General features: G+C 64.5%; 50 protein-coding genes (2 of these 50 running past the window's edge). 15 read left to right on the forward strand and 35 right to left on the reverse strand.

Annotated elements, in window-relative coordinates; all coding sequences use genetic code 11:
- The 5 genes from LQ788_RS14685 to LQ788_RS14705 form a co-directional block, all read right to left on the reverse strand.
- On the reverse strand, positions 1-840 hold the 5' portion of the coding sequence (locus LQ788_RS14685) for a glycoside hydrolase family 3 N-terminal domain-containing protein (protein WP_231442188.1). 768 nt of this gene lie to the left of the window's left edge; the window shows 840 of its 1,608 coding nt (coding positions 1-840); its start codon is at positions 838-840; its stop codon lies beyond the left edge, outside the window.
- 112 nt (positions 841-952) lie between these two features.
- Positions 953-2,470 (reverse strand): mannitol dehydrogenase family protein, encoded by a 1,518-nt coding sequence (locus LQ788_RS14690; protein ID WP_231447444.1) that lies wholly within the window; start codon positions 2,468-2,470, stop codon positions 953-955.
- Positions 2,471-2,552: 82 nt separating this feature from the next.
- Positions 2,553-3,509 carry a carbohydrate ABC transporter permease gene (locus tag LQ788_RS14695; RefSeq protein WP_231442190.1) on the reverse strand — a complete coding sequence of 319 codons (957 nt, stop codon included), beginning with the start codon at positions 3,507-3,509 and terminating at the stop codon, positions 2,553-2,555.
- Positions 3,506-4,456, reverse strand: coding sequence for a carbohydrate ABC transporter permease (locus LQ788_RS14700; protein WP_029417279.1), 951 nt, complete (start codon positions 4,454-4,456; stop codon positions 3,506-3,508). Before LQ788_RS14700 ends, LQ788_RS14695 begins: the two co-directional genes overlap by 4 nt.
- Before the next feature lie 110 nt (positions 4,457-4,566).
- Complete coding sequence (locus LQ788_RS14705; RefSeq protein WP_231442192.1) at positions 4,567-5,925, reverse strand: ABC transporter substrate-binding protein; 1,359 nt, start codon at positions 5,923-5,925, stop codon at positions 4,567-4,569.
- Between the two features lie 174 nt (positions 5,926-6,099).
- On the opposite strand from LQ788_RS14705, the gene LQ788_RS14710 reads away from it, so the two are divergent.
- The 4 genes from LQ788_RS14710 (at position 6,100) to LQ788_RS14725 (ending at position 10,917) form a co-directional block, all read left to right on the forward strand.
- Positions 6,100-7,077, forward strand: coding sequence for a sugar-binding transcriptional regulator (locus LQ788_RS14710; RefSeq protein WP_231442194.1), 978 nt, complete (start codon positions 6,100-6,102; stop codon positions 7,075-7,077).
- On the forward strand, positions 7,074-8,621 hold the full coding sequence (gene xylB, locus LQ788_RS14715) for a xylulokinase (protein WP_231442197.1): 1,548 nt from the start codon (positions 7,074-7,076) through the stop codon (positions 8,619-8,621). The genes LQ788_RS14710 and xylB overlap by 4 nt, the downstream gene beginning before the upstream one ends.
- Before the next feature lie 8 nt (positions 8,622-8,629).
- Complete coding sequence (locus LQ788_RS14720; protein ID WP_231442199.1) at positions 8,630-9,727, forward strand: ABC transporter ATP-binding protein; 1,098 nt, start codon at positions 8,630-8,632, stop codon at positions 9,725-9,727.
- Between the two features lie 62 nt (positions 9,728-9,789).
- Positions 9,790-10,917: a glutamate--cysteine ligase gene (locus LQ788_RS14725; RefSeq protein WP_231442201.1), complete on the forward strand. Its 1,128-nt coding sequence runs from the start codon at positions 9,790-9,792 to the stop codon at positions 10,915-10,917.
- A gap of 91 nt (positions 10,918-11,008) precedes the next feature.
- Here the strand turns inward: LQ788_RS14725 and LQ788_RS14730 are convergent, their stop codons facing one another.
- From LQ788_RS14730 to LQ788_RS14745, 4 genes are read right to left on the reverse strand one after another with little or no spacing between them, the layout of a single operon-like run.
- Positions 11,009-11,605 (reverse strand): NUDIX domain-containing protein, encoded by a 597-nt coding sequence (locus LQ788_RS14730; protein WP_231442202.1) that lies wholly within the window; start codon positions 11,603-11,605, stop codon positions 11,009-11,011.
- Positions 11,583-12,662 (reverse strand): tRNA (adenosine(37)-N6)-threonylcarbamoyltransferase complex transferase subunit TsaD, encoded by a 1,080-nt coding sequence (tsaD, locus tag LQ788_RS14735; protein WP_231442204.1) that lies wholly within the window; start codon positions 12,660-12,662, stop codon positions 11,583-11,585. Before tsaD ends, LQ788_RS14730 begins: the two co-directional genes overlap by 23 nt.
- Complete coding sequence (locus LQ788_RS14740) at positions 12,659-13,339, reverse strand: SRPBCC family protein (RefSeq protein WP_231442206.1); 681 nt, start codon at positions 13,337-13,339, stop codon at positions 12,659-12,661. The genes tsaD and LQ788_RS14740 overlap by 4 nt, the downstream gene beginning before the upstream one ends.
- Entirely contained in the window at positions 13,336-14,283 is a 948-nt protein-coding gene (locus LQ788_RS14745; protein WP_231442209.1) for an aldo/keto reductase, read from the reverse strand. The genes LQ788_RS14740 and LQ788_RS14745 overlap by 4 nt, the downstream gene beginning before the upstream one ends.
- Before the next feature lie 142 nt (positions 14,284-14,425).
- On the opposite strand from LQ788_RS14745, the gene LQ788_RS14750 reads away from it, so the two are divergent.
- The 3 genes from LQ788_RS14750 to LQ788_RS14760 all read left to right on the forward strand — a co-directional run bounded on the left by LQ788_RS14750 (position 14,426) and on the right by LQ788_RS14760 (position 16,597).
- Positions 14,426-15,133: a biliverdin-producing heme oxygenase gene (locus LQ788_RS14750; RefSeq protein ID WP_231442211.1), complete on the forward strand. Its 708-nt coding sequence runs from the start codon at positions 14,426-14,428 to the stop codon at positions 15,131-15,133.
- A 75-nt stretch (positions 15,134-15,208) separates the two neighbouring features.
- A complete protein-coding gene (locus LQ788_RS14755; RefSeq protein WP_231442213.1) occupies positions 15,209-15,844 on the forward strand; it encodes a LysE family translocator in 636 nt (211 codons plus the stop codon).
- A 135-nt stretch (positions 15,845-15,979) separates the two neighbouring features.
- A complete protein-coding gene (locus LQ788_RS14760) occupies positions 15,980-16,597 on the forward strand; it encodes a maleylpyruvate isomerase N-terminal domain-containing protein (RefSeq protein ID WP_231442215.1) in 618 nt (205 codons plus the stop codon).
- Between the two features lie 92 nt (positions 16,598-16,689).
- On the opposite strand, the gene LQ788_RS14765 is transcribed toward LQ788_RS14760, so the two are convergent.
- The 8 genes from LQ788_RS14765 to glmS form a co-directional block, all read right to left on the reverse strand.
- A complete protein-coding gene (locus LQ788_RS14765) occupies positions 16,690-17,157 on the reverse strand; it encodes a GNAT family N-acetyltransferase (protein WP_231442217.1) in 468 nt (155 codons plus the stop codon).
- 24 nt (positions 17,158-17,181) lie between these two features.
- Positions 17,182-17,865 (reverse strand): tRNA (adenosine(37)-N6)-threonylcarbamoyltransferase complex dimerization subunit type 1 TsaB, encoded by a 684-nt coding sequence (tsaB, locus tag LQ788_RS14770; RefSeq protein ID WP_231442218.1) that lies wholly within the window; start codon positions 17,863-17,865, stop codon positions 17,182-17,184.
- On the reverse strand, positions 17,862-18,464 hold the full coding sequence (tsaE, locus tag LQ788_RS14775; protein ID WP_394801311.1) for a tRNA (adenosine(37)-N6)-threonylcarbamoyltransferase complex ATPase subunit type 1 TsaE: 603 nt from the start codon (positions 18,462-18,464) through the stop codon (positions 17,862-17,864). The genes tsaB and tsaE overlap by 4 nt, the downstream gene beginning before the upstream one ends.
- Positions 18,465-18,475: 11 nt before the next feature.
- On the reverse strand, positions 18,476-19,699 hold the full coding sequence (gene alr / locus LQ788_RS14780) for an alanine racemase (protein ID WP_231442220.1): 1,224 nt from the start codon (positions 19,697-19,699) through the stop codon (positions 18,476-18,478).
- 69 nt (positions 19,700-19,768) lie between these two features.
- Positions 19,769-21,427, reverse strand: coding sequence for an NAD(P)H-hydrate dehydratase (locus LQ788_RS14785; RefSeq protein WP_231442222.1), 1,659 nt, complete (start codon positions 21,425-21,427; stop codon positions 19,769-19,771).
- Between the two features lie 10 nt (positions 21,428-21,437).
- Positions 21,438-22,730 (reverse strand): M20 metallopeptidase family protein, encoded by a 1,293-nt coding sequence (locus LQ788_RS14790; protein WP_231442224.1) that lies wholly within the window; start codon positions 22,728-22,730, stop codon positions 21,438-21,440.
- Between the two features lie 57 nt (positions 22,731-22,787).
- Positions 22,788-23,210 (reverse strand): holo-ACP synthase, encoded by a 423-nt coding sequence (locus LQ788_RS14795; RefSeq protein WP_231442226.1) that lies wholly within the window; start codon positions 23,208-23,210, stop codon positions 22,788-22,790.
- Between the two features lie 74 nt (positions 23,211-23,284).
- The gene (gene glmS / locus LQ788_RS14800; protein ID WP_231442228.1) at positions 23,285-25,159 is read right to left on the reverse strand and encodes a glutamine--fructose-6-phosphate transaminase (isomerizing); all 1,875 of its coding nucleotides are present in this window, start codon (positions 25,157-25,159) and stop codon (positions 23,285-23,287) included.
- Here glmS and coaA point away from each other — a divergent pair.
- Both coaA and LQ788_RS14810 read left to right on the forward strand, forming a co-directional pair.
- Entirely contained in the window at positions 25,158-26,318 is a 1,161-nt protein-coding gene (coaA, locus tag LQ788_RS14805) for a type I pantothenate kinase (protein WP_394801312.1), read from the forward strand. The two genes, glmS and coaA, sit on opposite strands and share 2 nt — an antisense overlap.
- Positions 26,319-26,571: 253 nt before the next feature.
- Positions 26,572-28,434 (forward strand): ABC transporter ATP-binding protein, encoded by a 1,863-nt coding sequence (locus LQ788_RS14810; protein WP_231442231.1) that lies wholly within the window; start codon positions 26,572-26,574, stop codon positions 28,432-28,434.
- 163 nt (positions 28,435-28,597) lie between these two features.
- Here LQ788_RS14810 and glmM read toward each other — a convergent pair whose 3' ends face one another.
- The 3 genes from glmM to rplM form a co-directional block, all read right to left on the reverse strand.
- Positions 28,598-29,950, reverse strand: coding sequence for a phosphoglucosamine mutase (gene glmM / locus LQ788_RS14815; protein ID WP_231442233.1), 1,353 nt, complete (start codon positions 29,948-29,950; stop codon positions 28,598-28,600).
- A 253-nt stretch (positions 29,951-30,203) separates the two neighbouring features.
- Positions 30,204-30,716 carry a 30S ribosomal protein S9 gene (gene rpsI / locus LQ788_RS14820; protein WP_231442235.1) on the reverse strand — a complete coding sequence of 171 codons (513 nt, stop codon included), beginning with the start codon at positions 30,714-30,716 and terminating at the stop codon, positions 30,204-30,206.
- Between the two features lie 34 nt (positions 30,717-30,750).
- Entirely contained in the window at positions 30,751-31,194 is a 444-nt protein-coding gene (gene rplM, locus LQ788_RS14825) for a 50S ribosomal protein L13 (RefSeq protein ID WP_231442236.1), read from the reverse strand.
- A gap of 265 nt (positions 31,195-31,459) precedes the next feature.
- Between rplM and LQ788_RS14830 the strand changes: the two genes are divergently transcribed.
- Together LQ788_RS14830 and LQ788_RS14835 are read left to right on the forward strand one after the other, a co-directional pair.
- Entirely contained in the window at positions 31,460-34,093 is a 2,634-nt protein-coding gene (locus tag LQ788_RS14830) for a hypothetical protein (protein WP_231442238.1), read from the forward strand.
- Positions 34,090-36,231: a hypothetical protein gene (locus LQ788_RS14835; RefSeq protein WP_231442240.1), complete on the forward strand. Its 2,142-nt coding sequence runs from the start codon at positions 34,090-34,092 to the stop codon at positions 36,229-36,231. The genes LQ788_RS14830 and LQ788_RS14835 overlap by 4 nt, the downstream gene beginning before the upstream one ends.
- A gap of 53 nt (positions 36,232-36,284) precedes the next feature.
- Here LQ788_RS14835 and LQ788_RS14840 read toward each other — a convergent pair whose 3' ends face one another.
- The 3 genes from LQ788_RS14840 to LQ788_RS14850 all read right to left on the reverse strand — a co-directional run bounded on the left by LQ788_RS14840 (position 36,285) and on the right by LQ788_RS14850 (position 40,717).
- Positions 36,285-38,873, reverse strand: coding sequence for a bifunctional metallophosphatase/5'-nucleotidase (locus tag LQ788_RS14840; RefSeq protein WP_231447450.1), 2,589 nt, complete (start codon positions 38,871-38,873; stop codon positions 36,285-36,287).
- A 354-nt stretch (positions 38,874-39,227) separates the two neighbouring features.
- The gene (truA, locus tag LQ788_RS14845; RefSeq protein ID WP_231442241.1) at positions 39,228-40,082 is read right to left on the reverse strand and encodes a tRNA pseudouridine(38-40) synthase TruA; all 855 of its coding nucleotides are present in this window, start codon (positions 40,080-40,082) and stop codon (positions 39,228-39,230) included.
- Entirely contained in the window at positions 40,079-40,717 is a 639-nt protein-coding gene (locus LQ788_RS14850) for a LemA family protein (RefSeq protein WP_231442242.1), read from the reverse strand. The genes truA and LQ788_RS14850 overlap by 4 nt, the downstream gene beginning before the upstream one ends.
- Before the next feature lie 280 nt (positions 40,718-40,997).
- Here LQ788_RS14850 and LQ788_RS14855 point away from each other — a divergent pair, with 280 nt between their 5' ends.
- Positions 40,998-42,179 (forward strand): glycosyltransferase family 4 protein, encoded by a 1,182-nt coding sequence (locus LQ788_RS14855; protein WP_231442243.1) that lies wholly within the window; start codon positions 40,998-41,000, stop codon positions 42,177-42,179.
- Between the two features lie 45 nt (positions 42,180-42,224).
- On the opposite strand, the gene LQ788_RS14860 is transcribed toward LQ788_RS14855, so the two are convergent.
- The 9 genes from LQ788_RS14860 to LQ788_RS14900 form a co-directional block, all read right to left on the reverse strand.
- Complete coding sequence (locus tag LQ788_RS14860) at positions 42,225-42,788, reverse strand: cysteine hydrolase family protein (RefSeq protein WP_231442244.1); 564 nt, start codon at positions 42,786-42,788, stop codon at positions 42,225-42,227.
- A gap of 137 nt (positions 42,789-42,925) precedes the next feature.
- The gene (locus LQ788_RS14865; RefSeq protein WP_231442245.1) at positions 42,926-43,564 is read right to left on the reverse strand and encodes an energy-coupling factor transporter transmembrane component T family protein; all 639 of its coding nucleotides are present in this window, start codon (positions 43,562-43,564) and stop codon (positions 42,926-42,928) included.
- The gene (locus LQ788_RS14870; protein WP_231442246.1) at positions 43,561-44,331 is read right to left on the reverse strand and encodes an energy-coupling factor ABC transporter ATP-binding protein; all 771 of its coding nucleotides are present in this window, start codon (positions 44,329-44,331) and stop codon (positions 43,561-43,563) included. Before LQ788_RS14870 ends, LQ788_RS14865 begins: the two co-directional genes overlap by 4 nt.
- Complete coding sequence (locus LQ788_RS14875) at positions 44,328-45,059, reverse strand: biotin transporter BioY (protein WP_231442247.1); 732 nt, start codon at positions 45,057-45,059, stop codon at positions 44,328-44,330. The genes LQ788_RS14870 and LQ788_RS14875 overlap by 4 nt, the downstream gene beginning before the upstream one ends.
- Before the next feature lie 93 nt (positions 45,060-45,152).
- Complete coding sequence (gene guaA, locus LQ788_RS14880; RefSeq protein ID WP_231442249.1) at positions 45,153-46,733, reverse strand: glutamine-hydrolyzing GMP synthase; 1,581 nt, start codon at positions 46,731-46,733, stop codon at positions 45,153-45,155.
- 90 nt (positions 46,734-46,823) lie between these two features.
- Positions 46,824-47,261, reverse strand: a complete 438-nt coding sequence (locus LQ788_RS14885) for a DUF3817 domain-containing protein (protein ID WP_231442251.1) — start codon at positions 47,259-47,261, stop codon at positions 46,824-46,826.
- Between the two features lie 2 nt (positions 47,262-47,263).
- Entirely contained in the window at positions 47,264-48,235 is a 972-nt protein-coding gene (locus tag LQ788_RS14890) for an SURF1 family protein (protein WP_231442253.1), read from the reverse strand.
- 31 nt (positions 48,236-48,266) lie between these two features.
- On the reverse strand, positions 48,267-49,400 hold the full coding sequence (locus LQ788_RS14895; RefSeq protein WP_231442255.1) for a GuaB3 family IMP dehydrogenase-related protein: 1,134 nt from the start codon (positions 49,398-49,400) through the stop codon (positions 48,267-48,269).
- 160 nt (positions 49,401-49,560) lie between these two features.
- Positions 49,561-50,463 carry a LysR family transcriptional regulator gene (locus LQ788_RS14900; RefSeq protein WP_231442257.1) on the reverse strand — a complete coding sequence of 301 codons (903 nt, stop codon included), beginning with the start codon at positions 50,461-50,463 and terminating at the stop codon, positions 49,561-49,563.
- Positions 50,464-50,689: 226 nt separating this feature from the next.
- Between LQ788_RS14900 and LQ788_RS14905 the strand changes: the two genes are divergently transcribed.
- Positions 50,690-51,508, forward strand: a complete 819-nt coding sequence (locus LQ788_RS14905) for a LysE family translocator (protein WP_231442259.1) — start codon at positions 50,690-50,692, stop codon at positions 51,506-51,508.
- A gap of 145 nt (positions 51,509-51,653) precedes the next feature.
- On the opposite strand, the gene LQ788_RS14910 is transcribed toward LQ788_RS14905, so the two are convergent.
- The 3 genes from LQ788_RS14910 to panB form a co-directional block, all read right to left on the reverse strand.
- The gene (locus tag LQ788_RS14910; protein ID WP_231442261.1) at positions 51,654-53,192 is read right to left on the reverse strand and encodes a mechanosensitive ion channel; all 1,539 of its coding nucleotides are present in this window, start codon (positions 53,190-53,192) and stop codon (positions 51,654-51,656) included.
- A 306-nt stretch (positions 53,193-53,498) separates the two neighbouring features.
- Positions 53,499-54,350: a pantoate--beta-alanine ligase gene (panC, locus tag LQ788_RS14915; protein WP_231447452.1), complete on the reverse strand. Its 852-nt coding sequence runs from the start codon at positions 54,348-54,350 to the stop codon at positions 53,499-53,501.
- Positions 54,350-55,294: a 3-methyl-2-oxobutanoate hydroxymethyltransferase gene (gene panB / locus LQ788_RS14920; RefSeq protein ID WP_231442264.1), complete on the reverse strand. Its 945-nt coding sequence runs from the start codon at positions 55,292-55,294 to the stop codon at positions 54,350-54,352. The genes panC and panB overlap by 1 nt, the downstream gene beginning before the upstream one ends.
- Positions 55,295-55,595: 301 nt before the next feature.
- Between panB and nadA the strand changes: the two genes are divergently transcribed.
- Positions 55,596-56,879: a quinolinate synthase NadA gene (gene nadA, locus LQ788_RS14925; protein ID WP_231447454.1), complete on the forward strand. Its 1,284-nt coding sequence runs from the start codon at positions 55,596-55,598 to the stop codon at positions 56,877-56,879.
- 7 nt (positions 56,880-56,886) lie between these two features.
- Positions 56,887-57,671 carry the 5' end (the start) of an L-aspartate oxidase gene (nadB, locus tag LQ788_RS14930; RefSeq protein ID WP_231442266.1) on the forward strand. It continues 889 nt past the right edge of the window, so 785 of the gene's 1,674 nt are visible here — the first part of the coding sequence; the start codon lies at positions 56,887-56,889; its stop codon lies beyond the right edge, outside the window.

Raw genomic sequence — 57,671 nt, forward strand, 5'->3', positions numbered from 1 at the left:
GTCGACGGCTGATTTGAACGGCAGCAGATCCGTGTCCTCGAGTTCCTTGATGCTCTTCTTCGACACCGGCAGGCTCTCGTGGGAATCGACGTGCAGACGACCGTGTCCGGGGAAGTGCTTCGCTGAACTGGCAACACCGCCGAGGTGGTACCCGGTCGCGGCCTCGGCGACGACCTCGGCGACCTCCTTGTGATCATCACCGGCCGAGCGCACGTTGATGGCCACGTCCTTCTCTCCTGTGGTGACATCGGCATCGGGAGCGAAATCGATCGTGAAGCCCAGGTCGGTGAGATTCTGGCCCTGCACCTTCGTCGCGGTCTGCGTCAGCTCCGAATCCCCGGTGGCCGAGAGCGCCATGAGCGGAGGGAACGGCAGTGCCCCGGTGCTCAGCCGCGAGACCGGGCCACCCTCCTGATCCACGCCGATCGACACGGGCTGCCCCTTCGACCGGGCCCCGCTGACCGCCTTGGTGACGCCCTTGACCTGGTCAGGCGTCGGATTCTCGGGCAGATTGTCGGCCATGACGATGACCCCGCCGAGGTTGTTGTTCTCAAGCAGATCGACCCCGGTCTGCGTGTCGGTGCCCGACCAGGTGCCGATGATGAGGGACCCAGCGAGTTCATCGTCGGAGAAGGAATCAACGATCTTCTTGGCCTCGTCTGCGAAATCCTCTGGGCTGATATCGGCTGGATCGGTGGCCTGGGCAGATTCAGCCTTCTGCGCCGATTGCGGCGCACCTGCTCCTCCGGTCTTCTCCGGTTGCGGGTCTGACGTTCCGCCGGAGCAGCCGGTCAGAACGAGCACAGCGGTGGCAGCGATGATGGAAAGTCTGGGTCGCATACGCCCCATGCTAATCGCCGAAGCTGAACCAGCGGACGAGAAAGGGGCATCTCAGCCGCCGGTGCAGCTTCGAATCAGAGTACAGTCGTCGGTTCCCAGCGCACTCCGCGGTTCACAGTGCCTCGTGGGCGGCGAGGCGTCGCACGGTCTCCTTTGCGCCGTGTTCGTGCAGGGAGTTCAGAGCTGCGAGGTAGGGCCTGGTGAAGCGGGAGTCCGTGGCCACAGTTCCGAAGAACTGCTCCTGCCTCACGAAGGCCAAGGGATCGGTCGCTTGTGAGCTTGCGACCTGCTGCAGATCTGTGGCGAAACGGTCGACGATGGTGAATGGGTCACCGTGCTCATCATTGCCTTCGGCGTATCTGGCCCAGGATGCGCAGATCGCGGCAGAGACCTCCACCGGTGCACCGGAGACGAGGTTGTCACTGATGACGGGAACAAGCCATTTGGGGATCCGGTCAGAGGATTCGGCGCCGAGGCGGGCCAGGGTGTCGCGAATCTCGGGATTGCTGAAGCGCTCGATGAGTGAGTCCTTGTACCCGTCGAGATCGATTCCCGGCAACGGCTCCAGGCTGGGGGTGCCCTCCTCATCCATGTACCTGCGCAGGTAGACGGCGATATCGGGATTCTCCATCGCCTCGTGGGCGTAGGTGCAGCCGGCCAGGAGACCGAAGTAGGCCAGCCCCTGATGCCCGGAGTTGAGCAGGCGCAGCTTCATATGTTCGTAGGGTCGGACATCGTCGACGACCTGGACGCCTGCCAGTTCGTACGAGGGTCTGCCCGAGGTGAACCTGTCCTCGAGCACCCACTGGAAGAAGGGTTCGGCGACAACGGGCCAGGCGTCGAGCAGCCCGAGAGCCTCTCGCAGCTCGGCCCGATCCTCATCGGTCGTGGCCGGGGTGATGCGGTCGACCATCGCATTCGGAAACGCCACGTGGGCATCGATCCAGTCAGCGAGCTCGGGGTCGACGAGGCGGGCGAAGGCACCGAACATCTTCTTCGCCACGTGCCCGTTCTCCGAGATGTTGTCACACGACTGCACGGTGAAAGGGTCCACTCCGTCGTCTCGGCGGCGGCGCAGGGCCTCGATCACGTATCCGAAGACCGTGCTCGGCAGTCTGCCTGCCTTCAGTGCGGCCACATCTGCGACGATCATCGCATCCTCGGAGACGAACTCCCCGGTCACCGGGTTGACGTTGTACCCGCCCTCAGTGACCGTGAGGGAGACGATGCGGATCGTCTCCTCGCCGAGGAGGTCGATGAGTCCCTGCGGGTCATCGGGTCCGTAGCGGTAGTCGAGGATGGACCCGATGACACGTCGTTCGCGCGTTCCGTCGGGATGTTTCAACGTCAGCGAGTAGAGGTGGTCCTGTTCGGCCAGCGCATCGCGCATGTGCACATCGTGGGGCAGGACGCCGGCGCCGACGATTCCCCAGTCTCTGGCGTTGCCCGCGTTCATGAGGTCATCGACGACCATGGCCATGTGTGCCCGGTGGAAGCCGCCGACGCCGAAGTGCACGATGCCGGGAGTAAGTGCTCCCCGGTCGTAGCCCGGGATGGTGACTCCGCGTGCCGCAATCCGGTCAAGGTTCGATTCGAGCAGAGGCAGAGTCTGCGCGTCCGTGGAATTCATCATCGTCTTTCCCCTGCTGGTCGGTGAGGTCGGGTGAGCCGGCCCAGAGCTCGGTCGATCTGATCGGGCATTCGGTTGAGCCTCATTTCACTGCACCCATCGACAGGCCTTGGACGAGTTTGTCCTGAGCTGCAATGCCGGCGACAAGCACCGGCACTGAGATGATCAGCGAGGCTGCGCACACCTGGGACAGGAACAGACCCTGGGAGGTGACGAAGCTGGTGAGGAACACGGGTGCCGTCGAGGCCGCGGTCGAGGTCAGGACGTTGGCGAAAAGCAGCTCGTTCCACGAGAAGATGAAGCAGATCAGGGCTGTGGCTGCCAGGCCGGGTGCAGTCAGGGGCAGCAGAATCTGCATGAAGACACGGGGAAGTCGGGCACCGTCGAGCTCAGCTGCCTCGAGCACCTCAACGGGCACCTCGGCGAGGAATGATCGCATCATCCACACGGCGATGGGCATGTTCATCGCCGAGTAGATGATGATGAGCAGCAGCCAGCTGTCGAGTATGCCGAACGCCTGGGCGACCAGATAGATGGGCAGCAGCCCCGCGACCATCGGCAGCATCTTGGTCGAGAGCAGGAAGAACAGCACGTCTGACCAGCGTTGGATCCGACGGATGGCCAGGGAGTAGGCGGCCATAGTCGACAGAACCAGGACGATGAGGGTCGAGACGATTGCGGCGACCGCCGAGTTGATGAGGGCGGGCCAAGGACTGACACCGCTGTCTCCGCCGAAGAAGTTGGAATAGGACTCCAGGGTCAGCGGGGCGAAGAAGCTGGGCGGGTTCGTCGAGGCATCGGTTTCGGCGTGCAGACTCGTCAGCAGCATCCACAGCAGCGGGGACACGAAGAGGAGTCCGACGAGCCAGGCCAGGAGACCCAGGAGGATCTTCCCGGTCCTGCGCTGCCCCGGACGGCGCGGTGCGCTCGCCTTCTGCCGGGACGGCTCGGCCCCTGTCTGTTCTGTGGTGCCTAACTGGTCGGCGGCCCCTAGCTGACCGGCAGCTCCTGCCGGGCCCGTGATATCTGGGGTGCTCATGAGTTCTCCTCCTTGAGCAGGGTGGATGCGGTTCGCAGTGCGAAGGTCGCGATGACAAGCGAGGCGATGACGACGATGACTCCGACTGCGGAGGCGACTCCGTAGTCCTGGGCCACGAAGAACTCCTGGTAGATGACATACGGCAGGTTCGCGGTTCCGAGTCCGCCGGAGGTCATCGTGAAGACGGTGTCGAAGTTCTGGACGATGTAGATCGTGCCGAGCAGGGCTGCGAGTTCGATGTAGCGGCGCAGGTGCGGCAGTGTGATGAACCGGAACGTCTGCCCGGGCCCTGCACCGTCGACCAGCGCCGCCTCGTAGACGTCCATGGGTCGCGACTGCAGGCCCGCCAGCATGATGAGCATCATGAACGGGGTCCACTGCCAGACGAGGACGATACCGATGCCCAGCAGCGGTGAGGTGCTCATCAGGTCCGGTTGGGGCGCGTTCTCACCGAAGACGGTGGTCAGCAGTCCATTGACCAGTCCGTAGGAAGGGTTGAAGATCGCATGCTTGAACAGCAGCGCCGCGGCCACGGGCACGATCAGGAACGGAGTGATCATCAGGGTGCGCACGAATCCGCGTCCAATGAATTTGCGATCGAGGAGGAGTGCGATGGCCAGACCCAGCACGGCCGAGACCAGCACCACCGAGACGGTGAGCCCGACAGTGACGAACACTGCACGCAGCAGGTCCGCATTCGTGAAGACCGTGATGTAGTTGCGCAGGGTCCCGAAGCTGATGTCATCGGGATAGGCCGCGTTCCACTTCATGAACGAGATGACGATGGTGATCGCGAACGGAATCTGCGTGACGAGGATGACGAAGATCAGCGCCGGCAGCATCGGAGCTCGCCGCGACCACCGCTCGCGAGCGCTCGAGGATGCGGGTCTGGGCGATGTGGGCGCGGGTGCCGCCTGAGTTCGGCGATCTTGCGCAGGAGCTGACATGGACAACCTCCGGTGATGGACGCAGCGGGTGGCAGTGGTTAACAGTGGACTGCGGTGGGAGCGCGGGTGCTGGGGCGCAGACGCGAAAGCCTGCGCCCCAGCCGCCAGAATCACTTCTTGTACTTGTCTCCGACCTTCTCTGCTTCCTTCTGACCCTTCTGCAGAGCCTTGTCGACAGTGGTGCGTCCGGCGATCGCGGAGCTGATGTCCTCAGAGATGCCCGTCGCCAGGTCGGCGAATTCGGGAATCGTCACGAACTGCACTCCAAGAGTCGGGCGCGGCTGCACACCGGGATTCTTCGGATCGGCGGAGTTGATGGCGTCCTCGGTCTGCTTGTAGAACGGTGCAGCGGCCTTCTGGTAGTCCGCGTTCTCGTAGGTCGAGGTGCGCTTGCCGGCCGGCACGTGCTGCCAGCCCAGTTCCTCGGCAACGGTCTCTTCGTAGTCCTGTGAAGAGGCCCAGGCGACGAACTGCTTGGCCGCATCCTGGTTCTTGCCTGCCTTCTGGATGCCCCATGCCCAGGTGTAGAGCCAGGAGCTCGACTCGGTCTCCTTGACCGGGGCTGCGACATAGCCGATCTTGTCCTTGACCGGTGAGTCATCGGCTTCAAGAGTGCCCGTCGCCGCCGTCGAGTCGTACCACATCGCCACATTGCCCTGCTGCAGGTTGGTCAGGCATTCGGTGTATCCGGCCTGCGGTGCTCCCGACTCGCCGTGGTCCTTGATGAGGTCGACGTAGAAGTTCGCTGCTTCCTTGAACTCCTTGGAATCGACCTGAGCCTCCCAGTTCTCATCGAACCAGGTTCCGCCGAAGGTGTTGACCACGGTCGTCAGCGGAGCGAACATCTCACCCCAGCCGGGCAGGCCGCGCAGGCAGATGCCCTTGGTTCCCTTTTCGGCGCCGTCGACCTTCTTCGCCAGATCGGCCACTTCATCCCAGGTGGGATTGTCCGGCATCGTCGCATCGGCCTTTTCGAAGATGTCCTTCCGGTACATCAGGAAGGAGCCCTCGCCGTAGAACGGCTCTCCGTAGATCTGGTCCTCATAGGTCATCGATTCGGCCATCGGGGCGAGGATGTCGTCCTGATTGAATCCTTCGGCATCGACGACGCCCTCATCCATCGAGGTCAGCCACCCGTTCTTGGCGTAGGTCGGCACTTCGTAGTTCGACATCGAGGCCACGTCATAGTTGCCCGCCTGTGCGGAGAACTCCTGACCGATCTTCGCGCGCACCTCGTTCTCCGGCAGCACCGTGTAGTTGACCTTGATGCCGGTGTCCTTGGTGAAATGCTCCGCGGTGAGTTTCTGCAGGTCCTGCATCTGCGGATTGTTGACCATGAGGACGTTGACTTCTTCATTGCCTCCGCCGCTCGAACTGCCCCCGGCGCCACCACACCCTGCAAGTGTGAGTGCTCCGACCACTCCGATGGCCGCCGCTGTGACAGCCCGGCTCGTGATCTTCTGCTTCATCGTAATTGCCTTCCCTCGTCATTGCGGGATCGCTGCCCGCCGTCGGGTGTGCTTGACGAAAAACATATGAGCATCGGTGCTCATATGTGCAATACTGTGTCATGATTTAATCAGATGTGCAATAGATCACAGATGAGCAGCGAGGTGATCGCTGTCGACCCTGAAGGGAGAGCCATGAGCACAGCACCCACAGCCAGACACCGCCGGTTCCTGGCTCAGCTGGCCAGAGAGCACTACGTCCAGGGCAGTTCGAAGGTCGAGCTCGGCAAGGCCCACGGGCTCAGCCGGTTCCAGATCGCCCGCCTGCTCCAGGAAGCGGTGGACAGCGGGGTCGTCACGATCTCCATCGAGGCCGATGCCAGCGACGAGGATGGCATGGCCGAACAGCTCGCGGCAGCACTCGGGCTGAGCTCGGCGATCGTCGTCGAAGACGACAACGAGACAGACGCCGCTCAGCGAATGGGCAGGGCCGCACTCTCCTACGTCGATCGCCGCGCCCGACCGGGAATGCGCATCGGGCTGGCCTGGTCACGCACACTCGACGCCGCAGCAGAATTCGCTCCCGCACTCCCCCGCTGCACGGTCGTCCAACTCGCCGGTGCACTCCAGCTCGGCTCGCATCGCCCCAGCTCCGGAATCTTCGCCCGGCTGGGCCAGGACGCAGCCGTGACCATGGTCCGACTGCCGGCTCCACTCCTGGTCACCGAGGCCGAAACCGCCGCAGATCTCAGTGCCCTGCCGGAGATCTCCAGTGCCCTGGCAGCGGCCGACGATCTCGACCTCGCGGTCATCTCGGTGGCCGCATGGGCGGAGGAACAGTCCTCGGTGTGGGAGAAGTGCAGTCCCGAACAGCGAGCGGCAGGCGTGGCCGACGGTGCCGTCGCCGAGGCGTCCGGACGTCTCTTCGACGCCGCCGGAGCTGACGTCGACACCATCGACGACCGCGTCATCGCCGTCACCCTCGACCAGCTGAGAAATGCGGCGACCACCGTTGGTGTGGCTCGTGGAGCCCAGCGCGCCGAGGCGGTTCGTGCGGCCTGCGCGGCCGGAATCCTCGATGTCGCCATCGTCGATGAGGCGCTGGCCCGAGAGATCCTCGACCCTGCTGGGTCACAGTCGCAGGCCGCCGCGCAGACCGAGGAATCCCCATGAGCGTCGATCGCAGATTGGTTGCCGGCGTCGATTCCTCGACGCAGAGCTGCAAGGTCGTCATCGTCGACCCTTCCACGGGCGGGATCCTGCGCAGCGGCTCGGCCCCGCACCCGGCCGGGACCGAGGTCGACCCCGAAGCCTGGTGGTCGGCACTGCGGCAGGCGGTCTCCGAGGCAGGAGGGTTCGCCGACGTCGCAGCCGTGAGCATCAGCGGACAGCAGCACGGCCTCATCGCCCTCGATCGACAAGGACAGGTCATCCGCGATGCGCTGCTATGGAACGATCTGCGCAGCGACGCAGCAGCACGAGCACTCATCGCTGAGATCGGTGCCGATGAGTTCGTCGACCGGGCCGGAGTGGTTCCTGTCGCGTCCTTCACCGGAGCCAAGCTGCGGTGGCTGCGTGATCATGAACCCGATAATGCCTCCCGAGTGGCGGCCGTGGCTCTGCCTCATGATTGGCTGACCTGGCGGCTCCTGGGCCACGGGCCAAGCGGTTCGTCTGCACCGCGCGGCCCTGACCTTGAAGCACTCGTCACCGATGCCTCCGATGCCAGCGGAACCGCGTACTTCTCGGCCGTGACCGGACGCTACGACTTCGACCTCTTTCGCGCGGCCTTCGGTGCCCCGGCGCGGGAGGCGACCGGTTCCGCCACGGGCGGCCTCGACACCTCCTCCATCGTTCTCCCCCGTGTCCTGGCTCCCCATGAGAGCGCCGGTCACAGTCCCGAGGGGATCCTCGTGGGTCCCGGTGCCGGCGACAATGCGGCCGCGGCGCTCGGTCTCGGCGCTGCCCCCGGTGATGTCGTCATCTCGATCGGCACCTCGGGGACGGTCTTCAGTCCGACTCGGCTGGAGATCAACGATCCCTCGGGAATGGTCGCCGGATTCGCTTCGACCGACGGCGGGCGGCTTCCCCTCGTCGCCACCCTCAACGCCGCCCGCGTCCTCGACTCCGCGGCAGCGCTGCTGCGGGCCAGCCACTCCGAGGTGGCCGCACTCGCCCTCGCCTCGGTGCCAGGGGCCAACGGCCTCACTCTCGTCCCCTATTTCGAGGGCGAGCGCACCCCCAATCTTCCGCACGCGACGGCTCGCTTGGAGGGCATGACCTTGGCGAATTCGACCCCGGAGAACGTGGCGCGGGCCTTCGTCGAAGGCATGCTGTGCGGCTTGGCGGACGGACTCGACGCGGTGCTGCGTCAGGGGGTCAAGGTCCAACGCCTCCTCCTCATCGGCGGAGCGGCCCGCAACCCAGCAGTGCGAGAGGTCGCCAGGGACATCTTCACCGTCCCCATCGACGTGCCCGAACAGGCCGAATATGTGGCCATCGGAGCCGCCCGGCAGGCGGCATGGGCCCTGACCGGAACCTCGCCGAGGTGGCAGGTCGAGCTCGTCGCGACTCTCCACCCGAGACCCTCACAGGTACGACAGCAGTACCACTCGTTCACCCATACCAGCGTCACCGACGAAACACGTCCCGCCCACGAGAACTCAGACAATGATCACCGCGGATCGTCGGGTGCCCGGGCACCCGTGGAAGGTTGAGATTCACCATGGCAACAGTCACTTTCGATAAGGCGATGCGTCAGTACCCAGAGGCTCTGACGCCATCGGTCAATGAGATCAGCCTCGACATCGCCGATGGCGAGTTCCTCGTCCTGGTCGGCCCCTCCGGCTGCGGGAAGTCCACGACTCTGCGCATGCTCGCGGGCCTCGAACCCGTCGACGGCGGGCACATCAGAATCGGTGATGACGATGTCACCGGGGTCTCTCCGCGGGAGCGGGACATCGCCATGGTGTTCCAGAACTATGCGCTCTACCCGCACATGAGCGTCGGCGAGAACATGGCCTTCGCGCTCAAGATCGCCGGAGTGTCCAAGGCGGAGCGCAATGAACGCGTTCGTGAGGCGGCCAAGCTCCTCGATCTGGAGCCCTATCTCGATCGCAAGCCCAAGGCTCTCTCCGGCGGGCAGCGGCAGCGCGTGGCCATGGGGCGGGCCATCGTGCGGTCTCCTCAGGTGTTCCTCATGGACGAACCGCTGTCCAACCTCGATGCCAAGCTGCGGGTCCAGACCCGTGCACAGATCGCCTCCCTCACGCGCCGCCTCGGCGTCACCACGGTCTATGTCACTCACGATCAGGTCGAGGCGATGACGATGGGCGATCGTGTTGCGGTCCTGGCCGAGGGACGACTGCAGCAGGTGGACACTCCGCGGGCGCTCTACGACCGTCCCGCCAACCTCTTCGTCGCCGGCTTCATGGGCTCACCGGCGATGAACCTCATCGATCTGCCGCTGCAGGAGGGAGTGCTGCACATCGGTGAGTCCGAGGTCCGCCTCTCTGCGGCTCAGCGTTCGGAGCTCACGGATTCTCGTGTCACGGCCGGAATCCGCCCGGAGGACTTCCGGGTCGAATCGGACGGCGGCCTGGAAGTCAGTGTGGAGCTGGTCGAGGAGCTCGGCGCCGATGCCTATGTGCACGGTCGGGCGACGACTGTCACCGGCGACATTCCGATCGTCGCCAGGGTCAGCGGCAGGACCCGTGTGGCCAGGGGCGATACGATCCGGGTTGTCCCCGAGCTCTCACGCCTGCACCTCTTCGACTCGCAGTCCGGTGCTCGTCTGCCCGATGAGGCTGAACGCGCGGCCTGAATGTGACGGCCGATAAGCGGGCGGAGACCAGAAAAAGGGGCGCGGAATACTATGATCGATCCATGGTCGATTTCGCACGCTCACCCCGCTCCACCCTTGGAGTCGAATGGGAACTGGCTCTGTTGGACGGGGACAGCCTTGATCTGACATCCGCCGCCGAGGTTCTCCTCGCCGATGTCGCGCAGCGTGCGCCCGAATTCGAGAAGCGGATCGTGGGCGAAATGCTCACGAACACGATCGAGCTCGTCACCGGCGTCCACAAGCAGGTCTCGGGAATCGCGGAGGACCTGGCCGCTTCCATGGGTGCCCTGCGTGCGCTGACCGAGGATCGTGGGATCGAGCTCATGTCTGCGGGTACGCACCCGTTCGCCCAGTGGCAGTCGCAGGAGGTCCGTGCCAAGGACCGCTACCTCGAGCTCGTCGACCGCACCCAGTGGTGGGGTCGGAATATGCTCATCTTCGGCGTCCACGTCCACGTCGGCATCGACTCCCGTGACAAGGTGCTGCCGATCGTCAACGCTCTCCTGGCCTATGTGCCCCACCTGCAGGCGCTGAGCGCATCATCACCCTTCTGGGGCGGAACCGACACCGGTTACGCCTCGAACCGGGCGATGATGTTCCAGCAGCTGCCGACCGCGGGACTGCCGTTCCAGTTCGATGCCTGGTCTGACTACGAGAAGTACGTGGCCGATATGCTCACCACCGGCATCATCGACAACATCAACGAGATCCGCTGGGACATTCGGCCCGCCCCGAATTGGGGAACCGTCGAGGTCAGGGTCTGCGACGGCCTGCCCACGCTCGAGGAGATCACCGCGATCACGGCTCTCATCCAGTGCCTCGTCGACGACTTCTCTGCCCGCCTCGATGCCGGTGAGACATTGCCGACCATGCCGGACTGGTTCCACGACGAGAACAAGTGGCGTGCCGCCCGCTACGGCGTGGACGCCATCATCATTGAGAACGCCGCGGCTGATGAACGCCTCGTCACCGAGTGCCTGGCCGATGAGGTGGCACGTCTGACGCCGGTGGCCGAACGCCTGGGCTGTGCGGATGAGCTGAACTCCATCACTTCGATCATCGACCGCGGTGTGCCCTACCAGCGCCTGCAGAACGTGTTCCAGGACAGCGAATCGCTGACCGAGGTGACCAGGTCGCTGATCAACGACCTGCGCACCTCATACACCTGAGGGTTCACGCCAGCTTCCGCTCGGAACCGAACCGGACAGCCGGCCGCACTGCCTTAGAGCCGGTCGCATTGCTGACACCCGGCCGCACCGCTCACAAGTGTGGTCGGAGAATCTCCAACAGTTCCGGCAGCGCCGCAGCGACCCCGGAGTGCAGGTTGTAATCGGTGAGTTCGTCGATGGGCACCCAGGCGAGTTCGATGCTCTCCGGATCACTGATGACCGGTTCGAAATGACGTCTCACCCGGGCGATGACCGTCGTGTACGACCAGTCACCGAGGTCGAGGACATGGGTGTCGAGCACGTCGATGTCCTCGCCCGCGAGGTCGGGCACTCCGGCCTCTTCCCAGGACTCGCGCACGGCCGCCTCGATGGCGGATTCGCCGAGGTCACGAGCTCCGCCGGGGAAGCCCCAGGTTCCGCCTTCGACCGACCATAGGGCGCGGTGCTGCATGAGGATTCCCTGCTCGGGATCAAGCAGCATCAGTCCCGCAGCCCCGTTGAGGCCCCAGTGCTTCTGTCCGTCCGAGCCGACAGTCCAGCCGTCGCCTGACCGCCGAGGCGGCAGGTAGTCGGGCAGGTCCTTCGAGTTCGGACCGTAGGCGGTCTCATCGCGTGAGGCACCGCTTCTGTCGTGGGTGTAGGCGTTCTGGTCGCCGGCGTTCGGGTCAGACGAGGACATGATCGACATCCAATGATGAGACTGCAGCAAATGACAGGTCGCTGGGTCCGATACCGCGGCGGACGAGTTCGGCTCCGAGGGCTGCGACCATGGCCCCGTTGTCCGTGCACAGGTTCAGCGGCGGCACCCGCAGCATCACCCCCGCCTCGGCGCATCTGGCTCCGAGGACTTCGCGCAGGTGGGAGTTCGCGGCGACTCCCCCACCGAGGACCACGTGATTGATTCCAGTGTCAGCGGCGGCCAGCAGAGTCTTGGTCACGAGGACGTCGACGACGGCATCTTCGAATCCCGCGGCGATGTCGGCCACCCGCAGGTCCGTTCCCAGCGTCTCGGCCTTCGTGACCTCGCGCAGTGCGGCAGTCTTGAGTCCGGAGAAGGAGAAGTTGAAGCGACGTTCGGGATCGCGCAGATCCTGCTTCTTCGCCAATCCGCGGGGGAACTTCACGGCCTTGCGATCTCCTGGGATGCCGGTGCCGTCGAGTTGCCCGAGGGCGGCCTTGGAGATGTTCGGCCCGCCAGGGTAATTCAGTCCCAGCAACCGTGCGGTCTTGTCGAAGGCTTCGCCGGCGGCGTCGTCGATCGTGGCGCCGATGAGTTCGATGTCATCGACGACATCGCCGATGCGCAGAATCTCGGTGTGTCCGCCGGAGACTAGCAGCGCGATGGTCGGTGTGGTGAGACCGTCGACGTCCTCGGCGATGAGGTCCACCGCCACATGTGCGGCCAGGTGATTGACCCCGTAGAGAGGAAGGTTGAGTGCTGCAGCCAGCCCCTTGGCGGCACCGACTCCGACCATGAGGGCACCGCTGAGGCCCGGACCTGCGGTCACGGAGATCGCATCGAGGTCACTCAGCTCGATGCCTGCCTGATCGCAGGCCGACGCGATGGCCGGTCCGATGGCCTGCACGTGTGCGCGGGAGGCGACCTCGGGGACCACACCGCCGAAGCGAACGTGTTCATCCATCGAGGATGAGACCGTGTTGGTCAGCAGCGTCCGCCCTCGCACGATCCCGACTCCGGTTTCGTCACAGGAGGATTCGATGCCCAGCACCAGCGGTTCGCTCATCTTTCGTTCGCCCCGCCGTTCCCGGATTCGCCGGCGCCGGGTGCACCATCCTCGGATGCGCTGCCGTCCTCAGATTCGCTGTCCTCGAGCTCGAGATCAGCGTAGAGGGCGAGCAGCTCTTCCTCACCAACCTCGACGACATCGAGGCCCAGAGCCCGAGCGAACAGCCGCAGGTGAGTATCCCACATCGGTCCGAAGTCGGCGGCCTTGAGGCGCGCGCTTTCAACGTCGGGAGCTGACTGGGTGAAGATCAGCAGGGTCGCATCCCCGTCGGTGAGTTCAAGGGCGAGCAGCTGGATCCCCAGCACGCCGAAGTCTTCGAGCTCGACGAGGACGTGGTCCTCGACCTCGCAGCTGAGGATCTCCCCGTGCAGCTGGGTCTCACCCAGGTCGAAGGTGATCGCGGGATTGGCATCCGCACTCGCACCGTCCGCCTCGTTGCCACTGTCGTCGTTGTCGCTGTCGTCCTCGTCGCTGCCGTCGCCGTCCGCGCCATCACTGGCGTCGTCCGAGCCGACTGCATCGTCGTCGACGGTGAAGGACGCGAACCAGGTCCTGGCGGTCTCAGCGTCGACGAGCTTGGACCAGACGGTCGCGACGTCGAGAGCCAGCGGCAGCTCGATGACCAGATCGGTGCCGTTCTCCCATTTCACAAGGCGTGGGCTGGTAGTCGTCATGCTTCCACCCATGCCTCGTTGAGGGCCGTGATCTCATCATCGGCCAGCTGCAGTTCGGTTCCTGCGAGCAGTTCCGTCAACTGCTCCGGCACCCGCGCCGAGGCGATGGTTGAGGGAATGAAATCGTGTGTCAGCTGCCAGGCAAGGGTGGTGGCGGTCATGCTGGCGTTATGTGCCGAGGCCACGTCGTGGAGGATTTCAAGAGCGCGCAGCGCCTCTTGATTCTCAAGGAAGTCAGCGACGCGTTCGCCGCGCACGCTTCCGGTGGAGTCTCCCCCGGTGTGCTTGCCGGTGAGGAATCCCGAAGCCAGGGAGTGGAAGGGCAGTTCGGCGATGCCGTTTGCCCGCAGATACGCCTGCTTCTGAGGGTCCACCGCGCTGCGGGACACGAGGTTGTACCGGTCCTGGACGACGCGATAGCAGGCCAGCGAATACTTCGCGCTGATCTTCATGGCCGACTGCAGCCGGTCCAGTGTGAAGTTCGAGGCGCCGAGGTAGCTGACCTTACCGGTGCGCACCAAGGCATCGAAGGTCTCCGCCACTGCCACCTGGTCGACGTTCTCGTCGTCTGTGTGGGCGTAGTAGACGTCGACATGGTCCGTGCCGAGACGACGCAGGGAGGCGTCAATGCATTTGCGGATATTGGCAGGGTCGAGGCCCTTGTGCTTCGGATGCATGCCGACCTTGGTGGCGATGACCATGTCGTCGCGGTTGCCGCGCGAGGCCATCCATTCGCCGATGATGGTCTCCGATTCGCCACCGGAGTTGCCCTCGACCCATACGGAGTAGGCATCCGCGGTGTCGATGAAGTTTCCGCCCGCCTCGGCGTAGGCGTCGAGGACTGCGAAGCTCTGATCACGGTCGGCCCCCCAACCGAAGGGATTGCCTCCCAGGTGCAGGGGGTGGACCATCAGATTCGTGTCAGCCAGTTGCACTCTTTCCATGGCTCCAGCCTACCCTTTGGCGGTCGCTGCACAGGCTCAGGCTCCAGGTAAGGGCAGGCTCGGCTAAGATGAAAACAAGCACTGTAGTTGCACCGGCTATCGAGACACCTGCGGATCATCGATCTCTCAATGAGGAAACATCATGACTGAACCATTCTCAGCTCGGCTCAAGGCCAGCACAGCCACAATCCACGACGAAGTCGAGCACACCTCTTTCATGGTCGACCTCATGGAGGGCCGCCTCGATGTGAGCGCCTATTCGCTCCTGCTCCGGCAGTACGCGCTCATCTATGCGGCACTGGAGTCAAAAACTCAGGAGTTCGCCGATGATCCGATCGTCGCTCCGTTCTACGATTCGGCGCTCTTCCGAACCCGACGCATCCACTCCGACCTGGAGAAACTGGGAACCACCACCGCAGGCCAGCGCCCCGATGCCACTTCGCCCAACCTCGGCGACTCCGGTTCCGTGGTGACGGCCAGTGCCGAGGACTATGCCGAGCACCTCAACCGGCTTACGCGATCCGAGCAGCTCATCGCTCATCACTACACGCGCTACCTCGGCGACCTCTCCGGCGGTCAGGCGATCGGCGCCCTCATGGGTCGTCACTATTCGGTGCCTGCGGAGGCGCTGACCATGTGGGACTTCGCCGAGGTGGGCAAGACGAAGCCGTACAAAGATGCCTACCGCGGTCGTCTCGATGAGATCGCAGCCACCGGTGGCGATGAACAGATGGTCATCGACGAGACGATGACCGCGTTCGTCCTCAACGGCAGGCTCCTGGCCGAGCTCAGTTCCGCAGTCGAAGCGCCCGTGGTCGAAGTCCCCGCGGCCACAACCGTCAACAGTTAGCGGGTACAAGGTCTGTTGAGGGAGTACGCTGTAGCGATCACCCTCATTCGATGACGAACAGCTCGAGAGACAGACATGGATTCGCACCAGCTATTGGCATGGGCCCTCGTGGCAGTGATCGGGGCAGCCACACCCGGCATCGATCTGATGATCGTGCTCCGATCGACCATCCTGCAGGGAAGACGCGCGGGCTTTGCCGCGGTCATCGGCGTCGAACTGGGTCACGCGGTCTGGGCCGTTGCCAGCCTCCTCGGCCTCACAGCCCTGCTTGCCGCCTCCACCCTCGCCTACGACGTGGTCCGGATTGCAGGAGCCTGCTATCTGGTCTGGCTCGGCTGCACCGCGATCTGGAAGTCACTGCCTCGCAATCGGTCGACGGCAGCCGAACCCGAGGCACTTCCTACCCAGAGCGCCGGCAGCGCGGTCCGCAACGGGATGACCAGCAACCTCCTCAACCCGAAGGTCGGGGTCTTCTACATCAGCATCCTGCCCCAGTTCCTGCCGACGGTTCCATCGGCCGCCGGGTGGGGCGTGCTGCTCGTGGCCATTGCGCTGACGATCGGCACCATATGGCATGCTGCGGTCGTTCTCCTGGCCACCCGAGCTCGTGGCATCCTCACTCGCGAGCGGGTCAAGATCTGGCTTGATCGCACGAGTGCTGCGGTGATGATCGCCCTCGGCGTGCGCCTGGCGACCGAAGCCCGGGCCTAGCCTGAGGCCGAGGACCCGGAGAAGTAGGAACAGGCCGAATTGCGGTGCTCACATCGTGGTGGCCACGAATAAGCATGGGACGGCAGGCGGGTTCCGTCATAGACAAACGGACGCCAACGTAGTTACATGTAGCGCATGAATAGTCGTGAGTGGTTCGACACGTCGGCTGAGGGATTGGTCACCCTGCTCCCTGCTACGCGTGGTCACCTGGAGGACCCTGGGCTCGGAGAGTGGAACGTGAGGTCCTTGCTCGGGCACACCTGCCGCGCGTTTACGACTGTGGAGAACTATCTGATCGCCGGAGCGACATCGCTGTCGCAACCTCGTCCACTTATTGGATCGCCTGCAGCCTACTACCGTGCAGCGGCAAGCCTGCTGGCAGATCCTCAGCGGGTGGCACAGCGGGGAAGGGACGCCGGGCAGGCACTTGGGAAGGACCCTGCAACAGCTGCTGAGTCAACTATTCGACGGACGCGCAGATTGGTTGAAGAAACACCGGGCGATGCCATAGTCATCACTCCAGTCGGTGCAATGCGACTCGATGACTACCTGCCCACCCGTGCCTTCGAAATCACTGTGCACGGCCTCGACCTCGCTGCGGCGACACGGCAGCAGAACCCCGAGTACCTGCAACGAGGCATACCGAACGCCATCATGCTCTGCTCTCAGATGGCCACTCCAGAACAAGCCCTCACCCTGCTCAGGGCAATCACCGGTCGAGATGAGCTGCCCACAGACTTCACCATATTCTGAAGCGGGAGAATTCACGAGCACGTCGGCAGTGCCGATGACACCCTGCGCCGGTGAACGATGCCCGCCATAGTTGCGCCGAGGAAACCGCTCAGCTACCTCGGTGGACTCAAGCGCATGAGGATCGCGTCGGCACCCGGATAATAGTCGGGGCGTCTGCCCCATTCGGCGAATCCGAACGAGCGGTAGAGACCCAGTGCGGGTTCGTTGTGCTCATCGACCTCAAGATGGACAGCCTCAGCACCTCTCACCGCTGCCCAGTCGACCCCGGCCTGGAGCAGCCGGCGGGCGATGCCCTGGCCACGTCCCACCTCGGTGGTGGCGATGGTCATCACATCGGCGTCACCGCCGGCGGTAGACATGACGATCCACCCGGCCAGCGCCGAGGTGGGGGTCCGGGCCGCGAACATCACCGTTCCAGCTTGGGCCCTGACCGCCCAGTAGTAACTGAGCGTCCAGGCGGTGGGGCCGAAGATCGCGGCGTCATTGTCCGCGACCTCCGCGAGGTCCCACCAGTGCAGTTCGTCGATGTCTGCCTGTTCGTCCACCGCGTTCGCGCTCATTTCGCTGTGCTCATGTCTCTGCGGTCATTTCAAAGTGCTCTCGCGCACCGGCGTCGATTTGGCATCGGGCTCGCGCAGGTATTCGGGAACCGGCTCGACGAGCTCACGACCTGCTGCGATCTCTCTGGCTGCTGCGAAGGCAAGGTATTCGGCACGTGGGTCGACGATGGTCGGGACACTGGATTGCCCGAGGACCTCGGGATAGAGAAGGAAACCGCGACCGAGGCGAGCACTGATCGTCGTCTGGCCGGCTACGCTCAGGACATCATCGACCTCGGCAGGCTTGGCGACGAAGGGTCCGGCCTGCAGCGAGGCTTCCGAGCTGTCGTAGACGCTGAAATAGACTTCCTTGCGTCGTGCGTCCGCGGCGATGAGCACCGGTCCGGTGCCTCGAGCGTCGCTTCGACGCAGTTCTTCGGCGAGCGCGGCCTGCGAGAGGAGTCCCTTGACCGGGATTCCGCGGGCCTGACCGACGGCGATTCCCGCAGCGATGCCCACCCGCAGTCCGGTGAATGGGCCGGGACCGATTCCGGTGACGACGAGTTCGGGCTGTGCCGGATGCGCGAGCACGCTGGCCAGTGCCGGACCGATGAACTCGACGTGTCTGCGCTGGTCATCGGCTTGTTCTGCCGCCAGTACGGTTCCCGAATCGGTGTCGACCAGGGCCACCGATGCGGCCTGGGAGGTATCGATGCTGAGTATGATCACTGCTTGTCCTCCTGATCGGCGGATCCGTCTGATCCGTCGAGTTCGCTCATCTCCACCGCACCGCCCAGGGCACGGAGCGAGTCACCGACCTGTCGTAGCCGTGCATCCCACGTGCTGCCGTGGCCGTGGAGTTCGACAAGGCGCCGTTCGTCCTCATCAGCCTCGTCGTCCTCGTCAGAGTCGTCTTCGCCGGTGTACACCGTATCTGCCACGTCAGCCGCGAGGTCGAACATCGGCGTGATCGTCACGCCGAGGTAGTCGGAGCTCAGCTGTTCGGCGAGGCCAGCACCCCATTCGACGACGGTGATCGACTCCTCGAGCTCCGAGTCCAGATCAAGATCCCCCAGCTCCTCGGCGTCGGAGAGCCGGTAGGCATCAACGTGGACGAGAGCGGGGCCGTCCCCGCTCGAGGGATGTTCGCGGGCGATGACGAAGGTGGGTGAGGTGATGCGCCCGGTGACCCCCAGGGCCCGCCCCAGCGACTGGGTGAACGTCGTCTTCCCCGCGCCGAGGTTGCCGCTGAGGATGAGGAGATCACCTGCCCGCAGGTGCCCGGCGAGCGCTTCGGCGAAGGCCTTCATCTGGTCCAGTGATGTCACCTGAAGCTTCATCACAGACCCACACCTGCGTCAGGCTGCGGTTCGATTTCCACGCGGTCGACGCGTTCGCTGATACGGGTGACGATCTCGTAGTTGATCGTGTCGGCCCACTCGCCCCATTCGGCGGCACTGGGACCATCGGGGCCGAAGATGACGACCTCATCGCCGATGGCGACTTCACCGGCACCGACTTCGATGATCATCTGATCCATCGCGATGCGCCCGACGACGGGATACCGAGTGCCGCGGATGGAGACCTCGGCCCTGTTCGATGCCGACCGCGCGATCCCATCGCCGTAGCCGCCGGGCACCAGGGCGAAGCGGGTATCGGCCGCGGCCGTGAACGTGAGCCCATACGATGCGCCGTGACCGGTGGGGATGTCCTTGAGGTTGATGACCTGGGAGACCAGTCGCATCGCCGGCACCAGACCCAGATCCTGCGAGGTCTGATCGCCCAGCGGAGAGAGTCCGTAGAGGGACAGACCCACCCGCGCCGAGGTGCCCGGGAACGGTGAGAGCGTCAGCGCGGCCGGTGAGTTCGCAATGTGGACCTCGAGCCGCTCCGATTCGCCGAGGCGGCCCTGGGCTCCGTCGAGCACCGCCGTAAGTTCCCGGTGGGCCGAGTCGAAGATCTGCGTCTGCTGCGCGGTCTCGACGCGTTCGGGTTCGTCGGCGACGGCGTAGTGGCTCATGATGCCCACGATTTCAAGACCCGGGGCGGTCGCACTCGCGTCGGCTCCGTCCGACTCGTGCCGGGCGCCCAGGCCCTTCAACGTCTCCAGCGCCCGCTTCCAGTCTGCGGGAGCCAGGCCGTTGCGGCCCAGCCCCGTGTCGACCTTGAGGTGAAGATGGGCAGTGGTGTTCGTGCGGCGAGCGGCGTCGCGCAGTCTCTCGAGGCTGTCCACGGTGGACACACCGAGTTCGATTCCGGCAGCGACGGCCGCATCGAGGTCGGTAGTGGGCCCATACAGCCAGGCCGTGATGGTGACGTCTTCGCCGAGCAGTTCGCGCAGGTGCAGCGCCTCGGCGATCGTGGCCACGCAGAAGTCGCGCCATCCGGCGGCGAAGAGCGCCGGGGCGACGATGTCGATGCCGTGTCCGTAGGCGTTGGCCTTGACGACGCATTTGAGGCGGGCAGGTGCGAGCCGCTTCGCGAGGGCCGCGGCGTTGGCCCGCAGTGCGGCCACATCGATCTCGGCCCTGACCAGTGCCCCTGAGGAATCGGTTGATGTCACTGGATAAGAATACCGTGGACCGTCACCGTTCATTCCGTCTGGGACCCGCTGACTCGTTCAAGGAGCTGCTCACTCGATCAGGCAGCCGGCGAGGATGAGCTCCCCTGCCACCTCGGCGACGGCATCGACCAAGGCCCCTGCATTGACCGCCCGTCGCCCCGCAGCATTGTGCACCAGCACACCGAGTCCGACGATGTGGGCCAGTTCGCGTTCCGCAAGCGGTGCCTCATGTTGGCTCTTGGCGTGGAAGGTCGCAACCAGGGCGCCGAGGATCCCGGCCAGCACGTCCCCAGACCCGGCGGTGGCCAGGCTGGCCGGACCGGTCTCGGGGAGCACGAAGAACCCGTCGGGGGCGGCGATGACGGTCTGGTGGCCCTTGAGTAAGACGATGCAGCCGCTGGACTGCGCTGCGCGCTGAGCCCAGCCGATGGGGTCGGCGGTGATTCGGCTCGAGGTGATGATCTCGCCGAGGAGGCGGCTGAGCAGTCGTGCCAGTTCACCCGCGTGCGGGGTGAGGACGACGGGCCGTTCGGCCAGCCATGTGCCTTTGACCGATTCTGCGCGGCCGACCATGTCGAGGGCCCCGGCGTCGAGGACGACGGGAACGTTCGTGTTCGCCAACTCGTCGACGCAGTCGTGGATGTATTCGTCTTCCGGGTTGCCTGGGCCCATGACCACGGCGTTCATCCTGCCTGAGGCGGTGACGACCTCGGCGTGGAGGCCGATGACGTATTCGGCGACCATCTGGGACCCCAGGGACCGGACCATGCCGACACCGCAGTTGACCGCCGAGGTGGTCGTCAGCACTCCCGCTCCCGGGTACTCCTCGGACCCGGCGAGGATGCCGACGACTCCGCGGGTGTATTTGTGGCCCTCGGGCTGTGGGCGGGGGAAGTCCGCATTGAGGTCATCGGTGTCGACGACTGCGGCGGTGGCCTGGTTCTCGTCGAGGTCGAGTCCGATGTCGACGAGGTGGACCGTGCCGGTGAATGCGGTGACACGGGGGTCGATCAGATCGGTTTTGAGGCCGCCGAAGGTCACGGTGTGATCGGCGTGGATCCTGTCCGCGGCACCGGATTCGACCGGTGACAGGTCGGAGGGAACGTCGACGGCGATGACCGTGTGAGTGGTGCGCGTGCCGGTGCTTGCGGCCTGGCGCGTGCCGGTGCTGCGACCCGCGCTTGCGGTTCGGCTGGTGCCGGTGGAGTGTCGCCAGTCGCGGATGAGGGAGGCGATGTGTTCGGGCAGTCCGGGACGGCCCCCGATGCCGAGGATGCCGTCGAGGACGAGATCTGATCGGGAGAGTTCCCGCAGCGCATCGGCACGGAGTTCAGAGGCGCGAAGTTCACTGGCGTGCACTCCATCGGCCACCTCGGCGGGCGGATCTGCAGTCTCGTCCGGCTTCGGGAGGTCGATGACGCTGGCGCCGGCTCGGCGGGCCGCGGCCAGGCCCTCCTCGTGGGTGTGGTCGAAGAGTGTGACCACGGTGATGTGAGCCCCGCGCCTGGCCAGCGCTGCGGCGGCGAAGAGCGCGTCCCCGGCGTTGTTGCCCGGACCGACGAGCACGCACACTCTGGAGCCGAAGAGCTGGCCCCGCGACTCTCGCAGCACATCGGCGCAGAAGTGGGCCAGGGCGCGAGAAGCGCGGGCCATGAGGTCGACGCCTGCCTCGAGGAGAGGGCGTTCGGCCTCACGGATGACCGTGGTGGGGTAGGCGAAGACTGACATCAGCGCCTCCTCATTCCTGGGCCAGGCGGGCGAGTTTCCGACCGGCCAGATGCGCCAGGAACAGTGCCTGATCGGCCAGGCCCTCGTCGCTGTGACGAGCCCGGGGCGAATGGTTGGCTTCACGCTCCTCGACGGGCAGGTTCGGCAGTGCCACACCGAAGTGACCGTATGCGCCGGGGACCTGTTCGAGCACGCGGGAGAAGTCCTCGGACCCGGGGATCGGGTTCGGGCGGACCACAGCGCGGTCGGTGCCGAAGAGGTCGGCGAAGGTCTCGAGGAAGAAGTCAGCTTCTTCATCATTGTTGATCGTCGGCGGCAGAACTCGCTCGTAGTCGACCTCAGCTTCGAGTCCGTGGGCGGCGACCAGTTCGGTGACCAGCTGTGGGAGCTCCGCCTCGGCGCGAGTGGTGACCTCGTCGGAGAAGGTGCGGACGCTGACGACGAGCTGCGCGAAGTCGGGGATGACATTCGGGGCGGTGCCGCCGTTGAACTGGCCGACGGTGATGACCAGGGGGTCGAAGATGTCGAAGCGTCGGGTCACATACTCCTGCAGCTGGCCCACCAGCATCGCACCGACCTGGATGGGGTCGCGGCCCGTCGCGGGGCGGGAGGCATGGGTGCCTTTGCCGCGGACGGTGATGGTCATCTTCGAAAACGCGGCCATGTAGGATCCGCGGCGGCAGTAGGCGACGCCAAGGTCCTGGTCTGCGGAGACGTGGATGCCGAAGGCGGCCTTCACCCTGGGCCCCGCGGCGTCGAGGACGCCCGCCTCGATCATCTTCCCAGCCCCGTCGTAGCCCTCTTCCCCGGGCTGGAACATGAAGACGACGTCACCGGGCAGGGATTCGCGGTCACGGTGGAGGAGTTTGAGGGCACCGACCAGTCCGGCCGTGTGCAGGTCGTGTCCGCAGGCGTGCATCCGCCCGGTCGTGGCCGCGAAGTCGAAGCCTGTCGCCTCGGGCACGGGCAGGCCGTCCATGTCTCCGCGCAGCAGCACCGCGGGGACGACGCCGGTCGAATCTTCGGCGCGCTGGCCGCCGCGGAGGACGACGACGAGCGAGGAGAGTCCGTTGCCCTTCGTCACCTCGATGTCGAGGCCTTCGATGGCGTCGAGGACGAGCTTCTGGGTAATCGGCAGGTCAAGCCCCACCTCGGCGTTCTCATGCAGTGCCCGACGCAGAGTCACAAGGCCGTCTGCGATGTCTGCGGCATCCTCGGTGGTGGGGAGGTGGATGTCGAGGGCAGTCGACTCAACTGAGGAGGCGTCGGTGTGGGAAGTGTCGGTGTCGGAAGGAGAGCTCATGGTCTGAGTCTATTGCCGACCGCGCCGAGGTGGTGCCCAAGTCCGGAAGCCATCGACTTACCCGAAGTGCTCCGCGCCCCATTCCACGCCGGGACTCAGCGATGGGCCTTCGCCTTCGACGATGACGAAGGTCATGGTGAGGTTCGCATCATGGGTGATGGAGAGGTGGATGTTCGTGGCGCCGATGCGGTGGAAGTGTTCGAGCACGAGACCCCGCAGGCGGAATGAGGGGGCACCGGACCTGGCAGGGACCACCTCGGCGGATTGCCAGGGCAGCCATCCGGGGAAGCCGATGGCCTTCTTCAGGGCCTCCTTGGCGGAGAACCTCGCAGCCAAGGAGGCATCCGTCCGACGTTTGCCGTTGCGCTTGAGCTGTTCGGCAGGGGTGAGCAGACGGTCGAGGAGTTCGGGGACCCGCTCGATGTGCTCGGCGAAGCGCGGCACATCGGCGATGTCGGTTCCGATTCCCAGAATCGCCATATCTCTCCCCTTTCAGACTGACTGTGCCGGGCACGCATCCGCCCGGGACGCGTGCTCGGCTCGTCGTGGTCTGCTTACTCCACGGTCACGGACTTGGCGAGGTTACGCGGCTGATCCACGTCGAGGCCCTTGGCCGTGGCCAGTTCCATCGCGAAGATCTGCAGCGGAACCGTCGTCAGCAGCGGCGCCATGAGCGTTGTCGTCTGGGGAACGTAGATGACCTCTGAGGCGAACTCGCGGACCTCCTCATCCCCCTCCTCAGCGATGACCACGGTGTTGGCACCGCGGGCCCGGACTTCCTGGATGTTCGAGATGACCTTGGCATGCAGCGAATCACGGCCGCGCTTGGACGGCACGACGATGATGACCAGCTGGCCGTCGTCGATGAGCGCGATCGGCCCGTGCTTGAGCTCACCGGCGGCAAAGCCCTCGGCGTGGATGTAGGCGAGTTCCTTGAGCTTGAGTGCACCCTCCATGGCCACGGGGAAGCCCACGTGGCGGCCCAGGAACAGTACGGAGTCGACGTCCTGGTTACGACGGGCAAGGTCGAGCACCTGCTGCTTGCCGTTGTCGAGGATGCTCTGGACCTTCTCGGGAATGGTCTGCAGCTCTTCGAGGATGGTGGTGATCTCGTCGCGGAACTTGTTGCCGCGCAGCTGCGCCAGGTAGAGGCCCAGCAGGTAGCAGGCCACGACCTGTGAGAGGAAGGCCTTCGTCGAGGCGACCGCGATCTCCGGACCCGCGTGCGTGTACAGGGCGGCGTCGGATTCGCGCGGAATGGTCGAGCCGAAGGTGTTGCAGATGGCGATGACCTTCGCACCCTGCTGACGTGCGTGGCGCACGGCCATGGTCGTGTCCATGGTCTCTCCCGACTGGGAGATCGCGACGACGAGGGTCTTCTCGTTGACCACGGGATCGCGGTAGCGGAACTCGTGGGCGAGTTCGACCTCGACGGGCACGCGGCACCAGTGTTCGATCGCGTATTTGGCGACTTGGCCGGCGTAGGCGGCGGTGCCGCAGGCGATGACGACGATCTTGTCGATGGTCTTGAGCACGGTCTCGTCGATGTGCATCTCATCGAGGGTGAGCTTGCCGTCGATGTCGAGGCGACCCAGCAGGGTATCCGCGATGGCCTGCGGCTGGTCGTGGATCTCCTTGTCCATGAAGGAGGGGAATCCGCCCTTTTCAGCAGCGGCGGCATCCCAGTCGACCTGGTACTCAACTCCGTCGACCTCGTGGCCGTCGTTGTCCGTGATGACCACGGAATCCGGGGTGATGGTCACGACCTGGTCCTGGCCGATCTCGACGGCGGTGCGAGTGTAGTCGATGAAGGCGGCGACGTCGGAGCCGAGGAAGTTCTCGCCTTCGCCCAGGCCGATGACCAGGGGTGAGTTGCGGCGGGCGGCGACGACCTGTCCGGGAGCGTCGGCGTGGACGGCCAGGAGGGTGAAGGCGCCTTCGAGCTGGGTGGCGGTCACGCGCATGGCCTGCGTCAGGTCACCGGTTGACTGGAAGTTCTTGGCCAGCTGAGCCGCAGCCACCTCGGTGTCGGTCTCGGACTGGAACTCAACGCCCTCGGCGGTGAGGTCGCGCTTGAGCTGAGCGAAGTTCTCGATGATGCCGTTGTGGATCAGGGCAAGCTTTCCGCCGTCGGCGACATGCGGGTGGGCGTTGAGATCCGTCGGTCCACCGTGGGTGGCCCAGCGGGTGTGGCCGATTCCGGTCTGTGCCTTCGGCAGCGGGTTGGCTGCGAGCTCATCGGTCAGTGCCGAGAGCTTGCCTGCCTTCTTCGCGGTCTCCAGATCACCGGCAGGAGTGACAAGGGCGACTCCGGCAGAGTCATAGCCCCGATATTCGAGCCGCTTCAGCCCGCTGAGCACCACATCGAGCGCCGAGTGATCAGCATTGTCAACGTCTGCCTTGGATACATAACCAACGATTCCACACATGAGTGGAATTTTACGCAGTCGAGTCAAGAAACGCGGAATCGACCCGCTCGAGTGCCACCTCGGCGAGCCCAATGTCACCTCGACGTTCGGCGGGGACATGACGCATGACACAATTGTGCCCATGTCTCATGTCGACCCACTTCTTGACCGCGCGCGACGCCTGGCCGGCCTCAATACTGGACGCAAGCCCGAGGTCGAACCGACGTCCCCGTTCTGGGAGTTCGATCGGGACGTCTGGGGCACCCTGGCCCAAGCCACTCCCCTGCCCCTGAAGCAGCGCGACATCGAACGTCTGCGCGGCCTGGGCGATCGGATCAACCTCGACGAGGTGGCTCAGGTCTATCTGCCCCTGTCGCGACTGCTCAACCTCTACGTCTCCGCCCGCCGCGCCAAACACGACATGACGCGCGAGTTCTTCTCCCCGCTGCACGAGATCGGTCTCGAGCCGCAGGAGGCCAAGCGGACCCCCTTCGTCATCGGTGTGGCCGGGTCCGTCGCCGTCGGCAAGTCCACGACTGCTCGTGTTCTGCGCGAACTGCTGGCCAGGTGGCCCGACACGCCTCGCGTCGAGCTCATCACCACCGACGGCTTCCTCTATCCCAACGCCGAGCTCGAGCGCAGGCGACTGGGTGGGCGCAAGGGCTTCCCGGAATCCTATGACCGGCGCAAACTGCTGCGGTTCATCTCCGCTGTGAAGTCCGGGTCCCCCGAGGTTCGCGCGCCCGTGTATTCCCATCACACCTACGACATCGTCCCCGGCGCCGAGGTGGTTGTCCGCTCCCCCGATGTCCTCATCGTCGAAGGCCTCAACGTCCTCCAGCCCGCCCGACCCCGCAGCGACGGCACCCTGGGGCTGTCGATCAGCGACTACTTCGACTTCTCCGTCTACGTCGACGCCCGTTCACGCGACATCCGCCAGTGGTACATCTCCCGCTTCCTCAAGCTCAAGCACGGTGCCTTCCAAGACACGGACTCCTACTTCCACCGCTATTCGAAGCTCGATGATGAAGAGGCGGTCACCCTGGCCACGGAGATCTGGGATTCGATCAACTTCCCCAATCTGCGTGAGAACGTTCAGCCCAGCCGGGGTCGTGCCGACCTCGTGCTGCACAAGTCAGATGACCACACGATCCGCAAGGTCCAGCTGCGCAAGCTCTGAGCTCCGAGCTCTGAGAGCGGAGCACTGAGCACTGATCGTGCGCGTTGCAGCACCCACGCGCATGTGAGGTCGCTCACGTGCGCACGCATCTGTGCCGCTGAGGAAATAGATTTCGACTTGCGATAGTTGCACTCAGTGCATGGTTTGACGGCTGCGCAGATTCTGCGCTCTGACTTCGAACCGAAGGACTACTGTGTCCACGTGCGTCTCCTCGACCCAGACGCACGGGACGCCATAAGGAAATGAGGCCGAGATGAGTCTGCAGTCAGCACACAGGGTGATGTGGAGCTCCGTGTCGAGCAAGAAGACCCCGAAGACCTCGATCAAACCCGGCACCTACCGCCGTATCGCCTCGTTTGCGACCCGCCACAAGGCAAAGCTCATCGTCTTCCTCACACTGTCCGTCGGCACCGCCGTCATCGGCGTCCTCAACCCGGTGCTGGCCGGCGATGTCGTCAACGCGATCACCGGCGGCGGCCCAGTCGCGACCGTCGTCTGGCTGGCCGTGGCGATCGGAGGCCTGGCGATCGCGGACGCTGCGATCTCGATCTTCAACAGGTACCTGTCCTCGCAGATCGGAGAGGGTCTCATCTTCGATCTGCGCACCGCTGTCTATGACCATGTGCAGAGGATGCCGATCGCCTTCTTCAACCGCACCCGAACGGGCGCACTGGTCTCGCGCCTGAACACCGACGTCATCGGTGCCCAACGTGCGTTCTCCAACACCCTGTCGGGCATCGTGTCGAACTTCGTCTCCCTCGTGCTGACCGTGGGCGTGATGGTCACGATCTCCTGGCAGGTCACACTGCTGTCCATCCTGCTGCTGCCGCTATTCATCATCCCCACCCGACTGCTCAGCGGGAAGCTGGCCTCCCTGCAGTTCCAAGCGGCGGAGAACAGTGCTGATATGTCGACGCGGATGACGGAGAGGTTCTCCGCCGGGGGCGCGACTCTGGTCAAGCTCTTCGGCAATCCGAAGATCGAGTCCGAAGAGTTCTCCGACCGTGCCGGTCAGGTCAGGGACATCGGCATCAAGGTCGCCATGCTGCAGTCGACGTTCGTGTCCTCGCTGACCCTTGTCTCGGCCCTGGCACTGGCTCTCGTCTACGGCATCGGCGGTGCTCAAGCCGTCCTCGGCCATCTCAACGCCGGTCAGGTCGTCACACTCGCATTGTTGCTGACCAGGCTCTACACTCCTCTGACCATGCTCGCCAATGCACGCCTGGACATCATGAGCGCCGTCGTCAGCTTCCAGCGTGTCTTCGAGATCCTCGACCTGGTGCCCCTGATCAAGGAACCCGAATCCCCGAAGGCACTGCCGAAGGGCGGCCTGGACGTGACGTTCTCCGATGTCGACTTCGCCTACCCCAGCGCGGATCAGGTCAGCCTCGCCAGCCTCGAGGACGTCTCCGTGCTCGATGCCCGGGGCGGGGATGAGGTTCTGCACTCACTCGACTTCACGATCCCGGCCGGTCACACCGTCGCCTTGGTCGGCTCTTCGGGTGCCGGAAAATCCACGATCGCCTCACTCCTGCCCCGCCTCTACGACGTGACCTCCGGGTCGATCACCATCGGCGGTGTGGATGTGCGTGAGCTGTCCTACGAATCGCTGCGCAAGTCGGTTGGGGTGGTGACTCAGGATGGTCATGTCTTCCACGAGTCGATTCGTTCGAACCTGGCCCTGGTCAAGCCGGAGGCCACCGAGGCTGAACTGCATCAGGCCATCGACCGGGCTCAGCTGCACAATGTCATCGCGACCCTGCCCGATGGTTTGGACACGGTCATCGGTGAGCGCGGCTACCGACTCTCCGGTGGTGAGCGTCAGCGGCTGACGATCGCGCGCATGCTTCTCGCGTCCCCGGAAGTCGTCGTCCTCGATGAGGCGACTTCGGCCCTGGACTCGACGAACGAGGCAGCCGTGCAGCAGGCGCTGGCGCAGGCCATGCACGGTCGCACCGCGCTGGTCATCGCCCACCGGCTGTCCACGATCCGCCAGGCCGATACGATCCTCGTCGTCGAAGCCGGTCGCATCGTCGAGTCCGGTTCGCATGAGGAACTGTTGGCCCGCAGCGGCCGCTATGCCCAGCTCTACGAAACACAGTTCGCCACGAGCTGAGGCTCGCAACCGCTGTAATGTCCAGCCCGACAGCGCAGCTACGAACGCAGCCCAGACACGACAGAGGCCGCAGCGCTGAAAGCGTCTGCGGCCTCTGTCGCCTGGCGGCTGCTCACCCTAGAGTGGTGCTCCCCCTCGAGGGATGCTCACCCGAGCTTGATGCTTACAGCCCCAGGTGTTCCTTCACGTTGGCGGCCAGACGCTCGGCCTGAGCCTGGGCGATGTCTTCGGTCTCGGCTTCGACCATGACGCGGATCAGCGGCTCGGTGCCTGAGGCCCGCAGCAGCACACGGCCAGAACCTTCGAGTTCGGCCTCGACGGCGTCGACTTCGGCCGACACCTTCGGGTGATCGACTCCGTGCTTGTCCACGCCCTTGACGTTGACGAGCGCCTGCGGCAGCTGCGGAATCTCCGCGGCGAGGTCGGCCAGGGTGCGCTTCGAATCGGCCATGCGCTTCATCAGGTGCAGCGCCGTCTGCACACCGTCACCGGTCGTGCCGTGGTCGAGCATGAGCACGTGCCCGGACTGCTCGCCGCCGAGGACGTAGCCGTCGGCCAGCATGCGCTCGAGGACGTAGCGGTCACCGACTGCGGTCTGGACGGTCTCAATCGAGTACTTGTCCATCGCGTGCTTGAGGCCGATGTTCGACATCACGGTGGTGACGAGGGTGCTGCCCTTGAGCTCACCGAGTTCCTTGAGTCCGATCGCGAGGATGCCCATGAGCTGGTCACCGTTGATGACTCGACCCAGGGAGTCCACGGCCAGGCAGCGGTCGGCGTCACCGTCGAAGGCCACACCCAGATCGGACTGGGTTTCCACGACGAGGCGCTGGAGCGGTTCGAGGTGTGTGGAGCCGACACCGTCGTTGATGTTGAAGCCATCGGGTTCTGCTGCGGAGACGATGACCTCGGCGCCGGCCTGGCGCAGGGCGGCGGGGCCGACGATGGACGCGGCACCATGGGCGCAGTCGACGACGACCTTGAGTCCGGACAGGGGGCGTGTGCCCTCGGCATCGAGGGAGCGCACGAGCTTCTCCGTGTACTCATCGGCCGCGGCGGGATAACGGGAGATGCGACCCACCTCGGCGCCGGTGGGACGTTCCCAGTCCTGATCGAGGATTGCGAGGATCTCGTCCTCAACGGAATCGTCGAGTTTCGTTCCGCCCGCGGCGAAGAACTTGATGCCGTTGTCGGGCATGGGGTTGTGCGAGGCGGAGATGACGACGCCGAAGGCGGCGCCCGTGTCGGCGACGACGCTGGCGATGCCGGGAGTGGGCAGCATTCCCGCGTCGAGGACATCAACGCCGGCGGAGGCGATGCCTGCGGAGATCGCTGCGGAGAGGAACTCACCGGAGACACGCGTGTCACGGCCGACGACGGCGAAGGGGCGTTTGCCTTCTGGCCACCCGCGGGTGAGCACCCGCGACCCTGCTACGGAGAGTTGGAGTGCCAGTCGGGCGGAGATATCGCGATTGGCGAGGCCTCGTACACCGTCAGTGCCGAAGAGTCGTGTCATGGAAAGTCCTTTCCTCAATTTCCCGTCGATATTAGTCCATTGCACCGCCGAGGCGTTGGTGCCGGACCGTTCGACGGTCGAAATCGGTGAGAGATGATGCTGCCTGGGTCAGGGCGAGGGAGTGCCTGAAAGTGGGGTGAATGCACGAAATGCGGCCCCGAATCCGGTTCGGGGCCGCATTGCGGTGTTCATCGAGCTGAACTGTTGAGGACTGCGCTTCAGCGGCAGACCAGGCGCAGTCCTGACAGCAGAATCAGCGCTTCGAGAACTGAGGTGCCTTACGGGCCTTCTTGAGACCGGCCTTCTTGCGCTCGGGGACGCGTGCGTCGCGGCGCAGGTAGCCTGCCTTCTTCAGCTCAGCACGGTTCGACTCTTCGTCGATCTGGTTGAGCGAACGGGCGATTCCCAGACGAACGGCTCCGGCCTGACCGGAAGGTCCGCCACCGGAGATGCGCACGACGACGTCGAAACGTCCTTCGAGGTCCAGGAGACGGAAGGGCTCGTTGACGAGCTGCTGGTGCAGCTTGTTCGGGAAGTACTCTTCGAGAGTGCGACCGTTGATGGTCCATTCACCGGATCCGGGGATCAGGCGGACGCGAGCAATTGCCTGCTTGCGACGGCCGACTCCGTTGCCGGGAGCGGTCAGGGACTGTCCACGTCCGCCAGCGGTCTGTTCGCCCAGGCCTGCGGATTCGGGGGTCTCCGACGTGTATTCGGTTGCGGTTGGTTCTTCGACAGATTCTGTCGCAGTGGTTTCTTCAGCCACGGTTCTCCTCGGTATGTCTAGAGCTCAAGCGCGCTTACTGCGCGACCTGGCTGAGTTCGTACGGCTGCGGATTCTGAGCGGAGTGTGGGTGCTCGGCACCCTGGTACACCTTCAGCTTCTGCATCTGGGCACGTCCGAGACGAGTCTTCGGAACCATACCGCCGACAGCCTTTTCGACTGCGCGCTCGGGATTGGTGGCGAGAAGCTCGGCGTAGTTGACGCTCTTCAGACCGCCCGGGTAACCCGAGTGGTGGTAAGCGCGCTTCTGATCGAGCTTCGCACCGGTCAATGCGACCTTGTCTGCATTGATGATGATGACGAAGTCACCGGTATCGATATGAGGAGCAAAGGTGGTCTTGTGCTTGCCGCGCAACAGGCGTGCAACCTGGGCAGCAAGACGACCGAGCACCTGGTCAGTGGCGTCAATGACGTGCCACTGGCGCTCAATATCGCCGGGCTTGGGTGTGAACGTACGCAAAAGTAGCCTTCTTTTCGTATCTCTTGGTGTAGTGCTGATGACTCATCGGGTCGTGAGTCTGATGAGTCAAGGCACTCGTTGTCTTGAATCGGGTCTGCCCATCGAAATCGTCCCCTCACCTACGGGCCTGCAACGCATGAGGCTATGTAAGGGAGCACGACGGACACACACAACGACAATCAAATATACATGCATTCTCACCCGCGGAGCAAACGCTCAGGCCAGTGCCAGAGCGGGTGGAAAGCTGAGCCGATACTATTGAGCTGTGCCGCCTTCATCCCTCCTGCCCACGCGCCTTCCCGCATTCAGACTCCTGGTGCTGGGAATAGTTCTCGGGCTCGTGGTCCTCATCCTCGGACCGGCACAGTCACAGGCCGCTGCCACCAGCGAGTCCCGCTCTGCCGAGTCGGCCTCATCAGCTGCGGCGAGCACCACCGCGGCATCGACGACCTCGGCACCGGCCGGCACGGGGTCGGCGGGAGAGGATTCGGATGCCTCCCGGCCGCCCGACGGCAAGACCATCGTCTACGGCATACCCGGTCTGACCATCAATGATATCGATCCTAAGCGCACCCCGAACCTCTATGAGCTGTTCTCCAACGGCTCTGCCGCCAACCTCAATGTGCGCACCATCGGGTCGGCTACCTGCCCCGGTTCCGGCTGGCTGTCCATGGGTGCCGGCGCTCGCGCTCAGGCGGGACCACCCACCGACCCAGAGCTCGAAGACAACAGGGCCACCTGCCCTGCGCTGACTGCACCGTCGACCAGCGACGAGACTGTTGAGAAGGCACTCGACGACGCCGAGGAGGCGGCTCAGTCGGGCGCAGACGCGACTTCGTCGAGTGATGAAGATCTCGCCGGGCAGGCTGCAAGGGGCACCACCACCGCGACGATCGATGACTTCGAGGCCATCAAGGAACCGAACGTCGACTCCGGCTACTCGGTGGACTACGGAATGCTCGCCCGCCTCGTCCGCGAACAGGGAAAGACTGCCCCACAGGGGACAGACGCCTCGGGAGCCGCGTCGCAGCTTGAACCCTGCGTCGCCGCCGAAGGCCCGGGCGCGGCCTACGCAGTAGCCGATGAGAACGGCATTGTGGCCAACTACACAGACGATGCCGCCGCCACCAACTGCCGACTCGACCTCGTCGACTTAGGCTCGATCGGCTCCTCGGCCTGGCTCTACGACCCGATCCCCAACTACTCCTATACCGTTCCGGCCTCTTTCGACCGCGAGGAACGCGTCGCCGAGGCCGACGAACGTTTAGGCGACAAGCTGGAGGAAGCCCGCGATTCTGCGGAGCCGGGCAGCGCCGAACCCACGATCATCGTGGCCGGCCTCGGGGACAGCTCGGGTCTGCCGCAGCTGCGCGCATTCATCGCCTCCGGTCCCGGCTACGAGCCGGGAGGACTGTCCTCGCCAAGTACTCGCACCCCCGGCCTCCTGCAGATCACTGACATCGCCCCGGGCATCCTCGACCAGTTCGGCATCGCCTCCGCCAACGGCATCTCCTTCGACGTCACACCCACCGAGGACGAGCCGCAGGAACGCATCGACGACCTCGTGTCCGAGGCTCAGAAGGCGACGTCGATCTACCAGCACCTGTCGACGTTCTCCCTGCTCCTCGACATCATCTTCTACGTCCTGTTCATCCTGTGCGGTGTCCTCCTGGCCCGGAATCTCCTCGGTCGCCGAGGTGGTGCGACGATCGCCCCCACCGTGCACCGGTTCCTCGCCTGGGGCTCGTTGGCTGCCGCGACCCTGCCGATGAGTGCATTCCTGGCCGGACTGTTCCCGTGGGCCAGACTGCCCCACCCCGGTTTCGGACTCAGCATTTCGATCGCGGTGTCGGCGGCGCTGCTCTTCTGTGTCTCTGTGCTCCCGCCGTGGGGTCGGACCTGGCGCGGTCGCGTGGCCGCCCTGTCGTTGCTGAGCTTCCTCATCCTCTCCGCAGACCTCATCACCGGGTCGCACCTGCAGGGGAACTCGCTGCTGGGCTACAACCCGATCGTCGGCGGCCGGTACTACGGCCTGGGCAATCAGGGTGCGGCGATCTTCATCGTCAGCCTCTTCATCTTCCTCGGCATTGCGATCTCCTGGCTGCGGGCTCGAGGGCACCGCAGACTCGTCTTCCTCCTCCCACTGGCCCTCGGACTGTTCGCGGTCTTCGTGTCCGGCAACCCATCGTGGGGAGCGAAGTTCGGCGGCACGATCGCCACCTTGGCCGGTCTCCTCGTCCTGTTGGCACTTGTCAGCCGAATTCGTCTGTCCCTCTTCCGACTCGTGCTCATCGGTCTCGCATCCCTGGCTGTGCTGCTGGGCATCGCATTCCTCGATTGGCTGCGCGAACCGGGGGCACGGTCGCACTTCGGAAACTTCTTCGACCAGATCGTCACCGGTGAGGCCCTGCAGGTCATCGGTCGCAAGCTCGGCGCGAACCTTCACATCATCGCGATCAATCCTGCCTTGGCGATCGTCACTCCCCTGGCGATCATCGCCGTCCTGTTCTTCCTGCGCTATCTGCTCCATTTCCCCAGCATCACCTCAGCTACCCGCACCGGTCGTCTGGCGAACAAGTGGCGGGGCCGACTGCCGCAGGTGTTCGAGGACCAGGACCTCCACTTCGGGTTCCTCGCCGCGGTCACCGGCATGGCTGTGGGGCTGGTCATCACCGACTCCGGCATCGCCGTGCCCTCGACCGGTGCCATGGTGCTGCTGCCCTACCTGCTGGCGCTGAGCGCCGAGCATGCACAGGAGAAGGTCGCCGACGCCAAGGCCTCTCGGGGCAACGGCACCGGCAGCGCACGGACCATCCTCATGTCTGCCGAGGGTCCGTCTGCGGCTGAGGATTCGTCTGCGGCTGAGGATTCGTCTGAACCAGGGACGGATCGAGCATGAGAACAACCTCGTTGTCCGTGCGCATTCTCCTCGGACTCTTCGTCATCGCCCTGCTCGTCCTCGGGATGCCGCAGGTTTCCCAGGCCGCGCCGACTCGGGGCACGGATGGAAACAGTGCATCGGAAGCGGAAGCCGCCTCGGCGGGCAAGGGCCCGATCTTCATCGGCGTCTCGGGTTTCAGATTCGAGGACCTCGATCCGCGCACGACACCGAATCTGTGGAGGATGATGCAGACCGCACAGATCGGCACCATCACTCCCCGCAGCGTGCGAGCCAGCAGCTGCCCCGTCGACGGCTGGCTCGGCGTGGGTGCAGGACGACGGGCCGCCGACGAACCCCGCGAAGAGTGCCGCCAGCCGGCCGCACCGCTCGACGGCTGGGTCGCTGACTGGGACGTCTATGCGCAGGTCGCCAGAAGCGACAACTACGACGCCAACCTCGGCGCTCTGGCGGAGTCGGTACCCGACATCGCTGCCTTCGGGCCCGGTGCGGCGATCGCGGCAGCCGACCACAGGGGCCAGATCGACCACTGGTCACCGATCGGCGATGACTTGGCCGGGAATGTGCATCGGGCTTCACAGAACGGTGAGCTCGCTCTCGTCGACCTCGGCGACACCACCTCGGACGGATATTCCCTCAAGACCCTCGACGCGCACGTCGGAAAGATTCTGGCAGCCGCCGGCTGGGTCGACCCAGACGACCCAGAACATCTGACTGTGGGCACCTCGCCGATCATCTTCTCTTCGATCGCCGACGGTTCAGGCAAGAGCTCGTCGATGCAGTCGACGATGATGCTGCGCCCCGGCGGGACTGTCGGACTGCTGAGCTCGTCGTCGACTCGTCAACCCGGCCTCATCCAGGTGCCCGATCTCGCTCCGACGCTCGTCGAACTCAGCGACGGCGAACCCATGCAGAACGCCGCCGGCGCCCCGATGAACAACCAGAACGCAGACAGCAGCTGGGAGTCGCGCTTCCAGGCGGTTCTCGACCGTCAGGTTGCGGTGAAGACGCAGAACGAGCTCTCGACCTGGTTCTTCCCCGTCGTCGCCTCACTCATGGTCGGGCTGCTGGTTCTCGCGTGGTTCCTGCGCAAGAACCATCGCGAGCTCGTCCACTCCGGGGCCTACCGGCTGGGCATCGTCTTCGCCGCCATGCCGGTCTCGACGTATCTGGTCAACACGGTGCCGTGGGAGAGGGCGACCAACCCCGATATCGCGATGCTGGGAGCCTTGGCCGGGTGGTCTCTGATCCTCGGGGCCATCGCCCTGCTGGGGCCGTGGCGTGGGTTCAAGCTGGGCCCGGTGCTCTTCGTCAGCGTCGCCACGGTTCTCGTCTTAGCTTATGACGTGATGACCGGCTCGCAGCTCCAGATGTCGACGCTGCTGGGCGAACCGCTGCTCATCGCCTCCCGGTTCTACGGCATCGGCAACTCCGCCCTCGCGCTCTACTGCTGCGCCCTGCTGCTGGCCGTGGCCGGGTTCGCATCGCTGACGAGGCGACCGCTCATGCGCATCCTCATCGTCGCCGTGCCGATCCTCATCTCGAGCGTCATCTTGGCCGCTCCGGGACTGGGCACGAAGTTCGGTTCGGTGCCGACGCTGATCATCGGCGTCGCCTATCTGGTCCTCGCGGCCGCGGGCATCAGATTCTCGCTCAAACGCATGGGGCTGACGGTGGGAATCGCCGGCTTCGTCATGCTCGCTGTCCTCTTCCTGGACTGGCTGCGTCCCGCCGATCAGCGCACCCATTTCGGTCGTTTCTTCGACTCCATCATCAGCGGCGAGGCCTTGGGTGTGCTCGCTCGCAAGATCGGAATGAACATCGACATCCTCACCCAGTCGTGGATGACGCTGCTCCTTCCGCTCATCATCATCGGCGTCTTCTGGCTGGCTCTCGAACCCCAGCGCTTCTCCCTGCAGGGAATGACTGATGCCTACGATCGGATCCCCCTGCTGCGGGCGGGCATGATCAGCCTGGCCATCCTGCTGGGCGTCGGCACGATCATCAACGACTCGGGAATCGTCGTCCCCGCCGTCGGCATCCTCTTCCTCGTCCCAGTTCTGGTCCACCTTGAGACCTTCGAGACGAAGCAGACAGCAGACAGCGGCGGTCGGCCGAAACTCTCCAGTTCCGTCTGACCGCCGCCTGGCTGGCTTAGGCCTAGGGTTTCAGCCCCGGCTCAGTGTCCGTGTCAGACGGTGGTCCTGCGCCGGCGCACCATGCTCACGGCCATGCTGCCTGCGACGATGAGAGCGAGCGCCGCCGCCACGAGGTTCAAGGCTTCGAAGCCGGTGCGAGGCAGATCCCCGCCGTCCTTCGAACCGTCGGCGTTCGCTCCGCTGCCATCGGCACCACCCGAAGTGGCCGCGGAAGCGTTTGCATTCGCCGAGGTGGCCCCGGAGTCGTCCGCATTCGCACCGCTGCCGTTGGAGTCGGCATTCGATCCCGAGGCGTTCGCGCTGCCATTGTCACCACCGGTGGCATCGGCATCCGATCCCGCACCGTCGGATGTCCCGTCGGCGCTGCCGTCATCGCCGGCGGCGGCATTCGCCTCGTCGCCGACCTGAGCTGTGGCTTCGAATGCGTGATTGACCGGCAGCGGGTTGTCATCCCACCATTGTCCTTCCCCGGCTTTCAGTCCCAGCTCGACGGTGACCTCACCGGAGGCTTCCTCGGGTGCGGTGACGTTGATGGGGATGTCGCTCTCACCTGCGGGGATCGACTCCAAGGTCATGGTCTTCGCCGCGGCGTCCACTGTGACCTCTGGTGCCTTTGCGGTCTCCGACTGTCGGCCCTGCTGGGCTCCGGCCGATGCAGGTGCAGCGGCGCTGACGGTGTAGCCCTCGGGCAGATCAACTCTCACGTCCACGGGTCCTGGGACCTCCGCCTCGGCGGTGGTGTTGAGGACGAAGTCCCGGCTCTCACCGGGTTCGATGCCATCTTCGGGGGCATTGAAATCGACTGTGAGCTCGCCGTTGTCGATGACGTCCTTGGTCAGGTCGGCCTGGCGTTCGTCCTTATCGGGCGAGACCTTCTTATTGGCCTCGGTGTGGTTCTCGAAATAGTCGACCCAGGTCTCGAAGTCCGTGCGTCCGGAAAGTTCGAAGTCACCCTTGGCGAAGGAGAAGAAGTTGTCGCCCCCGGCGGCGAGGAAGCTCAGTGTCGCGACTCTGTATTCCTTGTTCGGATCGAGCTTCTTCCCGTTGACCTCGACCGATTTCACGTGCTGGCCCTTCGCCGCGTCGGAGTCGTAGACGACCTCGAGCTCCTCGGAGATGCCGAGGTGGAGGAATGGACGCGAGGCATCGGCTGGCTGCCACTGCTCTTCGAACAGTCCGATGACGTCCGAGCCCTGCATCGTCACGACACCGTGGTCGTTGGCGAAGGGCAGGACCGAGCTGAGTTCAGCGGCCGTGACTTCGCATGTGTCCTCTTTGTTGTAGATGTCATCGCATTTCAGGTCGGTGCGAAGCCCGCCGGGGTTCGTGATGCCGAAGTCAGCGTCGTTGAGCTGCGTGCCCTCGACTCCGTCCTTGAGTGCGTCGGCGACGAGGTTGCCCAGGGTGCTCTCCGCACCGCGGTCTTCCTTGCCGTCCTTTGTCGCGCGGGTGATGTCCTCGCTGATCTCACCGGCGACGACAGATCCTGGGACCTTCGCCTTCGCATCGGCATCGGCGATGATCTGGCTGACCTCGTCGACGACGGGCGAGTCATAGCTCTTCTTCTCCGTCTCGATGAGTTCGGTGTTCTCGGTCGTCCAGTTGCCCTCGGCATCGGCTTCGAGCTGGACCTGGCCGACGTATTCGCCGTAGCTGCCGGCCTCCAGCACGGGCCGTGTCCGGTCTGGCTCGCCGGGAACAGGAGCCTCGAAGGAGTAGGGCAGGTGGGTGTGGCCGGTGAAGAGGACGTCAACGGAGGCATCCGCCTCGGTCACGAGTTTGTTGAACTCGGCGTTCGAGGCCTTCGCCTCGTCGAGGCTCTCCGTGCTTGAGGCGCCGAGGTGGGCCTCGACGACCGTCATATCCGGCTGTTCGTCCTCGGGCAGGTTCTCGATCTCGCCGGCGACTCGGTTGACGGCGTCGGTGGGGTCACCGAATTCGAGTCCGGCGATGCCGTCGGGTGAGACCAGCGACTGGGTGTCCTTGGTGACGACGCCGATGACGGCGACCTTCACTCCACCCACATCGACCGTGGTGTAGCCCTCAAGGCCGCCGACGACGTCGGTGGTGCCCTCGTTGTAGACATTGGCTGCCAGGTAGGGGAAGTCTGCTTCGGACGAGACCCGGCCGGTCAGATCCTCAATGCCCTGGTCGAATTCGTGGTTGCCGACGGCTGAAGCCTGGACGCCGATGGCGTTGAGGACGTCAAGCGTCGGGGTGTCCTGCTGCGAGGAGGAGACGTAGGTGGAGGCTCCGATGTTGTCGCCGGCGGAGAGGACCCCGGTTCCGGCGGTGCCGTCTTGGGCGCCGTACGTTGCGCGCTGTTCCTCGACGACCGAGGCGAGCTGCGTGCCCGCCTCGGCGATGCGTCCGTGGAAGTCGGTGATGTTGAGCAGCTGGACCTTGGTGCCTTCGGCCGCGTCCTGTGTCGAGGTGTCCTTGTCCTCACCCTCGGCGGCCTCTGCTGCGTCTGCTGCAGGCGAGTCTGCGGAGTCAGAGTCACCAGCTGAGGAGTCGCTTGGGGATGGTTCGGAGGGGCCGATCGTCGAGGACGTTTCCTCTGCGGAGCCATTTCCGAGGGATGCGGCAAGTGAGGGAGCGGCGCCCGGCAGCGTCAACATTGACACTGCCGCTCCCGTTGCCAGCATCTTGGTCACTAGTCTCTTAGTCACTAGCTTCGACATGTATGTGGTTTCCTTTGGTCATTGCATCCGCCGCACAACAGCTGTGCCGGGTGAGGATCAAGCAGACTCATTCTGCAGTGCTTAAGCGAACGATGAGTTACCTACATGTGAATGTACACAGGATTCTCACATCTGAAAAGAGGGATTCTCTCAAAAAGACGATGCGGCCCTGCGAAGTCGGGATCCCTGTCGTGCTGTCGGGATCCCTGTCGTTCTATCGAAAACGGCCCAGTGGTCGGCAACTGGGCCTGTGCTGCGGTTAGGCCGGTGTCGAAAGAGAGCTTGTTCGGACTAGGCCTGTGTTCGGCGGGCCATGGTCTGTGCCGCACGGGAAGCATAGAACTCGGCTTCGGGATATCCCACCCCGGTGAGGACGAGGCCATGTGCAGGAGAGACGAACATCGGAACATCGGGGTCGACTCCCGCGTCCGCTTCGGCCAGTAGCTCAGCGGGCCGAGTCACCGGCCAGGTGCCGGATCCGACCTTGATCAGCCCACCCACCAGGGCACGGACCATGTGGTGGCAGAACGCGTCGGCCCGCAGATCGATGGTGATGACGGCTTCCTGGTCTCGGGTGACCTCGAGTTCGTGCAGCGTGCGGATGGTCGTCGCACCCTCACGTGGTTTGCAGAAGGGAATGAAGTCGTGAAGCCCCTGGGCCTCCCGTGCGGCTTCGGCCATCGCCTCGGCGTCGAGTTCACCTTTGTGTCGCGGTGTCACGGGTGTCAGCAGCGGGTCGATGAAGGACCGGCGGTCGGCGAGCCTGTACTGGTAGGTCCTCCACAGCGCGGAGAACCGAGCGTCGAAGTCTACGGGCACCTCGGAGACCGCATGGATGACGATGTCATCGGTGTCATCGACGGTGAGGACTCCGCGCAGACGCGACAGCAGCGCCGCCTCGGCGGGTCTGGAGGACTTGCCGATGAGCTTCTCGATGCCGTCTTCGGCGAGGTCGATGTGGACGACCTGCCGTCTGGCGTGGACGCCTGCGTCGGTGCGGCCGGCAACGACGGTGGCCACCTCGGCGCCGGTGATCCGGGACAGCCCGGCCTCCAGCGAGGCCTGCACGGTGCGCAGCCCGGGCTGCTTGGCCCAGCCGTGGAAGTCGGTGCCGCGATAGCCGAGGTCGATGCGGAAGCGCGTCATGATCCGGTCGATCCGGTTCGGTCCTGCGCTCCAAACTGGTCCTGGGGATCCGCTTCCGCGAAGGACCGTTCCTGGCCCGATTCGGTGAAGGGTTCGCGGGCCTTGAACACGTTTTTGAACAGCCGCGATACGGCACGTTCGCGTTGCCGGTGGTAGAGATCGACGTTCGTGTTGTAGATGCGGGCACCGGAGAGGATGCGTTCAGCCAGCACGTTGAGCTGACCGTGCAGCAGCGCGATGGTGGTGTCGAGTTCTTCGCGGGGACCTGTCTGCATCGCGAGGGTCGAGTCGGTGGCGATGGCCCTGTCACTGATCTGACTGGGGATCTGTGCCGCATCGTCGATGGTACGGCTCAGTGCATTCTCCGCCGCAGCTCCGCGAGGGCCGAAGGGAGCCCGCTGGGCCGAGGCGAGTGCGAGTTCGACAGAGCTGAGATCTCGAGTAGTGATCTGCTGCAGCGTTCCGATATAGGCAGGCACGAGGGCATGCCTGCCGCGGAGTTCGACGAGCAGCTGGCGTTTGGCCTCATCGCAGAGCGACCGCGCCATCGACAGCTGGTTGAAGCGCAGGAATGTCACGGTCAGGGCGAGGACGACGAGGGCAAGCACACATGCTCCGACGATGAACCAGACCACTGCCGCCTCCTCTTCTCATTCGCTTGACCGACACTTCAGTTTACGCGGGGTTCAGACTCCTCGCGAATGGGACCAGCACCTGCTCACAGATGAACCAGCATCCCGTCTCGAATGCGCCAATGTCAGTTCACGATGGGACCAGCACCTCCTTGCCGCCGCCGCTGCGGAGCGCGGAAGCGATCGGGTGCGAATGCTCACGCGCGGCGATTTCGGCCTTTCGTCGCCGAAGGGTCGCCTCGATGTTGCCCGTCCTTCACTCTGGGGGCGTGAACTGAGTTCTGTGAGAGTAGCGATCGTTGCAGAGTCCTTCCTCCCCAATATGAATGGGGTCACCCACTCACTCCTCCGTGTCCTCGACCATCTGGCCGACCGCGGCGACGAAGTCCTCATCATCGCACCAGGCACGCGCCGCGACGGCCCCAAGGAGGTCGCCGGAGCCCGCATCGTGCGGGTCCCCTCGATCGCCCTGCCGAAGTATCGGCGGGTTCGCGTCGCCCCCGGTGGAGTCAGCCGCATCAAGCGACTGCTGGAGAACTTCAATCCCGATGTCGTCCACCTGGCCAGTCCCTTCGTGCTCGGCTGGCGCGGTGTCCTGGCGGCGCAGAGCCTCGATCTGCCGACGGTGGCGATCTATCAGACCGAGGTGCCCGCGTATGCCGCACGGTACGGCATGCACGGCATCGAGGCGATGCTGTGGTCGCATGTGCGCAACATCCACCAGCATGCTTCCCTGACCTTGGCCCCGTCGAGCTACACTCTTGATCAGCTCTCCGACCTCGGTGTCGCCGAGGTGGATCTGTGGGCCCGCGGGGTCGATTCCTCCCGCTTCGACCCCAGTCACCGGTCAGAGGCCTGGCGCCGATCCGTGGCACCGAATGGTGAGAAGATCGTCGGCTATGTCGGCCGTCTCGCCGCCGAGAAGCAGGTCGAGGACCTGGCTGTCTTGGACGACGTGCCCGGATCGAAGCTCGTCATCGTCGGCGACGGACCGTGGCGGGCTAAGCTCGAACGGGCCCTGCCGAATGCTCATTTCGCCGGATTCCTCGGCGGTGATGCTCTGGCTCAGGCCGTCGCGAGCTTCGACCTCATGATCGCCCCCGGTGAGCTCGAGACCTTCTGCCAGACGATCCAGGAGGCGATGGCCTCCGAGGTTCCCGTCATCGCTCCTGCACGTGGCGGGCCATTGGACCTCGTCGACTCCTCCCACACCGGCTGGCTCTACACGCCGAAGGATCTGGTGGCGATGCGCGGACACGTCATTGACCTCCTCGGCGATGAGGCAAAGCGTCGGGCGTTCGGTGTTGCCGGGCGTCAGCAGGTGCTCAGCCGCAGCTGGAAGAGCGTGTGCTCACAGCTCATCGGCCACTATTCGCGGGCGATCGAGAATCCTCACCCTCAGGTCCTGGGCCGCGGCTTCATCGTGGCGACACCCACCACGTCCGAAGACTCCTCACCCTTCTAGGCACACCCGCCGTCAGCCGTCGAAAGCCGAGAGTAGGGCTGCGCGTCAGGCTTGCGCGACCCAATCGGCGACGGTGAGCACGGTGGCCTGTTTGGGGAAGACCTTTTCGGTGAGTACTCGGTGGACCTCCTCATCCCGGTCGGCGCAGGCGTCGGAGAGCACCGTCAGCCGGTAGTCGAGGTCGGCAGCCTGGCGGATGGTCGAGAGGACCACTCCGCTGGTGGCGACGCCGGCCAGGACCAAGGTGTCGGCACCGTAACCGCGCAGCAGAACCTCGAGATCGCTGCCGGCGAATGCGCTGATGCGACGCTTCGTCACGATCGGTTCCCCCTCGTGACGGCCCAGCGTCTCGTGGATGCTCGTCGAGGCGTGTGCCTCATCGAGGTCACCATGAGCGGCGATCTGCCGAAACGATGCGGTGTCAGGGAGCGCAGGGTGACCATCACGCAGGGCAACACGCACCCAGATGACGGGGATTCCCTGATCTCTTGCGGCGGCGACAGCATCCCGGGCGCGTTCGAGAACACCGGTCTTGGTGAAGGCCTCATCACCGGCGATGCCGTTCTGGAAGTCCATGGCGAGCAGGACGGGGCGATGGTTTGCAGCCATTGTTTGTCTCCTTCGCGGATCTGCGCGGCAGTCGAGATGCGAGCCGACTGCCTTTCTTCGCCGAGGATACTCTTCGTCAGGTCAGCTGGCCGCGGATGCTCGGAGCATGACCTTCGAGCGTCCCGCTTCGGTGGTCCTCAGTCCACGATCCCGCGGGCGTCGAGTGCCCGGCCCGTGTCCTGAGCGTACTTCACCGAGCGAAGAATCGCGGGGACGACCCTGGCCTTGATGCTCGAGTCGAGGCCACGGGCTCGAGCGGCACGGTCGGCTTCTCCCAGCAGTCCTGAGATGTGGGAGATGGCACGCACCATGAGGCTCGCGGTCAGTGCGATCGTGTCCGGACTGGCGCCGAAGAAACGCAGTGGTGAGACGATTACGGTGAAGGTGTCGAGCAGCTGTGCCACGGTCGTGGTCAGGGTCAGCAGCATCGCAGCCTGGACGCAGGCGAACACAGTACCGCCGACGGTGAGGCCGGCGCGCAGCGATCCGAAGAAGTACTGCATGGCTATGACGATGAGGATCAGCACCGCCGCATAGAGCCAGGTCTTGAGGAAGTGACGCAGCCTCAGCCTGGCGGTGAAGCCGAGCACGACGAGGACGGCGAACATCGACCAGTTGATGATCGGGTCGCGGAAGATCAGAGCGACAACGCCGATCAGGGCGATGACGACCAGCTTCGCCCCGGTCGGCGTTCTGTGCAGCCAACCGGGGGTGTGCGCCACCTTCCCGAACAGCTGCGGCCTGGGTCGAATACCGGCGCGGGATGTCCGGCTCACGAGGAGTCGCTCATGATCAGCTCACGGTACATTCGCGTCGCTTCGTCGGGAGTCGAGTCGTGGACGATCCGTCCGGAGTCGACGACGAGGGCGCGGTCGGCCATCCCGGCGAAGTCGAGGTCGTGGGTGGAGAAGATCACGCGCACACCTCGGCGAGCGACAAGGTCGGCCAGTAGCTTTCGCAACTTCTCCTTGTTGCGCAGGTCAAGCAGCGTGGTCGGTTCATCGAGGACGAGGATCTGCGGATCGACTGCCAGCACGGCAGCCAATGCGACCAGCTGGCGCTGACCGCCGGAGAGCTCGTAGACGCTGCGCTCGGCCAGATCGGCAATGCCCAGTTCTTCGAGCACCGCTAAGGCAGCGGCGCGGCGTTGCGCCTTCGGAACGCGTTTGCGCAGGGAGAGTTCGATGTCTTCGAGCGGGGTCGGCATCACCAGCTGCGCCGCCGGGTCGGTGAAGACGAAGCCCACTCGAGAGCGAACCTGCTTCGCCTCATCGACCGGGTCAAGACCGTCGACGAGCACCTGACCGGAGTTGGCTGTGACGAGCCCGTTGAACAGCTGCAGCAGTGTGGACTTTCCAGAGCCGTTGGCCCCGATGATCGCAATCGTGGATTCATCGAGCGTGACGTCGACGTCGGTGAGGATCGGGCGGTAGACATCACCGGCAGGGGTGTCATCGAGGACCCCCACGGAGACCTCGGAGAAGCTGATCTCCCGCACCCGCTCCCCCACGTTCTCAGGGTCCGACTTCCGACCGAAGATCACTGTGCCGCGGTGCCTTCAGAACCAGTGCCTTCCGAGCCAGCTCCCGCAGACTCAGCACCCACGGACCCAGCACCAGCGGTCTGAGCATTCGGACCTGGCGTCGGGACACCTCGGCGACGGAGGACATCGGGGAATGCCCGGTGGATGAGCAGTGCGACGGAGACGGCGAGGACGTTCTTGATGATGTCACCGGGCCAGTACGCGAGGTCGGCGACGGCGGCGACGCCCAAGGGCAGGTCGGCGTTGATCGACATTCCGAGGATTCCCAGCGGATGGTTGAGCAGCAGGCTGGAGCCCAGTCCGCCGATGAAGAGGGCGATCCACAGCTTCGATCCGCGGAAGCGGCGGATAGCCCAGCGGGCGACGAAGCCGGTGGCGAGAGCGTAGAGCGTGAACGACAGAATGTAGCCGGCGCTGGGGCCGGCCAGGACGCCGATGCCACCGCTCATGCCGGAGAAGATCGGCAGTCCCAGAAGGCCGAGCACGACGTAGAGCAGGACCGCGCCTCCCCCGCGCCACGGGCCCAGCACCAGACCGCAGAGCGCGATTGCGAAGGTCTGCAGGGTGATCGGCACACCGGCCGGCCCGACGGGGATCGGCGGCATGATCGCGAATGCTGCCAGAAGTGCGGCGAAGACCGCGATCAGTGCAATATCGCCGGCTCTGCCAGCTGTGGCATTCCGCCCGGCCCTCGCCGAGGTGGTGCTGCCGGTGTGCGCGTATGACATGAGTTCTCCGATGGTGAGGTGGCACCCGAGACCTACTCGGGCACCACCCACCTTAACTGAACACTGTTCAGGAGTTGTAGTCGGGGAACAGAATCATTCCCATTCGATGGTGCCCGGAGGCTTCGAGGTGACGTCGAGGACGACCCTGTTGATGTCGTCGACCTCGTTCGTGATGCGGTTGGAGATGACCGAGAGCACGTCGTAGGGAACTCGGGTCCAATCGGCGGTCATCGCGTCTTCACTGGAGACCGGGCGCAGCACAACCGGGTGGCCGTAGGTGCGTCCGTCGCCCTGAACACCCACGGAGCGCACGTCGGCCAACAGGACGACTGGGCACTGCCAGATCTCTCCGTCGAGGCCGGCCTTCGTCAGCTCCTCACGGGCGATAGCGTCGGCCTTGCGCAGGATCGACAGGCGATCTTCAGTGACCTCGCCGATGATGCGGATGCCGAGCCCGGGACCGGGGAAGGGCTGGCGGGAGACGATCGCCTCGGGGACTCCGAGCTCACGGCCGATCGCGCGGACCTCGTCCTTGAACAGGGCTCGCAAGGGTTCGATGAGTTCGAAGGTGATGTCATCGGGAAGCCCGCCCACATTGTGGTGGCTCTTGATGTTCGCGGTTCCCGAGCCGCCGCCGGATTCGACGACGTCGGGGTAGAGCGTGCCCTGGACGAGGAAGCCGATCTCCTCGCCCTCGTCCTTGGCCTCGGCGACAAGGTCGGCGGAGGCGGACTCGAAGGTGCGGATGAATTCGCGGCCGATGATCTTGCGCTTCGTCTCCGGATCGGTGACGCCGGCAAGTTCGGACAGGAAGCGCTCGCGTGCGTCGATGGTGACCAGGCGGACGCCGATCGAGTCGACATAGTCGTTCTCGACCTGTTCGCGTTCGTTCTCACGCAGGAGGCCGTGGTCGACGAAGACGCAGGTGAGCTGGTCGCCGATCGCCTTGTGGACCAGTGCTGCGGCCACGGAGGAGTCGACTCCCCCGGAGAGGCCGCAGATGACGTTCTTCGATCCCACACGGTCGCGGATGAGTTCGACCTGCTCGTCGATGACGTTGGTGTTGGTCCAGTCGGCACTCAGGCCGGCGACGTTGAACAGGAAGTTCTCGAGGATCTGCTGGCCGTATTCGGAGTGGAGTACTTCGGGGTGCCACTGCACGCCGGCGAACTTCCGTGCTGCACATTCGAAGGCCGCGACCGGAGTGTCCGGAGTCGAGGCGAGGACATCGAAGTCAGCGGGCGCTTCGGCGACGGAGTCTCCGTGGGACATCCACACCTTGTAGCTGTTCGGAGTCTGTGCCAGGAGTGCACCCGTGCTCGATACCGTGACCGGGGTCGAGCCGTACTCGCGCTTGTCGGTCTTGGCGACTCGGCCGCCGAGGGTCGTCGACATGAGCTGGAAGCCGTAGCAGATGCCCATCGTGGGCACGCCGAGGTCGAAGACGGCGGTGTCGAATCCGGGGGCGCCTTCATCGTTGACGCTCGAGGGCCCACCCGAAAGCACGATGGCGACTGGTTTCTTGGCCGCGAACTCCGCTGCCGGTGCGTCATGGGCGATGATCTCGGAATACAGTCCGGCCTCGCGGATCCGTCGGGCGATGAGCTGCGCGTACTGCGCACCGAAATCGACCACGAGGACAGGAGGCACCTGTGTGCTCTGGGTTTGCGTCATGCCCCAATTCTAAACACCGGGCACCGAGTGCCCAACCTCAGGCCCAGCGGGCGGACGAACCGCACCGTGGCAGCCTCGCCGAGGTGGTCCTCAGCTCTTGGGTGCGACCACCACGGCCGCGGCCAGTTCGGCTTCGACCTGGCGATGGATCTTGCGTTCGAGGATGAACGACATCACCGGAACCACTCCGGCCAGCGCCAAGACGATGTAGCGGCCCAAGGTCCAGCGCATCTGCTGGTTGAGCCAGAAGCAGCCTATGAGGTAGACGACGTAGCACCAGCCGTGGCAGATCGCGATCGCGGCTGCCAGGTTGAACCCACCGAAGTTGAGTGCCGTCGCCGAGTCAGCGGCGATGAGGTACTTGTAGATCATCTCGACGGTGAGGATGAGAAGCATCGTTCCAGTGATGAGGGCCATCACCCGATAGAACTTGCACGCATTGCGCGCCGAGGTGAAGCGTTTGACGCTCCACACATCGTTGTCATCGAAGTCGGGGCGGGAATCCAGGGACTCGGGCTCTTCGCTCACGCTCAGTTTCCTCCGGTCGGGGTGGTGTTGGTCGATGTGTCATCGGTGGCAGTGGAACTCTTCGAATCAGAGCCGCGGCTCCTGCGAGGCTTCTTCGCTCCATGCCTGTAGGCGGGAAGCCCGGTCAGTCCCGACATCACCTCGGGGTCGATCGAGGACTGGCCGGCAGACTTCACGACAACGTACTCGACGCTGTTCGCAAGATCCTGAGAATCGGAGTCCCCACCGAGTCGGCGGCGCATGAAGTCATCGCGCAGCAGCTGCCACCACATGTACAGGGCCATGCCGGCGAAGATCAGCCATTCGATCGCGTAGCCAGCGGACTGCAGGTCGAATCCGCCCTCCTCCCGCGTCATCGTCGGCGGCACGAAGGACAGGCCGTCGGTCGCGATGGAGGCAGCGCCCCCGGTGGCCTCTTCGGGAATGAGGAAGCCCGAGTAGGTCAGAAGGTCGGGGAACAGGTTGATCAGCTGTGACGTCGAGACGCTGCGCACCTGGCCTTCGGGCAGCGAGTTGCCGGGCATCGGACCCTCGACGGGACCGATCTGCGCCGTCATCGTGACTGGGCCCTCTGCCGCACGGGATTCCATGGCGGTCTGCTCATCAGTGGTGAAGCCGCGCAAGACCGGAATCGCGATGGTCTTGTCTTCGGAGTCAGCGCCGACAGAGGCGCCGAGGCGGGCGTCATCGGGGGCGAACATCGTGACCACCCAGAAGCCCTTGTCCCCATCGAGCACGCGCCCGGGAACGACGACCTGTGCATCGGGAAGCCAGTGCCCGGACAGACTGACGCGCTGATCGGCGAGGATGCCGGGCATCGGGGCCTGGGCCTCCATCACCTCGTTGAACGGCTGGACCTCTTCGACATCGGCCGATTCCACAGCATCGTTCTTATGCTGAGCACGGTCGACCTGCCACGCCGAGAGTCCGACGAAGCAGGTGACGAGGACGAGAACGAAGAGCAGGGACCCCAACCATTTGGGGGTCAGCGCCAGGCGGAACAGATCAAACCACCGATCCAGGCTGATAGGGCGAGACGGTGACGTCGACGCGCTGGAATTCCTTCAGATCGACATAGCCGGTGGTGGCCAGGGCGCGACGCAGGGCACCGGCGAGGTTGAGTTCGCCGATGGCGGTGCGGCCGGGCCCGAAGAGAACCTGTTCGAGGCTGCCCACTGTTCCCAGCTCCACACGGTGTCCGCGGGGCAGTTCGGGGTGGTGTGCCTCGGCGCCCCAGTGCATTCCGCGGCCCGGGGCCTCGGTCGAACGGGCCAGGGCGGTGCCGAGCATGACGGCATCGGCACCGACGCCGAAGGCCTTGACGATCTCACCGCTGGAGCCCAGTCCGCCATCGGCGATGACGTGGACGTAGCGGCCGCCGGATTCATCCATGTAGTCACGCCGGGCGGCGTGGACGTCGGCGATCGCGGTGGCCATCGGAGCGTGGAGGCCCAAGGTCTTGCGGGTGGTCGCGGCTGCTCCCCCGCCGAAGCCGACGAGGACTCCGGCAGCGCCGGTGCGCATGAGGTGCAGGGCTGCGGTGTAGGTGGCGGCACCGCCGACGATGACAGGGACATCGAGTTCGTAGATGAACTGTTTGAGGTTGAGCGGCTCCGTGTGCGAAGACACATGCTCGGCCGAGACCGTGGTGCCGCGGATGACGAAGATGTCAACCCCGGCATCGATGACGGTCTTGTAGAACTGCTGGGTCCGCTGCGGAGTCAGAGCACCGGCGACGGTGACTCCAGCCTCGCGGATCTGTTCGAGCCTGGCCGTGATGAGTTCGGCCTGGATGGGTGCAGAGTAGAGCTCCTGCATGCGCGAGGTCGCCATCTCGGCCGGCAGTTGGGCGATTTCGGCCAACATCGGGGTGGGGTCTTCGTAGCGGGTCCACAGACCCTCGAGGTCGAGTACGCCCAGGCCACCGTGCTTGCCCAGAGCGATCACGGTCTCCGGTGACATGGCGGAGTCCATGGGGGCGCCGATGAAGGGAAGATCGAACTTGTAGGCATCGATCTGCCAGTCCAGCGACACATCCTCGGGATCTCTCGTGCGCCGAGCAGGGATGACGGCGATGTCATCGAGGGAATAGCCGCGACGACCGCGCTTGCCTTTGCCGATTTCGATTTCAGAACTCACCCGAACAGCCTATCCCACAGCCCTGACGCCGCGGACTCAGCTCACTATGAGGAACGGGGCGTCTCCTCTGTCAGAACTGGCGGACGATCGCTTGGAACCAGCCGAAGATCACCCAGAACCAGCTGAAGATCGCTGGGGATCGGTCGACGCCGACGGTCACTCAGCGGGACAGATAGTCGGCCACAACCGCCTCGGCGGCGGTGACGAAGGAGCGCACGTGCGGCAGATGTGCCTCGCGCTCGCGCACGTGCATGACGACGCGGCGCACAGGTGTGGGGTCGGTGAGGCCGACAGCGGTCAGTCCTGGGCGCAGCTGAGCCGACGACAGGCGGGGCAGGACGGTGATGGCCAGGTTCGAGGCGACGAGGGCGAGGGCAGCGAACTCGTCTTCGGAGGCCGCGAAGGTCCGCGGCTCGAATCCTGCTGCGGCGCAGGCGAGGTCGACGACCTTGCTGGTCGGGCCCGCCCACAGGTCGTAATCGACCCACCGCTGGTCTGCAAGGTCCTTGAAGGGGACGGACTCGAGGCTGGCGAACCGGTGCCTGTCCGAGACCACGACTCGGTAGTCATCGTCGAAGAGGACAGTGCGCGTCATTCCGGGCAGGTGGACCTCATCGTCCTGGGGAACTTCGCTGCGGATCTCGATCGTGCAGTGGCTGCGACGGACCTTCGCCGGCTCATTGAGTTGGATGTCGAAGCGCATGTCCGGGTGCTCAACCGCGACCGGTTCGATGATCCCAGGCAGCAGCCCGGCATTGAATGAGGTGAAAGCCGCGATGCGCATGCGGGGTCGATTCACGGTGCGGAAGCTCTCCACAAGTGTGTCGAGCCTACTCAGACCGGTGAAGACATCGGAGGATTCCTCGGCCAGGCGTTTGCCCAGGTCGGTGATCTCGATGCCGCGCCCTGATCTGCGGTAGAGGGGGACGCCGACGGCCTTCTGCAGGTTCGTGATGTGCTGGCTGACCGTGGCCGATGTGTAGTTGAGGCTCTTGGCGGCGTCGACGACGGAGCCGGTGGCGACGACGGCCCGCCAGATGCGCAGTCGGTTGAGATCCCACATGAGCTCAGGTTAGCCGATGATCGTTCGATGATGCCGAATGGTCGTTAGTAAATGATTGCTTTTCCCGATGTGTTCTCTCGCGCTGTCCTGCGGCAGACTTAAGCCAGAGCCCTTCGCGCCCGAAACAGAACGAATCGTGTGCACCATCCCGGGCCGTCATCGTGCAACGTCGCATTTGCCACTCCGACCAGACCACTCGTCTGGTCGCTGTCCTTGAAGGAGCACCATGACCGGAGCCGAGCTCATCACCATCGCCGGGGCCGCGACCGTCCTTGCAGTCACACCCGGCCCCGAGACGATCCTCACCGTTCGCCTCTCGGCCCTGCGTCGCAAGGCCGGGCTGATCTATTCGCTCGGCTCGGCCACCGGAATGACGGTCTGGATGATCGCAGCGCTGACCGGAATCTCCGCGCTGCTCACCACGTTCCCCTCGGCTCTGCTCGTCCTCAAGGTCGTCGGCGGACTCTACCTGTGCTTCCTCGGCGTCCTAGCCGGTCGGCAGGCATTGCGGATCCGAGCCGAACTGCGCGGGACTCCCCCGCGCGGACAGGTCAGTGAGATCGCGGCAGCCACCGATGATCTCGTCATCAGCGAGGCGGTCGACACCGGCGCCGAGGTGGATGCCCGTACCGCGGCAGGTGACGGCGGCGTGGTGCGTGACGACGCCGAGGTGGGTGCCGGCATCGGAGTCGGCACCGAATCCGTGATCAACGCTGAACCCGGTGGGAAGAAATCCTGGGGTCAGCTGCGCTCGGTCATCTCGTATCGTCGAGGTTTGATCTCGTCGTTGAGCAACCCGAAGGCGGGACTGTTCTTCCTTGCCGTCATGCCGACCCTGGTGCCGTCCTCTGCGGCCGGCGTCGACTACCTGTTGCTGATCTCCGTCGTGATCGGGCTGATGCTGGCCTACCAGATCCTTCTCGCCTTCATCGCCGGCATGGCCGCGGCCGCCCTGCAGAGGAGAAGCACCGACTTCTACATCGAGGCCGTCTCCGCTGCCGTCCTCGTGGTTATGGGCATCGCGGTCATCGCCATCCCGGTGTGACAACAGCCCTGTAGAGAAGCGACTCTGTATAGAAGCTGTTCTGTATTGAAGCTGTTCTGTAGAAAAGCGCAGCCAGAAGCTGCCGAAGCACAAAGGTGCGGGCCGGGGTAAGCACCCCGGCCCGCACCTTCTTTATGTCACTCGATCAGCTGGCAGGCGGTACGGGACCGCTGCCTCCTGGACCGCCGCTTGCGGGACCACTGCCTGCAGGACCACTGAGCGGACCGTCATCTCCGGTGCTGGCTCCACCGTGTCCGGTGCTGCCGACTCCGCCGGTTCCGATTCCGCTGTTTCCACTGCCGGCAGTGTTCGCGTTGCCTGCGGTGTTGGCGCTGCCTGCCGGGCGGCCGGCGCCACTGTCGTTGTCAGCAGCGGATTCGACCTCGACCTCAACCTTGTTGAGCATCTTGGCTGCGGCATCACGTCCGCCGAGGCCGAAGGCCAGCGCAGCAGCTGCGGCACCGCCGATGACCACGGCACCGAATGCCAGGTTGATGATCGAATCGGCCAGTCCCATGTAGCGAAGACCCATCGCGATGAAGAGTGCGATGGCCGAGTAGCGCAGCACCTTGCTCGCCACGTTGTTCGTGATGAACTTGCCGATCAGTGCCGCAATGAGGAATCCTGCGGCGATGATGGCCGCGCCGAAGAGCACGCTGCCGCCGAGGTCGAGGATCTCATTGAGGATGTTCGTGATCTCGGGGAAGCCGAGCAGGCGAGTCGCCATGATGGCGAAGAAGATCATGATCGCGACCTGCACGATCTTGGTGATCACGCTCGAGGCACTGGTGCCTTCAGGAACGATGCCGATCGAATCGACTGCCCGATCCGTACCGACTCCGCGCAGAACCTCTTCAAGCAGGTTGCCGAGGAACTTCGCAATGACCCCGCCGATGGCCAGCAGGATGCCGGCCGCGATGATGGCAGGAATGGCGTTGAGGAAGAGCTCCAACATCTGCTGTGCTGGCTGCGAGATGGCCGCAATGCCCAGAACCTGAAGTGCCGAAATCGAGACCACGATGATGATGATCCCGAAGACGAGGTTGCCTGCCAGCGATGAGATCTTGGCATTGGCCTCGGCGTTGGGGTTCCCGGCGCCTGGGTTGCCCTGCTGTCCCGGGTGACCCTGTTGTCCCGGCTGACCGGGCTGGCCCTGATGAGGCTGGTTGTAGGCGGCCTGCTGAGCATTGATGTTGTTGTGCTGAGGTTCGGCCCCCGTCGATGCGCCGACGACACCTGTGGCGCGATCTCCCAGCGAGCTGAACTTCGATGTCAGCTTCGTGAGGTCGACGGCGTTGAGTGCCGTCTGGACCAGCTGCTTGGCGATCTTGGCGAAGACGAACCCGATGAAGAAGATGACGCCCGCACCGATGATATTGGGCAGGAAGCCGAAGATTCCGTCGAGCAGGCCCTGCAGCGGTGTGAGCACCTGGTCGAGGTTGAACAGCTGCAGAACGGCGATGAGACCGAGCAGCCAGACGATCAGGCTGCCGATCTGTCCGATCGACTTTCCGATCTGCTGCCCGTCATTGCCGTCACGCTGCAATGCCGGCACCTTCGACACCAGTTTTCCGATCGCCCATTTGACGATCGATGCAATGATCCATGTAACGATAAGAATGAGTATCGCCAGTCCCACTTTCGCAAGAACTGACCACAAGTCCGACATTTGCATTTCCGTCATCTCCTTCATCTGCAGCGAATGAACACTCGAATTCGTAGCGAATGAACACTCCTATTTTCGCTGTTGCTGATTTGGAGTCTATTCACAACGGACACTCAGAACAAGGGCTTTTGACCGGTGAGAATCGAATGATGGCGCAATTGAAGATACCTGCCGAAACCCGTCCATAGACGTATTTCAGTGACTTAACATTTCTTTCATAAACTGGTCACGATTCGGTATCGAACGAGAAATATTGTCCGCACTCATCCCGTTGGCACCAGCGAGATTTCATTGCTTTCTCCGACAAACAATTCATCTCGAATTTCACACGGAACGGTGGAATTCCAGTGGCACATTGTCAATGAGATGAGTCCCTCCGACGGTGGCAGAGACGAGCAGCAGACCCTGCCCGTCGAAGTCCTGTGCGCACGGCCGGAAGGTCGTCGCATCAACGAGGCCGAGATAGCCCAACTCGAGATCCCCTCGCTCAGCGGCGGCCTGCAGCACCGCTTCCGCTGCGGCCTCGACACCCGCCGGCGATCCATCGGAGGCTGCCTGTGCTCCGGCATCCAATGCACGAGGTATGGCCAATGCGGCCACGCGATCGGCGGGCGCCAGGTATTCATTGCGACTCGACATGGCAAGACCGTCGTCGTCGCGGACGACCGGCAGGCCGATCAGCTCGATATCGAAGTTGAGGTCGGTGATCATGCGCTTGACCAGGCAGAACTGCTGAATGTCCTTGAGCCCGAACACCGCGGAGTCCGGTGCCGTCAAGGTGAAGAGCTTCGCTACGACGGTCAGGACTCCGTCGAAATGCCCGGGCCTGGCAGCACCTTCGTACACCGCACCCATGCGCCCAGAGGACACGGTGACCTCGGGCGCAGACGGGTACATCTCCCCCAGCGCCGGGGCGAAGACGAAGTCCACTCCGGCAGCCTCGCAGACTTTCAAGTCTGCTTCGAAGGGCCGCGGGTATTGGAAGAAGTCCTCGTCGGTACCGAACTGCAGCGGGTTGACGAAGATGCTGGTCACGACCGAATCTCCCGATTCACGAGCCCGGTCCATCAGCGCCTGATGACCAGAATGCAGGGCGCCCATCGTCGGCACCAGCGACACGGTGCCCGACTGCCGTTTCCGCCAGGCGCGCAGGGCCTGGATTCCGCCGACCTCCATCACTCGAAGCTCCGCTCCGGCTCGGGGAATTCGCCGCTCTTGACCTCGTCGACGTAGCGACCGACGGCATCGGAGAGAACAGAATGCAGGTCGGCATACCGTTTGACGAACCGTGGAGCCTTGCCGGTCCGCAGTCCTGCCATGTCCTGCCAGACGAGCACCTGGGCGTCGCAGTCGGCGCCGGCACCGATCCCCACAGTCGGAATCGTCATCTCCGCCGTCACCTGTCCAGCCAACCCGGCTGGAACCATCTCCATCACCACGGAGAACGCCCCCGCCTCGGCGACGGCACGAGCATCGGCCAACAGCGCATCACCGGCATCCCCACGGCCTTGAACCTTGTACCCGCCGAGGTTGTGCTCGGCTTGGGGCGTGAACCCGATGTGGGCCATCACCGGAATGCCGGCCGTCGTGATCGCCTTGATCCTCGAGGCCACGGCCACTCCCCCTTCGAGCTTGACCGCGTGGACGCCGGCTTCCTTCATGAAGCGCACGGCCGTCGCGACTGCCTGCTCATCGGAGATCTCATAGCTGCCGAAGGGCAGGTCTGCGACGATCAGTGCGCGCGAGGTGGCGCTGGAGACCGCGCGCGCCAGCGGGATGAGCTCATCGACCGTGACCGGCAGTGTGGTCTCGTGGCCGTAGACGTTGTTCGCTGCGGAATCACCGACCAGCAGCACCTCGACTCCGGCCTGTTCGAACAATGCGGCCGTGTACTGGTCGTAGCTGGTCAGCATCGCCCAGCGCCGTCCCTGCGTCTTGGCCTTGATGAGGTCCAGAGTCCGAACTCGCCGAGGCGGTGCTGCAGGTGTACCTGCACCTGCAGCAGCAGTGGGTGCGGGGCCGCTTCCGTAGGGCGGAGTCATCTCGGCGTGGTCGGGCGTGGCGCTCTCAGGCGGTGCTGGTGCGGGTCGATCTGGTGTCGGACTATCGGGCAGGGGCATGGGCATCCTCTTCGGTCGGCCTTCGTCTGGGTGGCAGCGCATCGTCAGCGCTGCATCAGCACGAGTCGGCGGCAGGCGGTGGTGCCAGCCGAATCGCGCGGGTTCGCGTTCGGGTCGACTCGGATTGCGAGCCAGTTTCCAGACTAGATCATCGACCCCGGTCCGCCGCACGGTGGTGTTTTACATTACGAGCAATGATGATTAAGCTCAAATCTGCGCAAAACTTTTCCGGGAGCGTAGTGCACTGCTCCGGGAGCGCGCTGACCTGTTCCACGGGCGCTCCACTCTGCGAAGGACGATGATGACCACAACAGCCTCGATCGAGCTCACCCTCAAAGACATTTCCGCGAAGGGTAAGAACGACGAAATGTGTTCGACCGACCTCATCGATGCCCCGTGGGACGTCGACGTCAACCCCGGCTATGGGCCCGGCGCTTCGATGGACGATCCGATTCCTGTCGCAGCCCCACGCCAGGGTGAGATCCCCGCTGAGTACCGGGACGCCTCGGCGGAGGAGCTCAATGACCGGATCATCCGGGCCAAGGAGAAACTCCGCGACCGGGTCGTCATCCTCGGCCACCACTATCAGCGCGTCGAAGTCGTCGAGCACGCGGATTACATCGGCGACTCGTTCATGCTCGCCAAGGCTGCCCAGAATCATCCCGAGGCCGAGGCGATCGTCTTCTGCGGCGTCCACTTCATGGCTGAGACCGCTGACCTGCTCTCCACACCCGAACAGTCGGTCATCCTGCCCAACCTCGCGGCCGGATGTTCGATGGCTGATATGGCCGACATCGACCAGGTCGAGGACTGCTGGGAGCAGTTGACCGATCTGTTGGGTGATGAGCCTGATGCTGACGGCAAGGTGCCCGTCATCCCGGTGACCTACATGAATTCCTCGGCCGCGATCAAGGGATTCTGCGGCCGCAACGGCGGCATCGTGTGCACCTCGTCCAACGCCGAGGTGGTCCTTGAGTGGGCGTTCGAACGCGGTCAGCGCGTGCTCTTCTTCCCCGACCAGCACCTGGGCCGCAACACCGCTCTGAACATGGGCATCGACATCGACGCCATGCCGCTGTGGAACCCGGCTCGGCCGCTGGGCAACAACTCCCCCGGAACCATCGAGGATTCGAAGGTCATTCTGTGGCAGGGGTTCTGCTCGGTGCACAAACGCTTCACCCCCGCGCAGATCGACAAGGCACGCGTCGATCACCCCGATGTGCGCGTCATCGTTCACCCCGAATGCCCACAGGAGACCGTGGCCGCAGCCGATGAGTCCGGGTCGACAGCCTACATCACGAAGGCCATCGCCGAGGCGACCGAACCGACCACGTTTGCGATCGGCACTGAGATCAACTTGGTCCAGCGGCTGGCGGCCGAGCATCCCGAACACACCATCTTCTGCCTCGATCCCGTCGTGTGCCCGTGCTCGACGATGTACCGGATCCACCCCGGCTACATCGCCTGGGTCCTCGAATCGCTGCTCGACGGCATCGTGATCAATCAGATCTCGGTCGACGCCGAGGTGGCCGATCCAGCCCGTGTATCCCTTGAGCGGATGCTCGCTGCGAAACCCCGGATCTGAGCGACTCATGAGTCACGTACTCATCATCGGCTCCGGCATCGCGGGACTGACCACCGCCCTGCGCCTGGCTGGTAGGCATGACGTCACCGTGGTGACGAAGGAGGGTCTGGGCGATTCGAATACTGCCCTGGCGCAGGGTGGGATCGCCGGAGTCCTCGCGGCCGATGACACCGTCGAAGCCCACGTCGCCGACACCATGGATGCCGGTGCCGGACTCAGTGACCTCGGCGCGGTCAAGGTCCTCTGCTCCGAGGGACCGGAGAGAATTCTCGAGCTTGCGGCCGCGGGTGTCGCCTTCGACCGCGACGAGGCAGGTGACTGGTCGCGTGGACTGGAGGGCGCGCATTCGACTCCGCGCATCCTCCATGCCGGAGGTGACGCCACCGGCAAGGCGATCATCGAGGCGCTGACGAATGCACTTCGTGCCGCAGCGGCCGCCGGCAGAGTCCGATTGCTCGAGCACACAATGCTTCTCGACCTGGTCACCGTGCATACGGGGCCTTCGGAGGCTACAGGTCCCGCAGGTTCTGTGGTTCCTACGGGTTCTGCAGGGCCGGCGGGGTCTCAAGTCAGACGCACCACCAGGTGCACCGGAGTGTCGCTGCTGCGCAACGGAGTCCACGAGTTCCTCGCGGCCGATGCAGTGGTCCTGGCGACAGGTGGGGCGGGTCAGCTCTACGCCCACACGACGAATCCAGAAGGCGCAACCGGCGATGGACTGGCCGCCGCGATCCGGGCAGGCGCCGCCGTATCCGACATGGAGTTCTACCAATTCCATCCCACCGCGTTGGC

This window comes from Brevibacterium zhoupengii, from assembly GCF_021117425.1.
GTDB lineage: Bacteria > Actinomycetota > Actinomycetes > Actinomycetales > Brevibacteriaceae > Brevibacterium > Brevibacterium zhoupengii.

What these genes read in the sequence shown, in the direction of transcription:
- LQ788_RS14690 (WP_231447444.1), bottom strand. Translation starts at nt 2,470, where the DNA reads ATGAATTCCACGGACGCGCAGACTCTGCCTCTGCTCGAATCGAACCTT.
- xylB (WP_231442197.1), top strand. Translation starts at nt 7,074, where the DNA reads ATGAGCGTCGATCGCAGATTGGTTGCCGGCGTCGATTCCTCGACGCAG.
- guaA (WP_231442249.1), bottom strand. Translation starts at nt 46,733, where the DNA reads ATGACGCAAACCCAGAGCACACAGGTGCCTCCTGTCCTCGTGGTCGAT.
- LQ788_RS14720 (WP_231442199.1), top strand. Translation starts at nt 8,630, where the DNA reads ATGGCAACAGTCACTTTCGATAAGGCGATGCGTCAGTACCCAGAGGCT.
- LQ788_RS14700 (WP_029417279.1), bottom strand. Translation starts at nt 4,456, where the DNA reads ATGTCAGCTCCTGCGCAAGATCGCCGAACTCAGGCGGCACCCGCGCCC.
- LQ788_RS14725 (WP_231442201.1), top strand. Translation starts at nt 9,790, where the DNA reads ATGGTCGATTTCGCACGCTCACCCCGCTCCACCCTTGGAGTCGAATGG.
- LQ788_RS14860 (WP_231442244.1), bottom strand. Translation starts at nt 42,788, where the DNA reads ATGGCTGCAAACCATCGCCCCGTCCTGCTCGCCATGGACTTCCAGAAC.
- LQ788_RS14695 (WP_231442190.1), bottom strand. Translation starts at nt 3,509, where the DNA reads ATGAGCACCCCAGATATCACGGGCCCGGCAGGAGCTGCCGGTCAGCTA.
- tsaD (WP_231442204.1), bottom strand. Translation starts at nt 12,662, where the DNA reads ATGAGCGAACCGCTGGTGCTGGGCATCGAATCCTCCTGTGACGAAACC.
- LQ788_RS14745 (WP_231442209.1), bottom strand. Translation starts at nt 14,283, where the DNA reads ATGGAAAGAGTGCAACTGGCTGACACGAATCTGATGGTCCACCCCCTG.
- nadA (WP_231447454.1), top strand. Translation starts at nt 55,596, where the DNA reads ATGACCACAACAGCCTCGATCGAGCTCACCCTCAAAGACATTTCCGCG.
- panB (WP_231442264.1), bottom strand. Translation starts at nt 55,294, where the DNA reads ATGCCCCTGCCCGATAGTCCGACACCAGATCGACCCGCACCAGCACCG.
- LQ788_RS14755 (WP_231442213.1), top strand. Translation starts at nt 15,209, where the DNA reads ATGGATTCGCACCAGCTATTGGCATGGGCCCTCGTGGCAGTGATCGGG.
- LQ788_RS14875 (WP_231442247.1), bottom strand. Translation starts at nt 45,059, where the DNA reads ATGTCATACGCGCACACCGGCAGCACCACCTCGGCGAGGGCCGGGCGG.
- LQ788_RS14795 (WP_231442226.1), bottom strand. Translation starts at nt 23,210, where the DNA reads ATGGCGATTCTGGGAATCGGAACCGACATCGCCGATGTGCCGCGCTTC.
- panC (WP_231447452.1), bottom strand. Translation starts at nt 54,350, where the DNA reads ATGGAGGTCGGCGGAATCCAGGCCCTGCGCGCCTGGCGGAAACGGCAG.
- glmM (WP_231442233.1), bottom strand. Translation starts at nt 29,950, where the DNA reads ATGACACGACTCTTCGGCACTGACGGTGTACGAGGCCTCGCCAATCGC.
- LQ788_RS14790 (WP_231442224.1), bottom strand. Translation starts at nt 22,730, where the DNA reads ATGAGCTCTCCTTCCGACACCGACACTTCCCACACCGACGCCTCCTCA.
- LQ788_RS14710 (WP_231442194.1), top strand. Translation starts at nt 6,100, where the DNA reads ATGAGCACAGCACCCACAGCCAGACACCGCCGGTTCCTGGCTCAGCTG.
- glmS (WP_231442228.1), bottom strand. Translation starts at nt 25,159, where the DNA reads ATGTGTGGAATCGTTGGTTATGTATCCAAGGCAGACGTTGACAATGCT.
- LQ788_RS14705 (WP_231442192.1), bottom strand. Translation starts at nt 5,925, where the DNA reads ATGAAGCAGAAGATCACGAGCCGGGCTGTCACAGCGGCGGCCATCGGA.
- LQ788_RS14840 (WP_231447450.1), bottom strand. Translation starts at nt 38,873, where the DNA reads ATGTTGACGCTGCCGGGCGCCGCTCCCTCACTTGCCGCATCCCTCGGA.
- LQ788_RS14905 (WP_231442259.1), top strand. Translation starts at nt 50,690, where the DNA reads ATGACCGGAGCCGAGCTCATCACCATCGCCGGGGCCGCGACCGTCCTT.
- LQ788_RS14730 (WP_231442202.1), bottom strand. Translation starts at nt 11,605, where the DNA reads ATGTCGATCATGTCCTCGTCTGACCCGAACGCCGGCGACCAGAACGCC.
- coaA (WP_394801312.1), top strand. Translation starts at nt 25,158, where the DNA reads ATGAGTGGAATTTTACGCAGTCGAGTCAAGAAACGCGGAATCGACCCG.
- LQ788_RS14785 (WP_231442222.1), bottom strand. Translation starts at nt 21,427, where the DNA reads ATGTCAGTCTTCGCCTACCCCACCACGGTCATCCGTGAGGCCGAACGC.
- LQ788_RS14740 (WP_231442206.1), bottom strand. Translation starts at nt 13,339, where the DNA reads ATGACGACTACCAGCCCACGCCTTGTGAAATGGGAGAACGGCACCGAT.
- LQ788_RS14760 (WP_231442215.1), top strand. Translation starts at nt 15,980, where the DNA reads ATGAATAGTCGTGAGTGGTTCGACACGTCGGCTGAGGGATTGGTCACC.
- LQ788_RS14910 (WP_231442261.1), bottom strand. Translation starts at nt 53,192, where the DNA reads ATGACGGAAATGCAAATGTCGGACTTGTGGTCAGTTCTTGCGAAAGTG.
- LQ788_RS14765 (WP_231442217.1), bottom strand. Translation starts at nt 17,157, where the DNA reads ATGAGCGCGAACGCGGTGGACGAACAGGCAGACATCGACGAACTGCAC.
- LQ788_RS14835 (WP_231442240.1), top strand. Translation starts at nt 34,090, where the DNA reads ATGAGAACAACCTCGTTGTCCGTGCGCATTCTCCTCGGACTCTTCGTC.
- LQ788_RS14750 (WP_231442211.1), top strand. Translation starts at nt 14,426, where the DNA reads ATGACTGAACCATTCTCAGCTCGGCTCAAGGCCAGCACAGCCACAATC.
- truA (WP_231442241.1), bottom strand. Translation starts at nt 40,082, where the DNA reads ATGACGCGCTTCCGCATCGACCTCGGCTATCGCGGCACCGACTTCCAC.
- LQ788_RS14900 (WP_231442257.1), bottom strand. Translation starts at nt 50,463, where the DNA reads ATGTGGGATCTCAACCGACTGCGCATCTGGCGGGCCGTCGTCGCCACC.
- LQ788_RS14810 (WP_231442231.1), top strand. Translation starts at nt 26,572, where the DNA reads ATGAGTCTGCAGTCAGCACACAGGGTGATGTGGAGCTCCGTGTCGAGC.